Origin of the sequence: Mesorhizobium sp. B1-1-1 (assembly GCF_006442955.1) — a bacterium.
Classification (GTDB): Bacteria; Pseudomonadota; Alphaproteobacteria; order Rhizobiales; family Rhizobiaceae; genus Mesorhizobium.
The window spans coordinates 170,290-225,687 of the sequence record NZ_VFWW01000008.1; the positions used below are offsets into that span (position 1 = coordinate 170,290).

54 protein-coding genes and 1 other RNA gene (1 of these 55 only partly in view) are annotated in these 55,398 nt (G+C 63.7%); 25 read left to right on the plus strand and 30 right to left on the minus strand.

Annotated elements, in window-relative coordinates; all coding sequences use genetic code 11:
- Window positions 1-26: 26 nt before the first annotated feature.
- Window positions 27-545 (minus strand): dihydrofolate reductase, encoded by a 519-nt coding sequence (locus tag FJ986_RS18220; RefSeq protein WP_140675346.1) that lies wholly within the window; start codon window positions 543-545, stop codon window positions 27-29.
- Window positions 545-1,555 (minus strand): DUF4424 domain-containing protein, encoded by a 1,011-nt coding sequence (locus FJ986_RS18225; protein WP_140675349.1) that lies wholly within the window; start codon window positions 1,553-1,555, stop codon window positions 545-547. The genes FJ986_RS18220 and FJ986_RS18225 overlap by 1 nt, the downstream gene beginning before the upstream one ends.
- 124 nt (window positions 1,556-1,679) lie before the next feature.
- Between FJ986_RS18225 and cobF the strand changes: the two genes are divergently transcribed.
- On the plus strand, window positions 1,680-2,444 hold the full coding sequence (gene cobF, locus FJ986_RS18230) for a precorrin-6A synthase (deacetylating) (protein WP_140675351.1): 765 nt from the start codon (window positions 1,680-1,682) through the stop codon (window positions 2,442-2,444).
- A gap of 127 nt (window positions 2,445-2,571) precedes the next feature.
- On the opposite strand, the gene FJ986_RS18235 is transcribed toward cobF, so the two are convergent.
- The 6 genes from FJ986_RS18235 to FJ986_RS18260 all read right to left on the minus strand — a co-directional run bounded on the left by FJ986_RS18235 (window position 2,572) and on the right by FJ986_RS18260 (window position 7,769).
- On the minus strand, window positions 2,572-2,913 hold the full coding sequence (locus tag FJ986_RS18235; RefSeq protein WP_140495328.1) for a winged helix-turn-helix domain-containing protein: 342 nt from the start codon (window positions 2,911-2,913) through the stop codon (window positions 2,572-2,574).
- A gap of 92 nt (window positions 2,914-3,005) precedes the next feature.
- Complete coding sequence (gene modC / locus FJ986_RS18240; RefSeq protein WP_140675354.1) at window positions 3,006-4,118, minus strand: molybdenum ABC transporter ATP-binding protein; 1,113 nt, start codon at window positions 4,116-4,118, stop codon at window positions 3,006-3,008.
- Window positions 4,115-4,819, minus strand: coding sequence for a molybdate ABC transporter permease subunit (modB, locus tag FJ986_RS18245; protein ID WP_140648735.1), 705 nt, complete (start codon window positions 4,817-4,819; stop codon window positions 4,115-4,117). The genes modC and modB overlap by 4 nt, the downstream gene beginning before the upstream one ends.
- Window positions 4,820-4,834: 15 nt before the next feature.
- Window positions 4,835-5,629 (minus strand): molybdate ABC transporter substrate-binding protein, encoded by a 795-nt coding sequence (gene modA, locus FJ986_RS18250; RefSeq protein WP_140564223.1) that lies wholly within the window; start codon window positions 5,627-5,629, stop codon window positions 4,835-4,837.
- Window positions 5,630-6,359: 730 nt separating this feature from the next.
- On the minus strand, window positions 6,360-7,154 hold the full coding sequence (locus tag FJ986_RS18255) for a thymidylate synthase (protein WP_140648961.1): 795 nt from the start codon (window positions 7,152-7,154) through the stop codon (window positions 6,360-6,362).
- A gap of 303 nt (window positions 7,155-7,457) precedes the next feature.
- Window positions 7,458-7,769, minus strand: coding sequence for a DUF2853 family protein (locus FJ986_RS18260; protein WP_140675357.1), 312 nt, complete (start codon window positions 7,767-7,769; stop codon window positions 7,458-7,460).
- Between the two features lie 167 nt (window positions 7,770-7,936).
- Between FJ986_RS18260 and ssrA the strand changes: the two genes are divergently transcribed.
- Window positions 7,937-8,297: a transfer-messenger RNA gene (gene ssrA, locus FJ986_RS18265) on the plus strand.
- A 117-nt stretch (window positions 8,298-8,414) separates the two neighbouring features.
- Entirely contained in the window at window positions 8,415-8,966 is a 552-nt protein-coding gene (locus FJ986_RS18270) for an AAA family ATPase (protein WP_140521178.1), read from the plus strand.
- A gap of 64 nt (window positions 8,967-9,030) precedes the next feature.
- Here the strand turns inward: FJ986_RS18270 and FJ986_RS18275 are convergent, their stop codons facing one another.
- Window positions 9,031-10,236, minus strand: coding sequence for a multidrug effflux MFS transporter (locus FJ986_RS18275; RefSeq protein ID WP_140516527.1), 1,206 nt, complete (start codon window positions 10,234-10,236; stop codon window positions 9,031-9,033).
- Window positions 10,237-10,422: 186 nt separating this feature from the next.
- Between FJ986_RS18275 and FJ986_RS18280 the strand changes: the two genes are divergently transcribed.
- From FJ986_RS18280 to FJ986_RS18295, 4 genes are all read left to right on the plus strand, one after another.
- A complete protein-coding gene (locus FJ986_RS18280; RefSeq protein ID WP_140495314.1) occupies window positions 10,423-11,112 on the plus strand; it encodes a TetR/AcrR family transcriptional regulator in 690 nt (229 codons plus the stop codon).
- 145 nt (window positions 11,113-11,257) lie between these two features.
- Window positions 11,258-11,791, plus strand: coding sequence for an SspB family protein (locus FJ986_RS18285; protein WP_140495312.1), 534 nt, complete (start codon window positions 11,258-11,260; stop codon window positions 11,789-11,791).
- 18 nt (window positions 11,792-11,809) lie between these two features.
- The gene (locus FJ986_RS18290; protein ID WP_140675360.1) at window positions 11,810-12,007 is read left to right on the plus strand and encodes a DUF4169 family protein; all 198 of its coding nucleotides are present in this window, start codon (window positions 11,810-11,812) and stop codon (window positions 12,005-12,007) included.
- Window positions 12,008-12,014: 7 nt separating this feature from the next.
- Window positions 12,015-12,236 (plus strand): ribbon-helix-helix domain-containing protein, encoded by a 222-nt coding sequence (locus FJ986_RS18295; RefSeq protein WP_140516531.1) that lies wholly within the window; start codon window positions 12,015-12,017, stop codon window positions 12,234-12,236.
- A gap of 12 nt (window positions 12,237-12,248) precedes the next feature.
- On the opposite strand, the gene FJ986_RS18300 is transcribed toward FJ986_RS18295, so the two are convergent.
- Entirely contained in the window at window positions 12,249-14,042 is a 1,794-nt protein-coding gene (locus FJ986_RS18300) for a chloride channel protein (RefSeq protein WP_140675363.1), read from the minus strand.
- A gap of 148 nt (window positions 14,043-14,190) precedes the next feature.
- Here FJ986_RS18300 and FJ986_RS18305 point away from each other — a divergent pair, with 148 nt between their 5' ends.
- The 4 genes from FJ986_RS18305 (at window position 14,191) to FJ986_RS18320 (ending at window position 16,516) form a co-directional block, all read left to right on the plus strand.
- A complete protein-coding gene (locus FJ986_RS18305) occupies window positions 14,191-14,637 on the plus strand; it encodes a MarR family winged helix-turn-helix transcriptional regulator (RefSeq protein ID WP_140623160.1) in 447 nt (148 codons plus the stop codon).
- A gap of 38 nt (window positions 14,638-14,675) precedes the next feature.
- The gene (locus tag FJ986_RS18310; protein ID WP_140675365.1) at window positions 14,676-14,921 is read left to right on the plus strand and encodes a DUF982 domain-containing protein; all 246 of its coding nucleotides are present in this window, start codon (window positions 14,676-14,678) and stop codon (window positions 14,919-14,921) included.
- A gap of 267 nt (window positions 14,922-15,188) precedes the next feature.
- Entirely contained in the window at window positions 15,189-15,494 is a 306-nt protein-coding gene (locus tag FJ986_RS18315) for a hypothetical protein (protein ID WP_140495300.1), read from the plus strand.
- A gap of 134 nt (window positions 15,495-15,628) precedes the next feature.
- Entirely contained in the window at window positions 15,629-16,516 is an 888-nt protein-coding gene (locus FJ986_RS18320) for a sigma-70 family RNA polymerase sigma factor (RefSeq protein ID WP_140623158.1), read from the plus strand.
- Window positions 16,517-16,571: 55 nt separating this feature from the next.
- Here FJ986_RS18320 and FJ986_RS18325 read toward each other — a convergent pair whose 3' ends face one another.
- Window positions 16,572-20,441: an AsmA family protein gene (locus FJ986_RS18325; RefSeq protein ID WP_140648725.1), complete on the minus strand. Its 3,870-nt coding sequence runs from the start codon at window positions 20,439-20,441 to the stop codon at window positions 16,572-16,574.
- A gap of 224 nt (window positions 20,442-20,665) precedes the next feature.
- On the opposite strand from FJ986_RS18325, the gene FJ986_RS18330 reads away from it, so the two are divergent.
- Window positions 20,666-21,649, plus strand: coding sequence for a Dyp-type peroxidase (locus tag FJ986_RS18330; protein ID WP_140495294.1), 984 nt, complete (start codon window positions 20,666-20,668; stop codon window positions 21,647-21,649).
- A gap of 112 nt (window positions 21,650-21,761) precedes the next feature.
- Here the strand turns inward: FJ986_RS18330 and FJ986_RS18335 are convergent, their stop codons facing one another.
- Together FJ986_RS18335 and FJ986_RS18340 are read right to left on the minus strand one after the other, a co-directional pair.
- On the minus strand, window positions 21,762-22,283 hold the full coding sequence (locus FJ986_RS18335) for a hypothetical protein (protein WP_140495292.1): 522 nt from the start codon (window positions 22,281-22,283) through the stop codon (window positions 21,762-21,764).
- 99 nt (window positions 22,284-22,382) lie between these two features.
- Window positions 22,383-23,798, minus strand: a complete 1,416-nt coding sequence (locus tag FJ986_RS18340; RefSeq protein ID WP_140521185.1) for an FAD-linked oxidase C-terminal domain-containing protein — start codon at window positions 23,796-23,798, stop codon at window positions 22,383-22,385.
- Between the two features lie 215 nt (window positions 23,799-24,013).
- Between FJ986_RS18340 and FJ986_RS18345 the strand changes: the two genes are divergently transcribed.
- Entirely contained in the window at window positions 24,014-24,499 is a 486-nt protein-coding gene (locus FJ986_RS18345) for a thioesterase family protein (protein WP_140495288.1), read from the plus strand.
- Between the two features lie 147 nt (window positions 24,500-24,646).
- Entirely contained in the window at window positions 24,647-24,844 is a 198-nt protein-coding gene (locus FJ986_RS18350; RefSeq protein WP_140495286.1) for a hypothetical protein, read from the plus strand.
- A gap of 51 nt (window positions 24,845-24,895) precedes the next feature.
- Here FJ986_RS18350 and FJ986_RS18355 read toward each other — a convergent pair whose 3' ends face one another.
- Window positions 24,896-25,375, minus strand: a complete 480-nt coding sequence (locus tag FJ986_RS18355; protein ID WP_140495284.1) for an Lrp/AsnC family transcriptional regulator — start codon at window positions 25,373-25,375, stop codon at window positions 24,896-24,898.
- A gap of 90 nt (window positions 25,376-25,465) precedes the next feature.
- Here FJ986_RS18355 and FJ986_RS18360 point away from each other — a divergent pair, with 90 nt between their 5' ends.
- Window positions 25,466-26,365, plus strand: a complete 900-nt coding sequence (locus FJ986_RS18360; protein WP_140675368.1) for an EamA family transporter — start codon at window positions 25,466-25,468, stop codon at window positions 26,363-26,365.
- An 8-nt stretch (window positions 26,366-26,373) separates the two neighbouring features.
- On the opposite strand, the gene FJ986_RS18365 is transcribed toward FJ986_RS18360, so the two are convergent.
- Window positions 26,374-27,270, minus strand: a complete 897-nt coding sequence (locus tag FJ986_RS18365; protein WP_140559539.1) for a dienelactone hydrolase family protein — start codon at window positions 27,268-27,270, stop codon at window positions 26,374-26,376.
- Between the two features lie 243 nt (window positions 27,271-27,513).
- On the opposite strand from FJ986_RS18365, the gene FJ986_RS30500 reads away from it, so the two are divergent.
- The gene (locus FJ986_RS30500; protein ID WP_181168351.1) at window positions 27,514-27,669 is read left to right on the plus strand and encodes a hypothetical protein; all 156 of its coding nucleotides are present in this window, start codon (window positions 27,514-27,516) and stop codon (window positions 27,667-27,669) included.
- Between the two features lie 4 nt (window positions 27,670-27,673).
- On the plus strand, window positions 27,674-28,108 hold the full coding sequence (locus FJ986_RS18370; RefSeq protein WP_140664700.1) for a hypothetical protein: 435 nt from the start codon (window positions 27,674-27,676) through the stop codon (window positions 28,106-28,108).
- 30 nt (window positions 28,109-28,138) lie between these two features.
- Here FJ986_RS18370 and FJ986_RS18375 read toward each other — a convergent pair whose 3' ends face one another.
- Entirely contained in the window at window positions 28,139-30,454 is a 2,316-nt protein-coding gene (locus FJ986_RS18375; RefSeq protein WP_140664703.1) for a glucose/quinate/shikimate family membrane-bound PQQ-dependent dehydrogenase, read from the minus strand.
- A gap of 182 nt (window positions 30,455-30,636) precedes the next feature.
- Between FJ986_RS18375 and FJ986_RS18380 the strand changes: the two genes are divergently transcribed.
- On the plus strand, window positions 30,637-33,333 hold the full coding sequence (locus FJ986_RS18380) for a UvrD-helicase domain-containing protein (protein WP_140675371.1): 2,697 nt from the start codon (window positions 30,637-30,639) through the stop codon (window positions 33,331-33,333).
- Between the two features lie 186 nt (window positions 33,334-33,519).
- On the opposite strand, the gene FJ986_RS18385 is transcribed toward FJ986_RS18380, so the two are convergent.
- From FJ986_RS18385 to FJ986_RS18395, 3 genes are all read right to left on the minus strand, one after another.
- Window positions 33,520-33,834, minus strand: a complete 315-nt coding sequence (locus tag FJ986_RS18385) for a hypothetical protein (RefSeq protein WP_140567336.1) — start codon at window positions 33,832-33,834, stop codon at window positions 33,520-33,522.
- A 123-nt stretch (window positions 33,835-33,957) separates the two neighbouring features.
- Window positions 33,958-35,511, minus strand: a complete 1,554-nt coding sequence (locus FJ986_RS18390; protein WP_140664709.1) for a trimethylamine methyltransferase family protein — start codon at window positions 35,509-35,511, stop codon at window positions 33,958-33,960.
- A gap of 12 nt (window positions 35,512-35,523) precedes the next feature.
- On the minus strand, window positions 35,524-37,935 hold the full coding sequence (locus FJ986_RS18395; RefSeq protein ID WP_140664712.1) for an FAD-dependent oxidoreductase: 2,412 nt from the start codon (window positions 37,933-37,935) through the stop codon (window positions 35,524-35,526).
- A 309-nt stretch (window positions 37,936-38,244) separates the two neighbouring features.
- Between FJ986_RS18395 and FJ986_RS18400 the strand changes: the two genes are divergently transcribed.
- The gene (locus FJ986_RS18400) at window positions 38,245-39,735 is read left to right on the plus strand and encodes an esterase-like activity of phytase family protein (RefSeq protein ID WP_140516565.1); all 1,491 of its coding nucleotides are present in this window, start codon (window positions 38,245-38,247) and stop codon (window positions 39,733-39,735) included.
- A gap of 168 nt (window positions 39,736-39,903) precedes the next feature.
- Window positions 39,904-41,376: an MATE family efflux transporter gene (locus tag FJ986_RS18405; protein ID WP_140495264.1), complete on the plus strand. Its 1,473-nt coding sequence runs from the start codon at window positions 39,904-39,906 to the stop codon at window positions 41,374-41,376.
- Between the two features lie 12 nt (window positions 41,377-41,388).
- Here the strand turns inward: FJ986_RS18405 and FJ986_RS18410 are convergent, their stop codons facing one another.
- A complete protein-coding gene (locus tag FJ986_RS18410; protein ID WP_140675374.1) occupies window positions 41,389-42,597 on the minus strand; it encodes an MFS transporter in 1,209 nt (402 codons plus the stop codon).
- A 197-nt stretch (window positions 42,598-42,794) separates the two neighbouring features.
- On the minus strand, window positions 42,795-43,199 hold the full coding sequence (locus FJ986_RS18415; RefSeq protein ID WP_140495260.1) for an SH3 domain-containing protein: 405 nt from the start codon (window positions 43,197-43,199) through the stop codon (window positions 42,795-42,797).
- Between the two features lie 237 nt (window positions 43,200-43,436).
- Between FJ986_RS18415 and FJ986_RS18420 the strand changes: the two genes are divergently transcribed.
- Entirely contained in the window at window positions 43,437-44,012 is a 576-nt protein-coding gene (locus FJ986_RS18420; protein WP_140675377.1) for a TMEM175 family protein, read from the plus strand.
- A 4-nt stretch (window positions 44,013-44,016) separates the two neighbouring features.
- Here FJ986_RS18420 and FJ986_RS18425 read toward each other — a convergent pair whose 3' ends face one another.
- A complete protein-coding gene (locus tag FJ986_RS18425) occupies window positions 44,017-44,298 on the minus strand; it encodes a hypothetical protein (protein ID WP_140521198.1) in 282 nt (93 codons plus the stop codon).
- Window positions 44,299-44,456: 158 nt separating this feature from the next.
- Between FJ986_RS18425 and FJ986_RS18430 the strand changes: the two genes are divergently transcribed.
- The gene (locus FJ986_RS18430; protein WP_140516569.1) at window positions 44,457-45,323 is read left to right on the plus strand and encodes an SDR family NAD(P)-dependent oxidoreductase; all 867 of its coding nucleotides are present in this window, start codon (window positions 44,457-44,459) and stop codon (window positions 45,321-45,323) included.
- Window positions 45,324-45,402: 79 nt separating this feature from the next.
- On the opposite strand, the gene FJ986_RS18435 is transcribed toward FJ986_RS18430, so the two are convergent.
- The 3 genes from FJ986_RS18435 to FJ986_RS18445 all read right to left on the minus strand — a co-directional run bounded on the left by FJ986_RS18435 (window position 45,403) and on the right by FJ986_RS18445 (window position 47,407).
- A complete protein-coding gene (locus FJ986_RS18435; protein WP_181165307.1) occupies window positions 45,403-45,843 on the minus strand; it encodes a low affinity iron permease family protein in 441 nt (146 codons plus the stop codon).
- 333 nt (window positions 45,844-46,176) lie between these two features.
- Window positions 46,177-46,818: a DapH/DapD/GlmU-related protein gene (locus FJ986_RS18440; RefSeq protein ID WP_140670172.1), complete on the minus strand. Its 642-nt coding sequence runs from the start codon at window positions 46,816-46,818 to the stop codon at window positions 46,177-46,179.
- An 85-nt stretch (window positions 46,819-46,903) separates the two neighbouring features.
- Window positions 46,904-47,407, minus strand: a complete 504-nt coding sequence (locus FJ986_RS18445; protein WP_140630936.1) for a CreA family protein — start codon at window positions 47,405-47,407, stop codon at window positions 46,904-46,906.
- Window positions 47,408-47,627: 220 nt separating this feature from the next.
- On the opposite strand from FJ986_RS18445, the gene FJ986_RS18450 reads away from it, so the two are divergent.
- From FJ986_RS18450 to FJ986_RS18460, 3 genes are all read left to right on the plus strand, one after another.
- Entirely contained in the window at window positions 47,628-48,206 is a 579-nt protein-coding gene (locus FJ986_RS18450) for an SCO family protein (protein ID WP_140495247.1), read from the plus strand.
- A 9-nt stretch (window positions 48,207-48,215) separates the two neighbouring features.
- On the plus strand, window positions 48,216-49,088 hold the full coding sequence (locus tag FJ986_RS18455; RefSeq protein WP_140675380.1) for a 50S ribosomal protein L11 methyltransferase: 873 nt from the start codon (window positions 48,216-48,218) through the stop codon (window positions 49,086-49,088).
- An 86-nt stretch (window positions 49,089-49,174) separates the two neighbouring features.
- Window positions 49,175-51,019, plus strand: a complete 1,845-nt coding sequence (locus FJ986_RS18460; protein ID WP_140675382.1) for an aminopeptidase P family protein — start codon at window positions 49,175-49,177, stop codon at window positions 51,017-51,019.
- A 46-nt stretch (window positions 51,020-51,065) separates the two neighbouring features.
- On the opposite strand, the gene FJ986_RS18465 is transcribed toward FJ986_RS18460, so the two are convergent.
- The 5 genes from FJ986_RS18465 to recN form a co-directional block, all read right to left on the minus strand.
- A complete protein-coding gene (locus tag FJ986_RS18465) occupies window positions 51,066-51,362 on the minus strand; it encodes an AzlD family protein (RefSeq protein WP_140516579.1) in 297 nt (98 codons plus the stop codon).
- Window positions 51,359-52,087 carry an AzlC family ABC transporter permease gene (locus FJ986_RS18470; protein ID WP_140675385.1) on the minus strand — a complete coding sequence of 243 codons (729 nt, stop codon included), beginning with the start codon at window positions 52,085-52,087 and terminating at the stop codon, window positions 51,359-51,361. Before FJ986_RS18470 ends, FJ986_RS18465 begins: the two co-directional genes overlap by 4 nt.
- Before the next feature lie 104 nt (window positions 52,088-52,191).
- Window positions 52,192-52,884 (minus strand): TIGR02453 family protein, encoded by a 693-nt coding sequence (locus FJ986_RS18475; protein WP_140675454.1) that lies wholly within the window; start codon window positions 52,882-52,884, stop codon window positions 52,192-52,194.
- Window positions 52,884-55,088 carry an NAD-dependent DNA ligase LigA gene (gene ligA, locus FJ986_RS18480; protein WP_140567357.1) on the minus strand — a complete coding sequence of 735 codons (2,205 nt, stop codon included), beginning with the start codon at window positions 55,086-55,088 and terminating at the stop codon, window positions 52,884-52,886. Before ligA ends, FJ986_RS18475 begins: the two co-directional genes overlap by 1 nt.
- A 211-nt stretch (window positions 55,089-55,299) precedes the next feature.
- Window positions 55,300-55,398, minus strand: the 3' end of a protein-coding gene (recN, locus tag FJ986_RS18485; protein ID WP_140675388.1) for a DNA repair protein RecN. It continues 1,575 nt past the right edge of the window; only the last 99 of its 1,674 coding nucleotides appear in the window; its start codon lies off the right edge, out of view — the gene reads right to left on this strand; the stop codon is at window positions 55,300-55,302.

Here is a 55,398-nt window from a genome sequence, read left to right on the forward strand (position 1 = left end):
TGTCGTCTTTAAACGCCTTTTTTCTTTCAATGGCTCTCGCGGCGTCGCTCGTAAACCGTATAGCGCGTCGCGTGGCTGTCCTTTTCGCCGGCTGGAATCTCCTGCGAACTGACTTCGCGCCAGCGTTTCGGATCAATCGGCGGGAAATGCGCGTCGCCGTCGACAGCGGCCAGCACATGGGTGACGTGCAGCCGGTCGGCCAGCGGCAGCGCCTGCGCATAGATTTCGCCGCCGCCGATGACGCAGACCTCGTTCACCCCGCTCATGCAGCGCCCACGCACATCAGCCAGCTGGATCGCGTTCTTGAGCGTATGCGCCACCTCCACGCCGTCGGCGCGCCAAGTCTTGTCACGGGTGACAACGATGTTCAGCCTGCCCGGCAGCGGCCGGCCGATGCCTTCATAGGTCTTGCGTCCCATGATGATAGGTTTGCCCATCGTGTCTGCCTTGAAGCGCTTGAGATCGGTGGAAAGCCGCCAGGGCAGCCCCCCGTCCCGCCCGATGACGCCGTTCTCGGCGATGGCGACATAGATTGCCACGTGCATCAGTTGCCGTTCCCATTGTCGGATGGATCGAGGATAAGGATGTCGATGTCGCGCTCTGGATAGAAGTCCTCAGCCGTCATCTCGAAACTCGTCGGCCCGACCTTCCTGACATTGTCGCCGCAGAACGAGACCAGGGCTTTGGGATTGTCCTTGTCGACGGTCAGCTTGAACTTGCCGATGCTACCGGCCGCCCAGTTGCCGCCGGTGGTCAGGATGTAGGCGATGCGGCTCTCGTAATATTTTGGATAGCCGTCGGGATCGTTCTTGGCAGCCTTGCGCACTGCGTTCTCGAAGGTGTCGTCCATGCAGTAGCGGGACTTGTAGGCGGCGTACTGTCCCTGGAACTTGCCGTCGTAGAAGAAGCTGACCGACGAGGTGCCGCCGACGCTCGGTTTGTAGCGGTGGGAAACGTGGACGTCCTTGTTGGCCGGAAAGGTCGAGCGCCACCAATAGGTCGAGCGCAATTGCCAGAACGGTGCATAATTGGGTTTCGCGCCAGGGCTGTCATCGACAGTGTCCTCGATGATGATGCCGCGGGTGACCCAGTCGTCCGCCACCGTTTGCGGCAGCTTCCCGAGCGCCGCCTTTGCCGCTTCGCCGAATGGGTTGAAAGGCACGTTCTGCGCCTTCAGGTCGGCACCGATGTCGATGCCGAGCGCGAACGCCTTCTGCTCGAGCTCAGGCTTTGCCGCCACGCCGTCGATCGTCACCTCGAAGCCAAGGAAATTGTCGCTCTGGTTTTCGGGGATCGCCGGCATCTCCTCGGGATCGCCGGAGATGTCGGGCATTGGGAAGGCGACGATCGCGTCGACGTCCTTATCGGTGTTGTTGTGGAAGACGTAATCCACGGTCACCTTTTCCGGCGAGATGAAGAGGTCCTCGCTCTGCATCGCCAGGGCATCGCTGCGCGACAGCACCAGGCCGCCGGTGCCGAGTTCGGCAACGGAATCATTGGCGAACGCGGGTGCGGCCGACAAGGCCAGCACCGCCGTCAGAACATATCGCAACATGAAAGCCCCTCGGCGAGAATGTCGCGACGACCCTAGCGGTTTCAACGTGGCGTTTCAAAGCCCTTCCGCATCCGCGCCACGCCAGTCTGGACTAAAGGGTTGCGATCGGGCAGGAGTTCGCTTCATGCGCAAGCTTCTCGTCATCGGCATCGGCGCCGGCAATCCCGACCATATGACCGTGCAGGCCATAGACGGCCTCAATCGGGCCGACGTGCTGTTCATCCCCGACAAGGGTGCGAAGAAGAACGATCTTGCCGAACTGCGCCGTCACATCTGCGACCGCTTCGTCACCAACCCGAATTCACGCCGCGTGGAATTCGACGTGCCCGTGCGGGCCGAACCGGCGCCTTCCTATCGCTCGACGGTCGATGACTGGCACGAGGCAATCGCCGCCATCTATGAAGACCTGATCCGCGAAGAGATCGCCGCGGATGGTTGCGGCGCCTTCCTGATCTGGGGCGACCCCTCGCTCTACGACAGCGCGCTGCGCATCCTGGAGCGCGTACGCCTCAGGGGCAACGTCGCCTTCGAACTGGAGGTTATTCCCGGCATCACCGCCATTCAGGCGCTCGCCGCCAGCCACGCGACAGCGCTGAATCGCATCGGCGATTCCATCCTGATCACCACCGGCCGCCGGCTGACGGAAGAAGGCATGCCGCAAAATGCCGGCAGCGCCGTCGTCATGCTTGACGGCAAATGCGCCTTCAACACGCTCGCCGACCAGGATCTTTTCATCCAATGGGGCGCTTATCTCGGCACGCCGGACGAAATCATCGTCTCCGGCCGCCTTCGCGACGTCGGCGCCGAAATCGAGAAAATCCGCGAGCAGGCCCGCAGAGAAAAGGGCTGGATCATGGATACGTACGTGCTGAGGAAGGTAGGGGAGTAGGGCAGTAAGGCAGTAAGTGAACGAGACATCAGGAGCCGGAACACAAGAAAGCACACGAAAAATTCGACGCGCCCGAGTTGGTCTGCCCTACTGCCCTACTGCCCTACTGCCCTACTGCCCTACTGCCCTACCCCTCCTCAATCTCCGCCTGCAACGCCTCCATATGCGTCGCGGCGGCCGAAGCCGCCGCGCGTTCGATGGCGCGGAAACGGCTGACTACGGCCAGGCCCACCGCCGTCAGTTGCGCGCCGCCGCCCTTGCGGCCGCCGGTCTGCGCGGCCACCAGCGGCTTGCCGAACACCCGGTTCATGTCCTCGACCAGGTCCCACGCATGCTTGTAGGACATCTCCATGCCGCGCGCGGCGGCCGAGATCGAACCGAAGGCGGCGATCTGCTCCAGCAATTCGATCTTGCCCGGCCCGATGCGCCCGTCGGGGTCGAGGTTTATCCGCAAGCTCAGCGACGGCATTTTCTTCCTCCGCGATCACGCCTGCCATGTTAGAGCGTCTTTGGCGGCATCGCTATTCCAAATAGATATAGCGCAAAGACCCACTCGCCGTCTCAGCCATCCGCCTCCGCGGGGAGCCCGCCCCCGGTGTTTGCCTGGTCGAAACTCACCGTCTTGATCACGGCGAAGACCTGTCCGCCGAGCCGCAGCTTCAGAACCTGCCGCGACTGTTCGGTGACCCGTGCCAGCACGGTCGCGCCGTTGCAGTCGATACCGATCTCGACCGTCGGCCCCTCGCCCGGCCTGATCGCGACGATCGTGCCGGCCAGGATGTTGAGCGCGCTGAGACCCGACGGCTGTTCGGTGGCGATCAGGACGTCGCGAGCGCGGATGCGTATGCGCACCGGCGCGCCCACCGTCGCCGCCAGCTTGGGCACGCGTATCTCGCCGGCGTTCGAGCCAAGCACCGTCATGCCGAAAACCTCGTCATGATGAAGTACGCTGGTGTCCAGCACCGCGCCGCCCTCGCCGCGCTCCTCCGCCGGCAGAAGGTCCAGCCTTTGCATGACAGCCGTGGTCGGGCCGCTGGCGGCAAGCTTGCCTTGCGCCAGCATCACCACGTCGCTCGCCAACCGCGCCACCTCGGCGACCGAATGGCTGACATAGACGATCGGGATTTTCGTCTCATCGCGCAGCCGCTCGACGTAGGGCAGGATTTCGGACTTGCGCGCCTCATCGAGCGAGGCCAGCGGCTCGTCCATCAGCAACAGCCGGGGGCTGGCGAGCAGCGCCCGGCCGATCGCGACGCGCTGCCTCTCGCCGCCCGAGAGCTTTGCCGGCCGCCGCGCCAGCAGCGGCTCGATGCCGAGCAATTCGACGACGGCGTCGATCTCGGCATAACGCTCCGCCGCCGGCGTGAACCAGCGGCCATAGCGCAAATTGCTCGCCACGCTCATATGCGGAAACAGACGCGCGTCCTGGAACACCATGCCGATCCGGCGCCTGTGCTTCGGCACGAAAATGCCCTTGGCCGTGTCGACCAGCACACGGCCATCGACCTCGATGCGTCCCTGGTCGGGCCGGATCAGCCCGGCAATCATATTGATCAGCGTCGTCTTGCCCGAGCCGGAGGGCCCGAACAGCGCCGTCAGCCGCCCGGCGCTCTCGAAGCGGATGTCGAGGGGGAAATCGCCGAGCCGATGGCGGATGTCGACAAGGACCGTCATTCAATGTCCATCCGCCGGCCGACGCGCCGCGCCAACACTTCCGAGGCCACCAGGGCGGCCATCGAGATGACGATCGAGATCAGCGTCAGCCGAAGCGCGCCGGCATCGCCGCCCGGCACCTGGGTGAATGTGTAGATTGCCGATGGCAGCGTCTGCGTCTCGTTCGGGATGTTGGAGACGAAGGTGATCGTCGCTCCGAACTCGCCCATCGCCTTGGCGAAGGAGAGGATGGCACCGGCGATCAGCCCGGGCAGGATCAGCGGCAAGGTGATGGTGCCGAACACCCATGGCGGGCTGGCGCCGAGCGTTCCGGCCGCCGCCTCCATCTTGCGGTCGACGGCCTCGATCGACAATCGGATCGCCCGCACCATCAGCGGAAAACCCATGATGCCGCAGGCAAGAGCCGCACCCGTCCAGCGAAAGGAAAAGACGATGCCGAAATGCTCGGCCAGGAATGCGCCGGCCGGCCCGCGCTTGCCGAAGGTCAGAAGCAGGAGATAGCCGGTCACCACGGGCGGCAGGATCAGCGGCAGATGCACCAGCCCGTTGAGCAGCGTCTTGCCCCAGAATCGGCCGCGCGCCAGGAGCAGCGCTATCGCTATGCCCGGCGGCAGGCTGGCGATCATCGCCACTGTCGCCACCTTGATGGACAGCCGGACCGCATTCCATTCGTCGGGAGTGAGGTCCAGCAGCCAGTTCATGCGCAGGTGGCTATCCTAGTTGACAGGCGCAAGGACCGTGAAACCCTGCTCCTTGAATAGATCCGAGGCCTTTGCCGTCCGCAGGCACTTCAGGAAGGCAGGCGTGTCCTTGTCCTTCGAATCAGCCGTTTGGGCAACCGGATAGATGATCGGCGGATGTGAATCCTCGGGGAAAACACCAACCACCTTGACGCCCTTTTCGGCATGCGCGTCCGTGGCATAGACGATGCCGAGAGCCGCTTCGCCCGTCGAGACCAGCTTGAGTGCCGCACGCACATTCTCGGCCTGCGCCACCTTGCCCTCGACCGAGGACCAGACGCCGAGCGATTCAAGCGCGGCCTTGCCGTATTTGCCAGCCGGCACAGCCTTGAGGTCGCCCATGGCGAGCTTGCCGTCGCCGACCAGCTTGGCCAGATCAAAACCCTTTTCGATCTTGGCTTCAACGCCCGAATCCTTCGGCGCCACCAGCACGATCTGGTTGCCGAGCAGCTTCACTTCGGTATCGGGCTTGGTCAGCTTCCTGTCGGAAAGATACTTCATCCAGTCGAGATCGGCCGAGATGAAGACGTCCGCCGGCGCGCCGCTTTCGATCTGCTTGGCGAGCGCCGAACTCGCCGCGTAGGAGATGGTCGCCGCTTCGCCGACATCAGCCGCGCAGGCCTTGTTGACCGCGTCGAGCGCGTCCTTGAGGCTGGCGGCCGCAAACACCACGACCTCGTCTTGCGCGCGCGCCGCCGGCACTGCTGCCGTCCACGCCGCCGCGAAGCCACCAATGGCGACCGCCGCCACTGCAAAACCGTTGCGCGTCATGAAGCTCTCCCTGAGTTGGCATCCGGCCTGCTCGAAGCCTGCCATCCGATATATCCGGATGAATATAACAAGGAAAGGTTTTTCGCCCAGCGTCGCCATTGAATGCGCGGCGTCATCGCGACCTGCGATAGACCAGCACGGATACAGCGAAAGGCAGACGAAGACGTCACAAGAAAATCGGCGCCCGTTGCCCTCGACGGAACCAAGGCTGAAATCTTCTAAAGCGCGTCGTTCCCCCAAAACCGCGGTCACTTTTGGGCGACATAGCTGTCGCCGCCGTGATCTATTGGGAGAGGCGAGACAATGTCTAAATGCAGATAAGTGTGTGTCGAAACGAGCCTTCCGGCGTCTTCACCATCCGCACTTTGCAGACATACCGCGTCTCGCTTGATATGGCGCTTGCGGGAAGGTCATTCCCCTCTGCGTCAGCGGGCTTGCAAGTCGCGCGGGGACAGTTTGGCAGCTTCGCAGCTGGATCGTCGCAGAACGGCTTCATGCTGTTGTTGATGCATTCACACCCGCACTCGGCAAATGCGCGGCCATTGAAAGCGAAGACAAAGACGAGCGCAAATACCGCTGCTGGCAGTCGCATGGACGCCTCCCCGGAAATCTCCTGGCCTGAGGGTAAGGTCGACCGATCTTGTCGAAAAGATATCAAAACGACGTACCGGCGAGGCACCACCATCGCCACGGCCTCGAGACATCAGGTCGGCAAGGTTGCGCCGGCGGTTCAGACCGCGATCGGCGCCTTGATCGTCGCGTCGGCGACATAATTTTCCAGCCGGAAATCCTCGAAGCGGAAGGCGAAGAGATCCTTCACTTCAGGGTTGATCCACATGGTCGGCAGCGTTCTTGGCGTGCGCCGCAGCTGCTCGCGCGCCTGCTCGAAATGGTTCGAATAAAGATGTGCGTCGCCGAGCGTATGGACGAAATCACCGGGCTTCAGGCCGGTCACCTGCGCCACCATCAGCGTCAGCAGGGCGTAGGAGGCGATGTTGAACGGAACGCCGAGGAAGATGTCGCCGGAACGCTGGTAAAGCTGGCAGGAAAGCCGGCCTTCCGAGACGTAGAACTGGAACAGGCAATGGCATGGCGGTAACGCCATCGCCTCCACCTCGGCCGGATTCCAGGCCGAAACGATCAGCCGCCGCGATTGAGGATTGCGGCGTATCTCTTTCACAAGATTGGTTATCTGATCGATCGACCCGCCATGGCCGTCCGGCCAGGAACGCCACTGCTTGCCATAGACGGGGCCAAGGTCGCCATTCTCGTCAGCCCATTCGTCCCAGATGGAAACGCCATGGTCGGTCAGATATTTGATATTGGTTTCGCCGGCCAGGAACCACAAAAGCTCATGAATGATCGATTTCAGGTGCAGCTTCTTGGTGGTGGTGGCGGGAAAGCCGCGCGCCAGATCGAAGCGCATCTGGTAGCCGAACACGGAGCGCGTGCCCGTGCCCGTGCGGTCGCCGCGGTCGGCGCCATGATCCAGCACGTGCTGCAGAAGGTCGAGATACTGGCGCATCGGTTCGGCTCGATTCGATTGTGCGAGCATTATAGCTGCTAGACAGGCGGCCGAACACATCAAAACGGCGCAGGCGACGCTTGCCTCATCACTGTTTCGGCGTCTGCGCCGACATCCAAGCAAACTGGCCGCAGCCTCGGTGTCCGTCTTGCAACGCCGGCAATTGGCGAAACCATCGGTGACAGCATTCCTCTCCCCGTCTCTATACGGGGAGAGGATGGCGGCAGCCAGATGAGGGGCAGCACAAGCCGTGCCCGTTACAAACCAGCGGCGCGCTTCAGCAGCCGCGCGAGCACGGAATTCTCAGAGCGAACCGAGCTTTCCCAGGTCCTTGGCAACGAGGTAGTAAAAAGTTACCCGATTCTTGGTGCTGTCTGCGGCCATCGCCTTGCAGGTCTTCTCGATCGCAGCATCTGCCTTAGCCGCATCGGCGACGCCGAGCTTCTTGCCGACCCAGTTTTCCCGGACGCGCTCGAGTTCTTTGGGATCGGTGCAGGACACCAGCGAGGAGTCGCGGTTCCTGAGCGCGATCCCCAGATGCTTGACGATCTTCTCGACAATTTCCGCACTCGCCGCGGCGTCGTATTTCTTCACGTCTGCAAGATAGTCGGCCATCAAAATTCCCCTCGTCGGCGCCACGGATCCGGTCGATGAGGGCTGTGGCGCGCTCCGCAACTCGTGCGCTCGGTCGGTAACTCCTCACCGCGGCAAAGCTTCGGTTGAGACCGTTCCCAAGTCAACCCTGCCGCGTCGCATTTTGACACAGGGACAAAGCACATTGCGGTCTTTCATTTCTGGCGATGGGCCCCTATATTCGCTTCGTCGGCTTGACCGACTATGGCGATAAACTGGCGATGAAATAAGCCGTTCGGACCCGGGGGCGGTACCCGGCGCCTCCACCAAAAACCGCTCTGGAAGACGGAGCGGCTTTTGCTGGGGGCGAAATAGGATCGACGAAGGTGTAAAGATCGTACTTTTGCCCGGCATTGTACCACCGTCATCGGGCTAAACTTATAGTTGCCAACGACAACTATGCGGAAGCACGTCTCGCTGCTTAATGCAGTGCGATAGCTTCAAATCAAGCCCTAGGGGTTCGCACTTCTAGGCGGGGTTCGGAGGTACCTGGCAACAGAAACCTCCACTTCTCCCCCTTTTTCATCTGCATCACGCGCAACGGCACGCTCGCGCCGGCCAGACTTCGTTCGGCCCATGGGAGACGACGCAGTGGAGCCGCGTGCCTCCTTCGTCATGGGTAAAAAAATGCAAAACAATTCCGACCGATTCTTCGTGCTGACCGGCGGTCCGGGCTCCGGCAAGACCGCACTGATCGAAGCCTTGCGCCGTGCAGGGTTCGCCACCTCGGTCGAGGCCGGACGCGGCATCATTCGCGACCAGTCCGCCATTGGCGGCTCCGCTTTGCCTTGGAGCGATCGCGCATTGTTTGCCGAATTGATGCTGTCCTGGGAGATGCGCTCGTACCAAGCCGCGATCGAACAGGAAGGACCGGTCTTCCTCGATCGTGGCGTGCCCGACACGCTGGGCTATCTCCGCCTCAGCGGTCTGCCGGTGCCCGATCACGTCGGCATCGCAGCGAAGCGTTGCCGCTACAACCCTCGTGTCTTCGTTGCCCCGCCTTGGCCCGAAATCTTCACGCAGGATGAAGAACGCAAGCAAACGCTCGACGAAGCCGAGCGTACCTGTCACGCGCTGGTCGGCGTCTATGCCGAACTCGGTTATGAACTGGTACGGCTGCCCCTGGCGCCTGTCGAGACACGGCTGCGCTTCATGCTGGACGAAACGGGATTGGCATGAAAAAGGCCGGGATCGCCCCGGCCTCTTTCAATTTCCCGGCCTCTTTCAATTTATTGGCGATTGCCTACTCCGCCGGCGCTTCGACGGCCTCGCGCGAACGGCCGAGCGTGATCTTGGCCAGGGTGAAGGAGATCACCGCGCAGAGCGTGATGCCGGCGACCATCGGCAACGGCGTGCCGTCGAAAAAGATGCCCGCGACACCCATGGCGAGCGCACCGATGGCGAAGTGCAGCGTGCCCATCAGCGCCGAAGCCGTGCCCGCGATCTCGCCATGCTCCTCCATGGCCAATACCGAGGTGGTCGGAATGACCAGGCCGAGAAAGCCATAGCCGACGAACAGCAGCGCCGCCATCACATCCAGCCGGTCCACACCGGAAGCCATGACAGCGAACAGTGCCACCATCGTCGTGGCGTAGCCGGTCACCGCCACCCACACCACCCGCTTGAGCCCGAAACGCTCGGAAAGCAGGCCGGTGAGCTGCGACATGCCGATGAAGGCGACGGCATTGATCGAGAAGAACACGCTATAGACCGAAGGCGACAGGCCGTAATGGTCGATCAGGATGAAGGACGAGCTCGACAGATAGACGAAGAAGCTCGCAATGCCGAAGCCCGCGATCGCCACCAGGCCGAGGAAATTGCGGTCCCCCATCAGGAAACGGTAGCCTGAAAGGGCGGTGCCAAAGGAAGAACCGGCGCGTTCTTCAGCCGGCCGCGTCTCCTTGAGCGAGGTCGCGAGCAGGATGGTTGCTAGCACCGCTGCGGCCGTGACGGTCCAGAACACGGCGCGCCAGCCGAAACTCTCGATGATCTGGCTGCCGGTCAGCGGCGCCAGGATCGGCGATACCGAGAACACCAGCATCAGCAACGACATCAGCTTGGCGGCTTCGTTGCCAGTGTGCAGGTCGCGCACGATCGCGCGCGGAATGGCCATGCCGGCGCTGGCGCCAAGGCCCTGCAGGAAACGGAAGGCGATCAGCCATTCGATGGTCGGCGCCAATGCCGAACCGACGCCGCCGACCATGAACAGCGCAAGACCGCCATAGAGCGGCAGCTTGCGTCCGACCATATCGGAGATCGGCCCGACGACGATCTGGCCGAAGCCCATCGACAGGAAGAAGATCAAAAGGCTCATCTGCACGGCTGCGGTGCCGGCGTTGAGATCCGCGCCGATCGAGGGCAATGCGGGCAGATACATATCGATGGCGAAGGGCCCGATGGCGGACAACAGGCCGAGCACGACCGCGATGCGGAGGAATTTGGGACTCATGATGTTGGCTTCTTTCGAATCTGGTTGCCGCCGCAAGGCGACGTCTGACCCCAGGACGTTCGATCCCGTGGGATTCCGACTCTCCGAGAGCGAATTGTTCGCCTGTCCAGAGGTGAACCTCTTATAGCGTGTCCACAAATTTAGACAGTCTTGTCTAAATCGTCAATCACCTCTATATAGATTTTCATGAGACCGGGTGTTTCTCCTGACAGTTTCCCGCCACGCAGCCACGAGGCCAAGCGCATCTCGGTGGTCGACGCAGCCGCTTCCGTGTTCTGCCGCGAGGGCTTTGCCGGCGCCAATATCGACCTGATCGCCGCCGAGGCGGGTGTCTCGCGCCAGACCGTCTACAACCACCATGGCGACAAGGAAAAGCTCTTCATCGCCGTAGTCCGCGATCTCACCGAGCGCTGCAATGCCGGCATCTTCGCCACCATCGCCACGTTCCCGGACCAGCCGAGGGATCTGGAAGCGGATCTGATCGGCTTTGCCGTGCGCCTGAACCAGAACTGCATCTGCAACCGCGACGGAAAATTCCTGCGCAAGCTGATCCAGACCGAAGGCGAGCGCTACCCCGAACTGTTCGCCGAATGGCGCGAACAGGGTCCTGGCAGGACATGGCCGGCAATCGCCGCCCGCTTCGCCCGCCTTGCCTATGGCGGTTACCTCGCGATCGACGACCCCGACGTCGCGGCGCGGCAGTTCCTCGGCCTCGTCAATGCTGAATTGCAGACGACCTTCATGCTCGGCGGCACCCCGGCTGAGGACGAGGTCGTGCAATCGGCGACAAATGGCGTGCGCACCTTCCTGCGCGCTTTCGGCAAGCGCCCCTCCCCGACCAGCGTCAAGAAACACGCCGCGCTTGCCAACGCGTGACATTTGCGGGTGACGCAAGCCGGCTTCCGCGATCAAATCTCGGCAATCGTCCTCGCTTCCTCGCGGCGGCGGTCTATATGCGGTTTACGCCGCGCTCAAGCTTGATTACAGCTATGCGGACGATTCAACGGAACCCGACCGCCACATGGCCGACGACCACATCCGCTATGACATTCTGGCCCAGGAGGCGTTGCGCGGCGTCATGCGCAAGGTCCTGGCCGAGGTCGCGCGCACCGGCCTCCCCGGCAACCATCATTTCTTCATCACCTTCCTGACCGGCGCGCCGGGCGTGCGCGTGTCTTCGCGGCTGCGCGAGCGCTATCCGGAGCAGATGACCATCGTCATCCAGTTCCAGTATTGGGACCTGAAGGTCACCGAGACCGGTTTCGAGGTCGGGCTCTCCTTCTCGGACGTGCCGGAAAAACTCGAAATCCCGTTCTCGGCGGTGCGCGGCTTCTACGATCCGTCGGTTAACTTCGAACTCGAATTCGACGTCAAGACCGAAGGCCAGTCAGATGACGAGCCAGCTTCCCAGCCGGCGTCCGAACCGCTCGCCATCGTCTCCGAGAAAAAACCGAAGGCTGAGAAGAAGGCCGCCGAACCCGAGAAGAAGGCGGCCGATGCCGATGCCGCCAAGGGCGCCGAAGTCGTCTCGCTCGACGCCTTCCGCAAGAAATAAGCCTTCGGGTCGCGCGTCATGGCCGACATCGTCAATCTGCGCCAGGCTCGCAAGCAGAAGGCAAGGCTGGAGAAGGAACGCACGGCCAGCCAGAACCGCGCCCTGTACGGCCGCTCCGGGGCAGAGAAGGAACGCGACCGCCTGGTTGCCGAGAAGGCCGAGGCTTTCGTCGCAGGCCATCGGCGTCAACCGCCGCACGATCCGGACCCCAAATGAGCTTCAGGTGAGCCCGGTCGAAAAACGCTCGGTGACGATCCGTGGCCACCGCACCAGCTATTCGCTCGAAAAGCCGTTTTTTGACGACCTTGTCGCCATCGCCGTCGCGCGCAATCTGCCCCTTGCCGCGCTGGTCGCGGAAGTCGACGAAAACCGGCCGCGCGACACCAATCTGTCCTCGGCGCTCCGGATCCATGTACTGGCCTGGGCGAAGCGCGGCCGCGCCTGATGCCGGACGCCGTCAGGCAGCGCCCTCCTGTTTCCCGCGGCGGGTGCCGAACCCCAGCAGGGCCGTGCGATCGCGCTCTTCCGCCTGTTTCCTGGATCTGACGCGCATCAGGTCCTTCCAGCCGACGTAACCGACCAGCGTTCCATCGTCGCGTGCCACGACCGGCAGATGCGACACGTTGGCCATCAGGAGCTTGTCCGACAGGCCTTCCAGATATTCATCGGGATAGGCAAGCGTCACCTTGCTGCCGGCCAGTAATTCGCCGAGCGTCGTCGTCCGGTGCTTGCCGGCACGCCGCCAGCGCAGGATCGCCGGTGGATCGATGAGTCCGAGCACCTGCCTGTTGCCGTCAATGACCGGGAAGCTCGGATGACGCGTCTCCGGCGCGGTCAGGAATGCCGCTGCGCCATGCAGCGTCATCGTCGCCGGCACGCTCTGGACCTGCGTGGTCATCACTTCGTGCACCCTGGTCAGCGCGAACGGATCGACCCGGTATTCGCGCACCAGATGATGCCCTCGCCTGGCGATCTTCTCGGTCAGGATGGAACGTTTCATCAAAAGCACCGTCACCGCATGGGCGGCGGCGCAGGCCGCGATCAGCGGCACCAGCACATGCGTGTTGCCGGTCAATTCGACCGCGAAGAAGGTCGCCGTCAGCGGCGCGCGCATCGTGCCGCCCATGGTCGCCGCCATCGCCAGCAGCGCCCAGAAGCCGGGATCGGCCGCCGGCAGGAAGCCGGCGAGCACCGCGCCCATCGCGCCGCCCATGATCAGCAGTGGCGCCAGCACGCCGCCCGACGTTCCCGAGCCCAGCGCCACCGACCAGATGACCGCTTTCACCACCAACAACAGGAGTGCTGCCGTCGCAATCGTGCGGCCGTCCAGCATGTTGGATATGTTGTCGTAGCCGACGCCGAGCGCCTGCGGCTCGATCAGGCCGCCAATGCCGACGACGAGGCCGCCGAGCATCGGCCACCACATCCAGTGGATCGGCAGTTTCTGGAAACCGTCCTCGCAGGCATAGACCATCTGCGTCAGCAAGGCAGACAGGAGGCCGGCCGCAATACCGATCAGGACCCAACCGCCAAGACCGGCAAAGGAAATCGCCATGCCGCCCTGAAACGGAAAGATCGGTCCCGGCATGTGCAGCATGGTGCGCTCGACCTCCGCCACGATGGCAGCCACCGCCACCGGAATGAAGCTGCGCGGCGTCCACTCGAACAGAAGCAGTTCCACCGCCAGCATGATGGCGGCGATCGGCGTTCCGAACACGGTGGTCATGCCCGCGGCAGCGCCCGCCACCAGCAGCGTCTTGCGCTCATTGTCGCTGACCGGCAGCATCTGCGCGATCAGCGAGCCGATGGCGCCGCCGGTCATGATGATTGGGCCCTCGGCGCCGAACGGGCCACCGGAGCCGATCGAGATCGCCGACGACAGCGGCTTCAGCACCGCGACCTTGGCGTCCAGCCGCGAGCGCCCGAGCAGGATCGCTTCGATCGCTTCTGGAATGCCGTGGCCACGGATCTTCTCGCTGCCGTAGCGCGCCATCAGGCCGATGATGAGTGCGCCGATCACCGGCACGGCGACGGCGGCATAGCCAAGCGGCGTGTCCTCCAGTTTCAGATCGGCGAGCGTGAATTGACCGAAATAGGCGACGTTGGTGGCGAGCCGGATCAATTTCAGCAGGATGATGCCGGCAAACAGCGCGGCCGTCGCCACCACCACCGCGATGCCAGCGATCAGCAACACCCTGGCGTCGGTGGTGAAATCGCGCAGATGTCCGGGACTGCCCTGTTCGGTCTTCATTGCCTGCCTGCTTTCCGTGGCGTGTCGCTGTTGGAGGATCGGCAAACCGTCAAAACGGCTTTGCCGGCGGCTATGTATCGTAATACGATATAAATATTCAAGCGGGCTTGGCCCGAAATCGTTTGAGCTTTGGCCGGAATGACAACACATGTCTGGTATGTCGCATCCGCAAAAACCCCGCCCCGCCATCAGCCAGGCCGATTACCAGCGGCTGTCGGAGTTCCGCTATCTGATCCGCCGCTTCCTGGAATTCAGCCAGCTACAGGCCGAAGACGCCGGTCTGACGCCGCGCCAACATCAGGCACTGCTCGCCATAAAGGGTTTTCCCGGCGGAGGCCCGGTAGCTATCGGCGACCTCGCCGAACGCTTGCGCATCCGCCATCATAGCGCCGTCGAACTGGTCAACCGCCTGTGCGAGGCCGGGCTGATCGTCAGAGATCAGGACAAGGAGGACCAGCGCAAGGTGCTGCTGCAACTGACCGAGCGGGCCGATGCCTGCCTCGCCGACTTGTCGGCCGTGCATCTCGACGAGCTTTCGCGCATCGAACCCATGCTGAGGAGCGTGCTCGCCCGAAAGGACCGCGACACGCTCTAGAGACAAGTTTCGCAACCTAGCTGAATGGAGGCTATGCCATGTACAACATCTGGTTTTCCAAGGCAGTCCCGGTTTCCACAGGCGTTACTGGCGACGTTCGAAATCTGTCCAATGCCGAACAAGCTCTCGACCTTCTTACCAATCACTGGCGCGATGCGGGAAGCATCAAGCATAAGGCTGCGCTGCGGGCGTGCCGACAGGCCATGAACGGCGGCGTATCGGCCGATACCGCCAGGGATGCTTTTGTCGAAGCCGCGAGGGAAGCGCGCGTTCTGGTCGAATAACTGCCGCGCATGGCCCGGGCGTTGTTGGCCCAACCACAGGCCCGACATACCGTCCTCGATCGACGGTGAGCGCACGATGAGATCGCGACAGCCGTCAGCAACGCGCCGTCGTCCATTCAACTCTTGCGAAGCCCGGCTACCATCGGGAAGATGGGACATAAGGGGCCGCATAAAAAAATTCCGGAAACCCCGAATCCTTTGGCTCCGCCGCTTCGTCTCGGACATGAGCGACCTGCAAGGTGCAGGGCCGGCAAAGGAACAGACAAGATGAAACACCATTTGATACGTTACAGGACCAAACCGGAGCTGGTCGACGAGAACGAGCGGCTGGTCAAGGCCGTGTTCCAGGAATTGCGGGATAAATCGCCCGAAGGGTTTCGCTACATGACATGGCGGTCCGGCGACGGTACCTTCTTCCATCTGGTCGAGGCGGCAACCGAGGAGCAGGCCGGCACCCTTCCGGGGCTAGCGGCATTCGCGACTTTTCAGAACGGCATCAGGGATCGCTGCATCGAGCCTCCGCATCGCGAGGCGATGACGGTGGTGGGCAGTTACCGGATGCTGGACCACTAGAGCAGTTCACCGTTTCATGGAAACAGCGAACCGCCCTAACTCTTTGTTTTGACGCAATTCTGGACAGAAAACCGCACACACTTTTCTTGGAATTGCTCTAGGCGCGGTCAAGCGATGTGGAGAACGGCGGGCGTATGAACATCCTCATTCCTGGCGGGCACCGCGCGCTCATCGAACGCCTGCTTGGGGAGTTGCGCCCAAAGCTGCACCGCTATTGCGCGCGCATGACGGGTTCCGTCTTCGACGGCGAGGACGTGTTGCAGGAAGCGCTGGCCAAGGCGTTCGAGGCTTTGCCGAACGCCGGCCAGATCGCAAATCCGGAGGGCTGGCTGTTCCGCATCGCGCACAACACGGCACTCGATTTTCTGCGCCGGCGAGCCCGCGAAAAGGCCTTTTCCGATGAGGATCCGGACACGATCGTCGACCCGGCCAACGCCACCTTCGACCGTCAGGCCGCTGCCGCCGGCCTGCACACCTTCATGCGCCTGCCCGTCGCGCAGCGCAGCAGCGTCATCATGATGGACGTTCTGGGTTATTCGCTGCAAGAGATCAGCGCCGCGCTGGACACCAGCGTCCCGGCCGTCAAGGCGGCGCTGCATCGTGGCCGCGGCCGCTTGCGCCAGCTCGCCGCCGAGCCCGAGGATCGGCCGGTTCCCAGGCTGGGCGTCTCTGAACGCCTGTTGCTCGAAGCCTATATCGATCGCTTCAACGCCCGTGATTTCGACGCCGTGCGCGACATGCTCGCCGATGAAGTTCGCCTGGAGCTGGTGGCCAGGACGCGGTTTACCGGACCCAAGGAAGTGGCTACCTATTTCCACAACTATTCCCGCCTCCGCGATTGGCGTTTCGTGCCGGGATTCGTCGAGGACAGGCCGGTGGTCCTCGTTCACGACGGCAACGACCCGGCTGCGCGACCAGCCTATTTCATCCTGCTGGTCTGGCAGGAGGGCAAGCTTGCCGCCATCCGCGATTTTCGTCACGCCCGCTACGTCGCCGACAGCGCCGAACTGCTCGTTCTTTGAACGATCGAGGGAAATCCCCTGCCCTACTGCCCTACTGCCCTACTGCCCTACTGCCCTACTGCAAAGACTTCAGCAAATTGTCGATCGTAGACGGATTGAACTGCGGTTTGGCCGGAGGCGGATTGTCGTTGGCCACCGGCGGCGGCGCCCGTTCCGGGTTCGGCGCCTGCTCGGCGCCCTTGCGCTCTGCTTCCAGCCTTGCCTTCTCCTGCGAGGCGGTCCGCATCGCCTCCTCGGCCTTTGCCTTGGCATCCGCCTCGGCTTTGGCCTTTGCCTCGGCATCCGCTTTGGCCCTGGCCTCTGCTTCGGCTCGCGCCTGAGCTTCCGCCTCGGCTTTCGCCTTGGCGTCGGCCTCGGCCTTCAGCCGCGCCGCCTCCTCCTGCTGTCGCAGCTCCTCGGCCGCCTTGTCGCGCTGGTCCTGCAACGCAGCGTAATAGCGCACCTCGCGCCGCAGCCGCTGCTTCTCCAGCAACGCGGCCTGCATCGCCTCGACCCGCTGCTGCTCCTTCTCGAGCGCGCGCTGGGTCAGGAACTGCGCCAGCGGTTCGCTGTCGAACTGCCGTTTGACGGCGCCGAACGGCCCCTCGACGCTGAAATTCATCGCCGGTTCGGAACCGACGAGCGCTTCGTCGCCGGGCCGGTAGGTGACCGCGCCCTTGGCGGAGACCGTATCGGCATTGAGGTCCGCCGTGATGTCGGCGGACAAGGTCGCCGAAGGATTTTCGAGGCTGATCGGCGGCGCTCGCAGCGTGCCACCTGCAATGGTGAAGGCGATGTCGGTATCCTTTGCCGCGAAACTGCCATCTGCCGCGATAGCGGGCGCGAAGCCGGCGGTCTTGGCTGCATCGATATCGCGGCCGATCGCGTCCGCCTTGGCGAGGAAGGTGCTGAACGCATTGGGATTGACGCCGGCGACCGTGACGCCCTTCAGCGCCGCCGTGCCCGAACCCGACAGAGCGGCAACCATCGCGTCGACCGATTTGCCACTTGTCGAAAACGCCGCGGAGACATCCCCCTTGCCGCCGATGCCGGCATCCGGCAGCAAGGCTGGCAGATCGGCGTCCGCGAGCTTCATCTGGCCGGTGAAAAGCCCAGTGCCGTCATTGTTTTTCAATTCGAACAGGCCGGTCAGCGCACCGCCAAGGAATTTCGCCTTGAGATCGGACACGCGGATGCCTTCCTGGTCGAGCTTCAGCGACAAGGCCGCGTCATAGGCGGTCGCGAATGGCCCTGCGGCAAGGGAAGCCGTGGTCAAGTCGAGATCGGCCGTGAATGGAAGGCTGGATTTCTGGCTGAACGGGGCCGACGGCCACACACCGCCGTTGTTGTCTCCGCTCTTGTCCGTGAACGCGGAATCGCCGAACAGCGCCACCGCCATCGGGTCGAGATCAAGTTCGTCGAGCGCCAGCGAGCCGGCCAGATGCGGCACGCCATCTTTGCCGTCAATCCCCTCCTTGACGTCGATGTTCACGTCACCCGACACCGCAGATTCGTTGATGGCGGCGTTGAGGCCGGAGAGCACCAGTAGGCCGTTGCCGTAATCGGCCTGCGCGGTGAGCGACGTCGACGTGCCTGTCCCCATGCCCGGCAGGCCTATGCCCGATGTCATCAGCCAGGGCTCGATGTCGGCCGTATCGAGGCTGACCTTGCCCTTCGCGACCGGACCTTGCGGCGTGTCGGCTACGGTGCCGTCGAAACCGGCGTTGAAGTCGTTGCCGGCAAGGCTGAAGCTCGTCGCCAGGCCGCCGCCCAGCGTGCCCTTGGCCTGGATGTCGGTGCTTGCCTCGCCGAGCATGCCGAGCGGCAGTGCCGGCAAGCCGTAAAGTGCCAGCAGCGCTGTGGCGTCGGGGTTCCTGGCATTGAAGGTCAGCGCCACAGGCGCTTCAAGAAGCTTGTCGACCGCTCCCTTCCCCGACAGCGAGGCGGAAAAGGACGATCCGCCGGCCTTGCCTTGCCCGCTCACAGCAAGCCCTGTTGTGCCGTCGCCATTGTCGGCAGCACTCACCACAAGATCGACGCGCGAGTCCTGGAACAGGTCGGGATAAGCAGCGGCGCGGCTTGCCAGTCCCTTGAGCACGGCATTGTCGGCATAGTGCTGCGCCGCCACGTCTATCAGCGGCTTCAGGTCGACGGCGACCACGGAGGCGTCAAGCTTGCCGGTCGGGCTCGCTGGGAAATCCTTGATCCGGCCTGTGGCGCTGATCGACGCGCCAGCCAGCCCGCCCACCGACAGCCGGTCGATCTCAAGCAGCCCGTCGCGCAGCCTGAGCGCGGTGTCGACCGTGTCGGCGGTCAAGCCTCCGGCACTGACCGGTCCCGCCTTGATCTGGAAATCGAGGTCGCGGTCGGCAAATCGGTTGGCGCCCTTGTCACTGATGAAGATCGAAGCGAAGGCCGCTAGCCCGTCGACATCGAGATCGCCGCCTTCCAGCCGCATCAGCACCGAGGGCCTGGCGTCGTCGGGCTGGCTGGAATCGATGCGGCCGGAAAACATCGCTTTGCCCAGGACCAGTTCGAGATCGCTGAAGGCCTGGCGCTTTTCGGAGAGATCGACTTTAGCCCGGAAGCCGGCGGCGGGCAGACGCCGGATCGCCTCGTCGACGTCCTTGGACAACCAGGCAGCGAAGCCGGAAGGCTGCGCCACCGCCAGCAGCAGCGAACCGGTGAAGCCGAAATGGTTCTCGACGCTGAGCAGGCCGTCGGCCTCCAGCGTGGCGCGGCCGGGCAGTGTCGCGGCGAGCGATTTCACCGACCAGCCGCCATCGACCGGCTCGGCGGAAAGATGAACGTCGCGAACCGTGGTGTCACCGGCCACCACGGCCGGCAACCTGACCTCGACCGTTCCGGGAATGGTCGGCTTGGGCAGGTCGAGCAAAGCCTGTTCCAGTCCGGCAATGCGCTGATCCAGTGTCAGGCCGGCGCCTGCCGCACCCACGGCCTCGTCGAACTGCACCTGCGCGCCATTGGCCTCGATGGCGAAGCTCGGCTTCTGGCCGAGATCGATCGAGGCCTTGCCGTCGGCGGTATAGGGATTGTCGAGGGGTCCGGTCTCGAAGCGGAATTCATCGATGCCGAGCTTCTGGTGATCGAGCGCGAACTTGCCGTTAACCCGAAAGCCGGGATTGGACTTGCCGGTGCCGACCTTCACCGTCTCGCCATCGGTGCCCCGCAACTGGGCTGAGTTCTTATCGGCGCCGGAAATCTTGAACTGTCCGGAGTAGATGGCGGCGCCGTTGACGATGCCGGCATTGCCGTCGGTTTCGATGACCAGCGGATACGCGTCGGGATCGGCCTTGAGCCGAAACCGCATCTGGCCGTTGGCTTCGGCCTTGCCGGTAGTGGCGGCAACCGTCGTGCGCAGGCCGTCGAACCTCAACGTGCCATCCATGCGCCACGGGCCCGCCAGCGATTTGGCCGAAATGGTCGAATTGATCTCGGACATGGTGTGGCTGCGTCCGCCGGCGGCATGACGCAGCTCGATCTGCCCTTCCGTCACCGTCAGCTTCTCGATCGAGATCTGGTTGAGGTTGAAGGGCGAGGACGGCCGCATCGCCCAGTCGACGGTGCCATTGGCGGCGATGTCGATCGTCGCTTTCGGCCGCACCAGCCGCATGTCGAAAATCAGCACCTCGCCACGCAGGAACGGCGCCAGTTCCGCATCCATCGAAAACGTCTCGACGGTCATCGCCGGCTGGCCGGCGGGGCCGCCGGCAACGGCGACATTGGAGAAGGTTACCGACGGAAACGGCAACAAGCGCGCCGTGGCGTCGCCCTGCACGGTCACCTTGCGGCCGAGAATGGCGCTCGCTTCGCGCTCGAACTGCGCCCGATAGCCGGACCAGTCGACAAAATACGGCCCCACCAGCGCCGCGCACAGCACCAGCACGAACAGGCCACCAAAGATCACGAACAGGCGTGCGAGCATCAGTTCCGAACGGTTTGGTTGAAATCAGCCGCACTCTACCTGCATCCGCGTGTCGATAAAGAGGCAATTCGATCGTCGTCGGCGACAACCATGGACGGCGTTCGATGTTGCGCGGTCGCTCTTGATCGCGATACCTTGCTTTGGGCGTCCTCGCCCTGTTCCGGTCGCGGCGTTTTCCGATCCGGGATCGTCTGAAACAATCCTGGAAAAGCGGAGAATTGGGGATGTCGGGGAAGAACTGGGACCGTGTGCCGATCGATGCGCAGAGCGTCGACGCGCCGCTTTCGCAATCAGCGATTTTCCTTGTCGTCACCATAGCCGATGAACAGGCGGTTCTCGGAAAGGTTTGTTCCGTACTCGGCGACCTTGACGACCTGGTCAAGACTGTCGGGTTCCGCGACCTCGGCGGCCGCCTGTCCTGCATCGCCGGCATCGGCCACGATCTATGGAACCGGCTCAACCCCGGCCGGCGGCCGGCGGAGTTGAAGCGGTTCACGCCGATCAAGGGTGCGGTTCACGCCGCGCCCACGACGCCGGGCGACCTTCTCTTCCATATCCGCTCCGAGCGGCCAGACATGTGCTTCGAGTTCGAGCGTATCCTGCTGGACAGGCTTGGTGCCGGCGTGACCGTCGTCGACGAAGTCTCGGGGTTTCGTTATTTCGATGCCCGCGACCTGCTCGGTTTCGTCGACGGCACAGCCAACCCCACCGGCCTCGATCTGCCCGCCTCGGCGCTCGTTGGCGACGAAGATCCCGATTTTGCCGGCGGCAGCTATGTCGTCGTTCAAAAATACCTGCACGATCTCCAAGCGTGGGCGCGAATCCCCACGCCCGTGCAGGAGGCGATCATCGGCCGAACCAAGATCGACAACATCGAAATCGATGATGACGAAGCGCCGCGCAAATCGCACAAGTCGCTCGCCACCATCGAGGATGCCGACGGCACCGAACATGACATATTGCGCGACAACATGCCGTTCGGCCGGCCGGGGCAACGGGAATTCGGCACCTACTTCATCGGCTATTCGAGATATCTCTGGGTGATCGAGAAGATGCTGCAGCGCATGTATGTCGGCGACCCGCCCGGCGCCTACGACCGGCTGCTTGATTTCTCCACCCCTCACACCGGCACGACATTCTTCGCACCGACACGGCCGATGCTGCAGGTGCTTGCCGAGGCAGCGCCAGAGAAGTTGGCCACTCGGTAAACGACGCACACAGCAAAGCGGCCTACCGACCACGTGCCGGCGGAGAAGCGTTTGTCGTGCTTCGGCGTGCTGCGGAGATCAGCACGCGATCATCGGCGTCATCAGTGCGAATTCAACGCGCGTCGCGCTTTGCCTGCGCCACCTTGGCCGCTTTGCGTTGTCGGCCGAGCTCAGCCGGCCGAACCAGATTCGGCGTCCTCTGGTTTGCCACCGCTCGCATGCCCTTGTGCGCAGTGCGCGCGTTGAACGCTGGACCATCCGTCGGCGCTTTCTGCTTCAGGGCCAGCGCCTTGCGCGCGCTGTCGACCAATGAGACGCGCGCCGTCAACTGGCGGCGCCGTTCGGCCTCGCCATTCAACCGCCGCATGGCCGTCGCCAGCATCGCAAGCTTCAACTGAGAGCCGCCATCGGCCTTTGAAGCGACAGCCCCTTTCGGTGTGCCCTTGCCCCGGATTTCGCGCCGGCGTCGATGCGCCTCGGTCTGCGCCTTGTCGCGCCGCTCCCGAAGGCGTTTGACGAGGCCGGACAGATCGGCGTCAGAAAGGTCCTGGACCGCCGGATGGTGCGATTTTTCCACCAGCTCGTGTTCGTCGGCACTCAGCGCGCGCGCTTCTTCCTTGCGTGAAATCGCCATGACACCACTCCTCCGCTTGGGTTGCCCGTCTTCTGGGCCTTCAGCACACGGAGTCTCGGCCCGATTGGAGGTGGGGTCAAGACGAGCCGATGACGGCGTCTACTCGGCAGCCGGCAGGATCTTGCCCGGGTTCATGATATCGAGCGGATCGAGCGCCTGCTTGATCGTGCGCATGATGTCGACGCCGTGGCCGAGCTCATGGCGCAGGAAGCCAATCTTGCCTTGGCCGATGCCGTGCTCGCCGGTGCAGGTGCCCTCCATGGCGATGGCCCGCATGTTGAGCCGCGCCACGAACTTTTCCGACAGCGCGATTTCCTTCGGGTCGTTCACGTCCATCAGCACCAGGACGTGGAAATTGCCGTCGCCGGCATGGCCGACGATCGGCGCGACAAGCCCCATTTCGGCGATATCGGCCTCGGTTTCGGTGACGCATTCGGCAAAACGCGAGATCGGAACGCAGACGTCGGTCGACAGGCCCTTGGCGCCTGGCCGCAGCGTCAGCGACGACCAATAGGCGTCATGTCTGGCCTTCCAAAGTTTGGTGCGCTCCTCGGCGACACTGGTCCACAGGAACGGTCCGCCGCCATTCTCCTCGGCGATCATGCCGAAGGTCTCGGCCTGCTCGGCAACGCCGGCATCACTGCCATGGAATTCGACGAACAGGCACGGGCTTTCGGGATAGTCGAGCTTGGAATATGTCTTCATCGCCCGCATCTGCAGCGCGTTGACCAGTTCGATGCGCGCCACCGGAATGCCCATCTGGATCGTCGCGATGACGGCGTTGCAAGCCGCTTCGACGCTCGGAAACGGGCAGACACCACCGGAAATCGCCTGCGGAATCCCTTGCAGCCTCAAGGTCAGCGAGGTGATGATGCCGAGCGTGCCTTCCGAGCCGACCAGCAGCCGTGTCAGGTCGTAGCCGGCCGAGCTTTTTTTTGCCCGCTTGCCAGTGGTCACCGCCTCGCCATCGGCCATGACGGCCGTCAGCGACAGCACGTTCTCGCGCATCGTGCCGTAGCGCACCGCGTTGGTGCCTGAGGCCCGTGTCGCAGCCATGCCGCCCAGCGAGGCATTGGCGCCGGGATCGATTGGAAAAAACAGGCCGGTGTCGCGCAGATGCCGGTTGAGATCCTCGCGAGTCACCCCGGGCTCGACCGTGCAGTCGAGATCCTGCGGATTGACCGATAGGATCCGGTTCATCCGCGAAGTGTCGACCGAGATGCCGCCGCCCGGCGCGTTGGTGTGGCCTTCGAGCGACGAGCCGACGCCGAAGGCGATCACCGGCACGCGGTGCGCGGCGCAGGCGCGCACGATCTCCTGTACCTCGGCGGTCGTTTCCGGGAAGACGACGCCGTCCGGTGCCTGCGTCGGGATGTAGGTTGTCGTATGCGCATGCTGGGAGCGAACCGCCTGGCCGGTCTGAAAGCGCTCGCCAAACCGCTGCTTGAGGATGCCGAGCACGGCGGCGATGCCTTCTTCGTTGCGCTCGACCGGATTGAGGTCGCTCAGGGCCATGAATTCCTCCGCGAATGGACCAGTGTCCATGCTTGTCATGCATTTATGGATGATGCCTAACGCAATTCCAGGAAAAGTGTGAAGCGGTTTTCCCGGGAAAAGCGCCTAGCGCTTTCCCTGGGGAATTGTATCAAAGAGGCGGTCCGACGTTTCCGTGGAACGATGAACCGCTCTTACAACCACGCTCTGTCCAGCACCAGAACAAGGAAGTTGCCATGCCGATCCCCGCCCCTTTTGTTTCTCAGCCAATGGCTATCGAGAAGGACTGGATCGATTATAACGGCCATCTCAACATGGCCTACTACAACGTCCTGTTCGACCGCTGTTCGGATGAAGCCTTCGAGGCGATGGGCATGGGGCTGGACTATGTCAAGAACCGTCGCCTCACCATCTACACCGCCGAAGTCCATGTCTGCTACGTGCAGGAACTGCATCTCGACCACAAGGTCACGGTCTCCTTCCAGCTCATCGACCATGACGAGAAGCGGCTGCGGTTCTACCAGGAAATCCGCCATGCCGACGGCTGGCTCGCCGCGACGTCCGAGCAGCTTGCACTGCATGTCGACATGTCCGGGCCCAAGGTAGCCCCCTTTCCCGCCGACGTGCTGGCCAAGATCGAAGCGATGCGCGCCGCTCACGCAGCCTTGCCGATGCCCGAACGCGCAGGCCGCTCGATCGGCATCAAACGCAAGACGGCTTGAACCCGCCCGGGGCCCGCGTTAACCTTACCGAGGTTTTAACGGGAACAAGCCGATTGGACCGTTGCGCGACTCAGCGGGCCGTTCGAAAACGATCCGCATCGAAGTAGCGACACGGGCGGCGGGGCATAGCCGATTCGGGGGACGTGCATGAAAACCGATATCAAAGTCGAGGTGGACAGGCTCGCCGCCGATCCGCGCATTACCGACTATGATTTCTGGCGCTCGCTGAAGAACGTCAACAACGAGATCTTCCACATCGCCAACAACAATGAGCCGATCCCCTTCGACATGATCCGCTGGCGCGTCATCCTTAAGCAGGCCCGCATGAAGCGCGGCCACGCCTGACGCTGCGGGTAGAGCGGCCACTTCCGTTGACGACATTCCAGGGGTTTGACCTCAACCCTGTCGCCTGATCGCCGCCAGCGGCGAGCGCGCCACCACCGGCGATGACTGGATGATGGCCGTGTTGGTCATCGCGTAGGGAATGATGCGGTCGATCACCCGTTCGAGTTCGGCCATTGAGCCGACATGCGCCAGCGCGATGAAACAGTCCTCGCCGGTTACCCGGTCGCATTGCGCGATCTCGGGCAGGTCGCGGATGATCTCGGCCACGACGGCGAGCTGCCCCGGCACCGGCCGGATGCGCAGCCATGCCGACAGGTTCAGGCCAAGCGCCGCCGGATTGATCCGCACGCAATAGGCTTCGATGACGCCGCTCTCCTGAAGCTGCTTGATGCGCTCGGACACGCTCGGCGCCGACAGGCCGACGGCGCGCGCCAGCTCGGCCGTGCTGGCGCGCGCATCTTTTTCCAGCAGGCGCAGTATCTTCAGATCGACCGCGTCGAGGTCGAGATTTTCGTTTCGAAGGCGCTTCATCAAAAACTCCTTGCATCCGGAAAGCGACCGAGGTCCCTGAACGACCACTGCCCATATCAGACGGAAAAAATACCTGCGGATACTGATCCGATGAACGATCGGACGCAAGTCCAAACCTCGCCCACAGGTGCGGCCTTTACCAGCCTGCCGACATCGCTGCCGCCGCATGTCTGGTTCTGCGTCAGCGCCGTGTTCCACTATCTCGGCCCTGCCTTCGCCGTGCTTTTGTTTGCGCAGATCAGCGTGCTTGGCATGGCCTGGCTGCGCATCGCCACCGCCGCGTTGATCTTCGCGCCGCTGACGCGTCCGTGGCGAACCTTCGCCCAGGCCGATCGGTCGACACGGCTGCTGCTGCTCGCCTTCGGCGTCTGTCTGGCAGTGATGAACTGCTCCTTCTATCTGGCGCTCGACCGCCTGCCGATTTCGCTGGTGGCCGCGATCGAATTCGTCGGCACCATCGGCGTCGCGCTGGTCGGTCTCCGAAGCGCGCGCAATCTCGCTGCCCTTGCCGTCGCCGTGGCCGGCACCTTGCTGCTGATCGACGTCAAATGGTCCAGCGATCCTATCGGCCTGTTCTGGGCCTTCCTCAACGGCGCGCTGTTTGTGGGCTATATCGTGCTTGGCCACCGCGTCGCCGCTTCAGGCGCCGGCGGCGGCATTGCCGGGCTCGGCGCCGCGATGGCCGTGGCCTTCCTGGTCGTGCTGCCGATCGGCCTCACCGACGCGTTGCCCGCCTTTTTCTCCGCGCCGCTGCTGCTGGCGGCCATCGGCGTCGGCATCTGCTCCTCGGTCATCCCCTATATCTGCGACCAGCTCGCCATGGCGCGGCTGCCGCGGTCGAGCTTCGCGCTGATGCTGTCGCTGCTGCCAGTCACCGCGACGCTGATCGGCATTCTCGTGCTGCGCCAGATCCCCGGCATCAGCGAGTGCATCGGTATTGCGCTGGTGGTGGCCGGCGTCGCCTTGCATAGGCCTGCGAGCACGCAGTAGATCCTCCGCTAAGCCAGTTTCTCCTTCAGGAAGGCGACGGTCCGGCCCCAGGCGAGATCAGCCGCCTTCTTGTCATAGCGCGCTGCCGAAGTGTCATTGTTGAAGGCGTGATTGGCGCCTTCATAGACATAGACCGTGTATTCGACATGCGCGGCATCGAGTTCCTTCTTGAAGGCGTCGATGCCGGCATTGGTCCGTTCGTCCAATCCGGCATAGTGCAGCAGCAGCGCCGCCTTTATCTTGGAAACGTCCGCGGCCTTCGGCTGCATGCCGTAATAGGCGACACTTGCCGCCAGATCAGGCGCGTTCACGGCGAGCATGTTGGCCGTGCCGCCGCCCCAGCAGAAACCGACGACACCGACCTTGCCGTTGCCGTCCTTGTCGGCCTTGAGGAAAGCCACCGTCGCGACGCCATTGGCGACGGTCTGCGCCGGATCCAGCTTGGTGAACATGTCGCGCGCCTTGTCCTCGTCGGCGGGCGTGCCGCCGAGTGGCGATAGGAAATCCGGAGCGAGCGCCACGAACCCCTCCAGCGCCACGCGCCGGGCGACGTCGCGTATATGCGGGTTGAGCCCCCTGTTTTCGTGGATGACGATGACGGTGCCGAGCTTGCCCGCCTGGTCCGCCGGCTTGACAAGATAGCCCTTCATCTCGCCGCCGGCGCCAGGATAGGCGATTTCCTGGCCTTTCACGCGGGGATCGTTCTCGGCGACGATGGCCGCCTGGGCGGAGTTGGCAGCCAGCATCGGCGCGATCGCCGCGGCCGCCGCCCCGGATCCCGCAAGCCGGGTCAGTTGCTCCATGAAGCGGCGGCGATCGAGTGTCAGATGCGTGTATTCGTCATAGGCGTCGATCATCGCCTGGGTGATCCCAAGCTTTGCTGGTCTGGCGGCTGCTTTGGTCATGGCGCATTCCTCGGCTTCAGGCTTCAACACCGGAGCTAGATAGGGGCGCGGCTGGGCCGGTCCAGCCTGGATGAGCGCAGCGGCAAGCATCGGCCGCAGCCAGTGAAGCCGGCAACGCCGGCGCCCGCCCCATCACTTTTTGGTCATCGCCGATAAATCCTGCCGGCACTGCCACAATGGTAAGGGAAGCTGCGTGCTACCGATGCCCGTCCCATCCCGTCCCGACCAGAAGGAGCGCCGCCGATGACCATGCCGATCCTCACCAGCGCGTTCGTCCTTGCCCTGGCCGCCGCTCAGGCATTACGCTTCAGGCTTGCGGACGCAGGCAGGCGGTCGATGATCGAGCTTCGCATCGGCCGGGACCACCGCCCGGACCCGAAATTCCCAAATTTGAGGTGAGACCATGAACGTCCAGGATATCGTCAACACCGTCTCGCAAAAGGCGGGCCTCGACCAGGCAACGACCGAGAAAGTCGTCGGCACCATCTTCTCGGTGCTGGAGCACGAGGCGGAAGGCACCAACGTCTCGGGTTTCTTCGCCAAGATTCCCGGCGCCGACGATCTCGCCCGCCAATACGACGTCATGGCCGCCGGCGCGGCCGGCGGTGGTGGCCTGCTGTCCTCGTTGCAAGGCGCGCTGGGCGGTGTTCTCGGCGAAAAGGCCGGCGCACTGATCAACGGCGTCGCCGCGCTCAAGGCCTCCGGCCTCGATATGGCGCAGATCAGGCAGGCCGGCGCCGCGCTGATCCAACAGGCCGAAGCCGCCGCCGGGCCTGACCTCACCAATGAAGTGCTCGGCTCGGTGCCAAGCCTGAAGAGCCATCTCGGAATCAGCTAGGGCGCGATCCTGCGGGACCGAACCCGTTCCTTACTTCGGCAGTGCGTATGCCATTACATAATCGCCGGGCTTGGTGCCGACCGAGCCATGGCCGCCGGCGACGATGACCACGAACTGGCGCCCGTCAGCCACCGTGTAGGTCATCGGCGTCGATTGCCCGCCGGCTGGCAGGCGCGCCTGCCAGAGCTGCCTGCCTGAGGTCAGGTCGTAGGCGCGCAGGTAGTCGTCGACCGCGGCGCCGAGGAAAGCCACCCCGCCGGCGGTGATCATCGGCCCGCCAATGCCGGGCACGCCGACCTTCAGCGGCAAAGGCAGCGGCGTCATGTCGTAGACCGTGCCGTTCCTGTGCTTGTAAACGATCTGTCCGGTCCTGAGGTCGGCTCCGGCGACATAGCCCCATGGCGGCGCCTGGCACGGAATGCCGAGCGGCGACAGGAACGGTCCCATCACCACCGCATAAGGAGCGCCGTCATTTCGGTTCAGCCCCTGCTCGCTGCCCTTGGCGTCGCCTGGCGGCGGCACGTCCGCGCGGGGCACAAGCCTGGAGGTGAAGGCGAGATAGGTCGGCATGCCGAACAGCACCTGCCGGACCGGATCGACCGCCACGCCGCCCCAGTTGAAGACGCCGAAATTGCCGGGATAGACCAGCGTGCCCTGCAGCGATGGCGGCGTGTAGCGGCCCTCATAGCGCAGCCTGTGCAACGCAATCCGGCACGCCAGCTGGTCGAACATGGTGATGCCCCACATGTCGGCATCGGTCAGCGGCGGCGGATTGAAGGAAAGGTCCGACACCGGCTGCGTGGGCGATGTGTGGTCGCCTTCGATGGCGCCGCCGGGCGCCGGCACTTCCTTGACCGGGATGACCGGCTCGCCGGTGCGCCGGTCGAGCACGTAGAGGTCGCCCTGCTTGGTCGGCCCGACCAGCGCCGGCACGACCGTGCCGTCGGCCTTGGTGATGTCGACAAGGCTCGGCTGCGCCGGCACGTCCATGTCCCACAGGTCATGATGCACGGTCTGGCGCACCCATTTCAATTGCCCCGTATTGAGGTCGAGCGCGGTGATCGAGGAGGAGAATTTCTCGACATTGGCGCTGCGGCCGGCGCCGAGCTGGTCCGGCGTCTGGTTGCCGAGCGGTATGTAGAGGAGGCCGAGCTTCTCGTCGGCACTCGGCGTCGACCACATGTTGGGCGAATTGGCGGTATAGGTCTGGCCCGCCGCCAGCGGCGTGGTCTGGTCGGGATTGCCGGAATCCCAGTTCCAGATCAGCGCGCCGGTGGAGGCGTCGAAGGCGCGGATGACGCCGGACGGCTCCTGCGTCGAATAATTGTCGTTGACCGCGCCGCCGACGATGATCTTGTCGCCTGATATCAGCGGCGCCGATGTCGAATAGTAATAGCCGGACTTGGGATAAGGCATGCCGGTCAGAAGGTTCAGCGTACCGCCTTCGGCAAACGCCTGACAGACCTGGCCGTTGGCGGCGTCGAGTGCGATCAGCCGCGCATCCGAAGTCGGCAGGTAGACACGCGCGGCGCAAGGCTGCCCGGCACCGATCTTGGCATCGGCGTAATACGAGACGCCGCGGCAGGTCTGGTGCTGGCGGTCCTTGTCGAGCTTGACCTGGGGATCGTAGCGCCACTTCTCCTTGCCCGTGGCGGCGTCGATGGCGATGGCGAAATTGTGCGGCGTGCAGATGTAGAGCGTATCGGCGATCTTCAGCGGCGTCACCTGATAGGTGGTCTCGCCGACATCGTCGGGACCTTTCACGTCGCCGGTGCGATAAGTCCAGGCCGGCTGCAGGTTGGCGACGTTCTCCGGCGTGATCTGGTCGAGCGGCGAATAGCGCTGGCCATAGGGCGTACGGCCGTAGAAGTGCCATTCGCCGGCAGGTATGTCCCCGCCTAGATCGGCCGCCGGGGTCACCTTGTCGGTGTCGAGATTGCCGGCAATATCCTTGGGATCGGTCGTCATTGAATAGCCGGCGACCGCCAGCGATGCCAAAATGGCGAGAATGAGCGGCGCGCGGCCATCGGGACCAACAAGGCCCCGCCTCGCCCACGGCGTCAGCAGCCACAACGCGACGAGCACGATGATGCCGCCGCGCGGCCCGAGTTCCCACCAGTCGAAGCCGATTTCCCAGACCGCCCAGGCAAGCGTGCCCAGCACGATCGCGGCGTAGAGCCAGAGCGCGGTGGATCTGCGCCGGTAGAGCAGCCATGCTGCGATGAGGAAGGCGATGCCTGATATGATGTAGTACCAGCTACCTCCCAGTGAAGCCAACCAGATGCCGCCGGCGCCAAGCGCGAGGCCGATGAGGAGGAGAATGAGGGAGGTGATGGTGACAGCCAAGATGATACTCCTTCGACTGTTGCGCGCCTCGAGGCGGCCGTGGGCAACAGGATCCCCTCCCTGCCCTTTGCGCAGCTTTCCCTCACCCGCCCTGCCTGTCAAGCAGGCCGGAAACAATCAGGGATGGAACAAAACGTAGACAGTTCTGGTCTTTCTCTGCCGAATCACTACATTCGGGGGCGATGTCCGGCTTTTCCGAAGACATGCCCTTTTTCGATGAACCCGATGCGCGGCCCACCGCCCCGTCGGGCATCGCCGCGCGCGCCATGGCTGCCCGCAGCGGCCACAACAACGCGCCCGACTATCTCAAGGGGTTGAACCCCGAGCAGCGGCTGGCGGTGGAAACCACCGAAGGTCCCGTTCTGGTGCTGGCCGGCGCCGGCACCGGCAAGACGCGCGTCTTGACCACCCGCATCGCCCACATCCTGGCGACCGGAAAAGCCTTTCCCTCGCAGATCCTGGCCGTGACCTTCACCAACAAGGCCGCGCGCGAGATGAAGCAGCGCATAGGCATCCTGATCGGCGAAGGCAATGTCGAGGGCATGCCCTGGCTCGGTACCTTCCACTCGATCGGCGTCAAGCTCCTGCGCAGGCACGCCGAGCTTGCCGGGCTGAAATCCGACTTCACCATCCTCGACACCGACGACGTCGTGCGGCTGATCAAGCAATTGATCCAGGCCGAGGGCCTCGACGACAAGCGCTGGCCGGCCAAGCAGTTCGCGCAGATGATCGACGGCTGGAAGAACAAGGGGCAAGGCCCGGCTGATATCGCCGAGGGCGATGCGCGCAGTTTCGCCAACGGCAAGGGCCGCGAGCTCTACAAGGCCTATCAGGAGCGCCTGCAGACGCTGAACGCCTGCGATTTCGGCGATCTGCTCTGCCACCCTATCCGCATCTTCCGCGCCAATCCGGACGTGCTGAAGGAGTATCATAAGCGGTTCAGATACATTCTCGTCGACGAGTACCAGGACACCAACACCGCGCAATACATGTGGCTGCGGCTCCTGGCGCAGCGGCCAAATAGCGGGCGTAGCGCGACGTCTACGGATTTGCATTCGGCCGAAGGCCGCAAGCTCGACCGGGCGTCCGAGCCTTTGCGAAGCCCCTCCCGCGACGCCGAAGGCGCGCAGAAAAGAGGGGTCGGGCCCGCGCCGGCAGGCGCGGAACAGCCCGTGAGCGAAAACAAAGTAAACATCTGCTGCGTCGGCGACGACGACCAGTCGATCTATGGCTGGCGCGGCGCGGAGGTCGACAACATCCTGCGCTTCGACAAGGATTTTCCCGGCGCCACCATCATCCGGCTGGAGCGCAATTATCGTTCCACCGCGCATATCCTCGGCGCCGCTTCGCACCTCATCGCCCACAATGAAGGCCGCTTCGGCAAGACGCTGTTCACCGATCGCGACGATCCCGAGGACGGCAAGGTCAACGTCCACGCCGCCTGGGATTCCGAGGAGGAAGCGCGCGCTGTCGGCGAGACCATCGAGGCTTATCAGCGCCAGAAGCACAATCTCAACGACATGGCGATCCTGGTGCGGGCGTCCTTCCAGATGCGCGAGTTCGAGGACCGCTTCGTCACGCTCGGTCTCAACTACCGCGTCATTGGCGGCCCGCGCTTCTATGAGCGCATGGAGATCCGCGACGCGCTTGCCTTCTTCCGCGTCGTCGCGCAAGGCGCCGACGATCTCGCCTTCGAGCGCATCGTCAATGTGCCCAAGCGCGGCCTCGGCGAAACCACCATCCGCCAGATCCACGACACGGCCCGCGCGCTGCGCGTACCGATGTTGGAAGCCGCCGCCAAGCTCGCCGAGAGCGATGAATTGAAGCCCAAACCGCGCGCTGCATTGCGCGAGGTCGCGGCCAATTTCGAACGCTGGCAGAAGGCGCTGGAAACCACGCCGCATACCGAACTGGCCGAGACCATCCTGGAAGAGAGCGGCTACACCGACATGTGGAAGAACGACCGTTCGGTCGAGGCGCCCGGCCGGCTGGAAAACCTCAAGGAGCTGATCCGCTCCATGGAGGAGTATGAATCGCTGCGCTCCTTCCTCGAACATGTCGCTCTGGTCATGGATGCCGAGCAGAACGCCGAACTCGACGCCGTCAACATCATGACGCTGCATTCGGCCAAAGGCCTCGAATTCGAGACCGTTTTTCTCCCGGGCTGGGAGGAAGGCCTGTTCCCGCACCAGCGCGCGCTGGACGAAGGCGGCCGTTCCGGCCTGGAGGAGGAGCGCCGGCTGGCCTATGTCGGCGTCACCCGTGCCAAGAAGAACCTGCACATCTGGTTCGTCTCCAACCGCCGCATCCACGGCCTGTGGCAATCGACGATTCCCTCCCGCTTCCTCGATGAACTGCCTGAAACCCATGTCGAAGTCGCCGAAAGCGGCAACTCCTATGGCGGCTACGGCAATTCCTATGGCGGCGGCTCGTTCGCTTCCGGCCGAGGCGGCCAGGGGGCAGGAAGACAGAACCCCTATGGCGCCTCGCGCTTCGACAATGTCGGCGCCGAAAAATCCGGCGCCTTCTCCAACAGCTACGCCACGCCGGGCTGGCAGCGGGCGCAGCAGAACCGCACCGAGGCGACCGATCGCAACTGGGGCTCGCGCTCCGGCCACCAGGTCGAGCGCATCGGCTATGGCGAGACCGACAGCGGCTACGGCGCCGGCCGCACCTCGATCAAGGGCCGCACCATCGACGGCGAGTTGGTCGCCAAATCCGTCGCCGACACACCGTCTCCGTTCAACGTCGGCGACCGCGTCTTCCACCAGAAATTCGGCAACGGCAACATCGCGGCCATCGAGGGCAACAAGCTGACCATCGACTTCGACAAAGCCGGCCAGAAACGCGTGCTGGACGGATTTGTCGCGGCGGTGTGAGAAAAATGGACACTGGCTCGGGTAAGGAGCTGGCCGAAAAATCCTGAGGTTTTCTTGTGAAAATCGAAGTAGATTTTGATGCTAATTATATTTGCGATTTCACAGCTAAAATTGATTGGAATCAATTCCAATAGCGTGGACGTCCGGAGTGAAAGGAACTTTCGGTAACCACCCGGGCCGGACCGCTCAATCCACCTTCTTCTCGCCCGCCTCGCCGGCCTTGACGATATCGCCGGTGGTGAACAGGATTTCCTTCAGTTCCGCGCGCCAGTCCTGCTTCCGACGCAGCAGGAATTCGAGGTCCATGCCGAAATGCTTGAACTCCTCGCCTTGCGCGTTCTTCATGATGGCGCGGGCCTGCGGGTCCTTCTCCACCGACATGCGCTGTTCATACCAGGAGATCGCTTCCGCTTCCTCGATCAGCGAGGTGATCATGCGGGCGAAGGTTCGCACCTCCTGCGACAATTCTTCGGGCGGTTCGTGGTACTGGTCGAAACCCATGTGGTCGTCCTCCCTCAATGGCTCGCAATGCGAGCAGGCACCGGCCGTGCCATGAATGCATGAGAGGTGCAGCGGGTTCCGGATCGCACCCACAATTCAGGACGATGAGAGGAACAGGCTATCTCACGACACCGGCGCCGCCCCGCCCTGTTCGGTGCGACGCGCGATGAAATCATCGAGCACAGCCGACGTGGCAATGGCCGTCGCCGGCGGCTCGAAATCGGCGAGGATGCGCTTCCAGATACCGGTGGCGCGTTCGGTTGCGGTCTTGGAACCGGCCTGCGTCCAGTTGCCGAAATTCGACCAGTCGGCCACCAGCGGCTCGTAGAAAGCGGTGCGGTAGCGCGCCATGGTGTGACCTGCCGAGAAGAAATGGCCGCCGGGCTGCACTTCGGCGATCGCCTCGAAGCCGATGGCATCGTCGTCGCCGGGCGTGGCGGCGCACAGTTCAGCCACCGTCTGCAACGCCTCGATGTCGGTGACCAGCTTTTCGAAGGAAACGCTCAGCCCCCCCTCCAGCCAGCCGGCGGCATGGATGCACACGGTGGCGCCTGCCAGCACCGAGCCCCACAGCGCAAACTGCGTCTCATGCGCCGCCTGCGCATCGGAGATGTTGGCCGCGCTGCCGCCGCCCGAACGCCACGGCAGGCCGGTGAAGCGCGCCAGTTGGCCGGCTCCGAGCGTCGCCTTGATATGCTCCGGCGTGCCGAAGGCCGGCGCGCCCGATTTCATGTCGACATTGGAGGAGAAGGAGCCGTAGACGACAGGAGCGCCCGGCCGCACGATCTGCGCCAGCGTCAACCCGGCCAGCGCCTCGGCATGCTGCAGCGTCAGCGCGCCGGCCACCGTGATCGGGGCCATCGCACCCGCCAGGCAGAAGGGCGTGATGATCAGGACCTGGCCCGCCCTGGCGAAGTCGATGATGCCTTGCGCCATCGGGATGTCGAGCTGGCGCGGCGAATTGGTGTTGATGACGGTGTAGCAATGGGCGCCCGAGCGGAACTCGTCCTCGGACAGCCCGCGCGCCAACCTGATCATGTCGAAACTATCGTCGACCTGCGGGGTGCCGCGCGCGAAGATGAAGGGAAGCTTGTCCGACAGGGTCAGTTGCGCCCGGTTGACGGCGTAGTGGCGAAAATGGTTGTCGATGTCCTGCGGCTCGACGCAAGGTCCCAGCATGTGCAGCACGTCGAAATGCTGCACCAGCTTGATGAACTCCTCGAAGGCCGCCAGTGTGCCTGGTCGGCGGCCGCGTTCGAGGTCAGTGACGTTCGGCGCGCCGCACCCTGCCAGGAAGGTCATCGACCCGAGTTCCAGCGTCAGATCGCGGGAGCGGTCACCGGCATGGGTCTGGATCGATTTTGGCGCCGAGGCCAGTGCGGCCGCCACCATGTCGCGGCCGATCCGCACCATGTCGGTTTCGGGGTCGATCAGGGCGCCGGCGCGAGCGAGCAGGTCGCGCGCCTGCGGCAGCAGAACCTTGATGCCCAGCTCTTCCAGCACGCGCAGCGCCGTGTCGTGGATCGAGGCGACGTGGTCGTCCGAAAAGATTGGCTGCGGCAGGAATGGGTTCTTCAGAGAGCGGTAATTGGGCCGGCGGCTGCTCTCGCTGCCGGCCTCGCCGATGCGTCCTCGCCGGCGCTCGCGCCTGCCTTCGCGTGCCGCGTCATCGATCATCCGGAAACCTCCTCATTGCCGCATCGCCTTGCCCAAGGGATCGTAGGGCGAAGCCGGAATGACACGCGCCGGCCGCTCGGTGCCGACAATGTGCACGCAAAGCGCCGTTCCTTCCTCGGCAAAATCGTCATCCACCAACGCCAGCGCGACGCTCTTGCCGATCGTGTAGCCAAAGCCGCCGGAGGTGACGAAGCCGACGCGCCGAGCGCCGTGCCAGACCGGCTCGAAGCCGCTGGCGTCCGCGTCGATGGCATCGACTTCCAGCGTCACGATCCGTCGTGCAACACCGGCCTTGCGTTCCTTCAGCGCCGCCTCGCGGCCGATGAAATCGCCCTTGTCGAAAGCAATGAAGCGGTCGAGCCCTGTCTGGCCGGGCGTGTAGCCTTGCGTGAATTCACGCGACCAGATGCCGAAGCTCTTTTCCAGCCGAAGCGCGTTGAGTGCGTAATAGCCAATCTCGGCGAGGCCGAGATCCTCGCCGGCGGCAAGCAGCGTTTCGCGCAATGTGGCATGCATGGCGGCCGGGCAGTTGATCTCGAAGCCGAGTTCGCCGGCGATGGAGAGGCGAGCCATCCTTGCCCGCACCATGCCGATGTCGAATTCGCCGCATGCGATGAATGGCAAGGCTTTGGCGGAGATGTCCTGGTGCGTCGTGCGCTCGACGATCTTTCTGGCATTGGGGCCGGTGACCAGAAAGCCCGACATCGCATCTGAAATATCGGTGACGCAAACGCCTTCAGCCATATGCGCTTCGAACCAGCGCATGTGGAATTCGCGCAGATAGTAGGAGCCCATCAGCCAGTAGTCGCCATTGCCCCAGTTGAAGACGGTGAGATCGCCCTTCAGCCGCCCGTCCGGCCCGAGCATCGGCGCCAGCCTCGCCTGTCCCGCCTTCGGCAGCCTGCAGGCCAGCAGCCTGTCGAGCCAGGCCTCCGCGCCCGGTCCCGAGGTCGCGTAGCGCGCATAGGCCGAGATATCGATGAGGCCGGCGGCGCGCCGGACTTGCAGCGCCTCGTCACCGACGATGTCGAAGGCGTTGGAACGCCTGAGCGTCGTCTCCTCGCGGAATCCCATCGGCGCGAAATAGGCGGGGATTTCCAGCCCCCAGGAGGCCGTCCATTCGCAGCCCGCCGCACTCATGCCGTCATAGGCGCCGGGGCGTTTCAGCGGCCGGCCCGCAGGCAGCCGTTCGTTGGGAAAGGTCATGACGAAACGACGAGAATAAAACTGTCGCGTCGTCTGCCTGAGATATTCCCGGTTTGCGGCGAAGGCGCCGTAGCGGGCGATGTCCATGCCGAAAATGTCGGCCTGCGGCTCGCCGTAAATCATCCACTCGGCCAGCGACTTGCCGACGCCGCCGCCCTGGCTGAAGCCGGCCATGACGCCGCAGGCGACCCAGTAATTCTTCAGGCCGCGGACCGGCCCGACGATCGGATTGCCGTCCGGGGTGAAGGTGAAGGCGCCGTTGACCCATTTGCGGATGCCTGCCGTCGCCAGGCAAGGGAAGCGCTCATGCGCCTTGGCAAGTTCCGGGCCGATGCGGTCGATGTCTTCGGGGATGAGCTCGATGCCGTAATCCCACGGCGCGCCGTCCATGTTCCAGTGCTTCGGGTTCTGCTCGTAGACGCCGAGCAGCACGCCCTTGCGCTCCTGCCGCAGATAGGAAAAGCCGTCGAGATCGACGGCCAGGCCGATCTCCTTGTCGAGGGCAGCGACTTCCGGAATGTCCTCGGTGACGAAATAATGGTGCTCCATCGGCGTCACCGGCAGTTCAACCCCGGCCATGCGGCCGAGTTGCTTGGCCCACAACCCGCCGGCATTCACGACATGCTCGGCGGTGATGGTGCGTTGCTCTGTGACCACGTCCCAATGGCCGTCGGCGCGCGCCTTCAGCTCGACCACGCGGTTGCGCAGGATCACGTCGGCGCCGCGCTTCTTGGCGGCACCGACATACGCATGCGTCGTGCCGTAAGGGTCGAGATGGCCCTCGTTGGAATCGTAGAGGCCGCCAAGCACGCCGGTGACGTCGACGATCGGGCAGATCGCCTTGATCTCGTCAGGCGTCACCAGCCGGGCGGTCTCGATGCCGACCGACTGGAATACCGCCCAGGCCGATTTCAGCCACTCCCAGCGCGCCGGATCGCTGGCGATGTTGACGCCGCCGGTCATGTGCAGGCCGACGTCCTGGCCGGATTCGGCCTCGATCTCGCGGTAAAGGTTGATGGTGTAATCCTGCAGCGCGGCGACATTGGGGTCGGCATTGAGCGCGTGGAACCCCGCCGCCGCATGCCAAGTCGACCCCGCCGTCAGTTCGGCGCGCTCGATCAGCGCCACATCCGACCAGCCGAACCGCGCCAGGTGATAGAGCACCGAAGCGCCCACCACTCCTCCCCCGATGACGACTGCGCGGTAGTGAGACTTCAAGGCTTCCCTCCCCGGACTGTCCGAAACCGGCACCATATACGTACTGTACATAAGTGTCTAGTACTGCGAACAGCTCCTGGACGCTGTCGAACCTGTGTTGGAACGATCGATTTTCCGGCGCGGCCGCACTTCCCCAGCAGCGTCGCGGCGGGCCGACGCGAATGCGTCACCAACTGTCATGCAAGCATCATGTTCGCGCCTTAGACCGCTTGCCGAGGGCACAAGCGGCCCTCCAGGGCGGCAGCCTCGCCGCCGCCAGGCAACCTCAGAATTCCGCCGTCCCGGCGCTTTGTCATCAAGGGGATATCCATGACGCATCTACGCTCATTCTCGTTGCGGCTGCTGGTCGCCGCGCTGGCGGCCTCGGCCGTTTCGCTGCCCGCCTTCGCCGACAGCTCGGCCAGCGTCGGCGGCGCCAGTTTCGTCAACAAGGGGCTGGTGGGGGTTGGCCGCATCCCGGCCGGCCAGCGCGACAGGTTCGGCGAGACCTTCGGCTCCGGCTCCGGCATGTCGATCGACACCGCGGGCTGGACGCATGATGCCGGCACCTACAGAGGCTCGCTGTGGCTGCTGCCCGACCGCGGTTATAACGTCGTCGGTACCACCGACTACCGGCCGCGCCTCAACACGATCAACATCGAGTTCGCCCCGGTGGCGCCAGGTGCCGCGCCCGCGGCCGGCCAGGAGCAGACCGGCGTCAAGGCGACGCTCGCCGACACCATGCTCCTGACCGACGACAAGGGCGCCGACGCCAGCGGTCTCGACCCGCTGAACGGCGTGCGTCCCGCCGCCGGCGACATGCCTGTCCTGCCGCAGGCCGACAATGGCAAGCTCGCGCTCGACAACGAGGCGATCGTGCGGCTGCCCGACGGCACCATGCTCGTCTCCGACGAATACGGTCCCGACATCTACCGCTTCTCCGCCGACGGCCGTCTGATGTCGGCGACCCAGCCTCCGGCCGCGCTCGTGCCGATGCGCCACGGCACGGCCAATTTTGCTTCCGACAATCCGGGCCCAGGTGCTGCCGAACCCGACCCAAAGGATCCCGAAACCGGCCGCCAGAACAATCAGGGCCTCGAAGGCATGGCAATGACGCCGGACGGCAAGTTCGTAATCGCGGTCTTGCAGTCGGCGACCCGGCAGGACGGCGGCGATTCGGCCTCGACGCGCCAGAACACCAGGGCGCTGATCTATGACGCCTCCGATCTTGCCCATCTCAAGCTGGCACATGAATATGTCGTGCCGCTGCCGGTGTTCAAGGACGCCAAGGGCAAGACCAAGGTGGCTGCGCAAAGCGAGATCGTGGCGCTGTCGGATACCGCTTTCCTGATGCTGGCGCGCGACAGCGGCAACGGCCAGGGCCTGAAGGGCGAGGAGTCGCTGTATCGCAAGATCGACATTGTCGACCTTTCCGGCGCGACCGACATCGCCGGCGGTCCCTTCGATGCCGCCGACAAGCCGGTGGCGCCCAAGGGCGTGCTCGATCCGTCGGTGACGCCGGCAAGGCTGACGCCGTTCATCGACATCAACGACAAGGCCGAGCTTGCCCGCTTCGGCCTGCACAATGGCGCGCCCAACGACAAGGACAACCTCTCGGAGAAGTGGGAAGCGATGTCGCTGGCAAGCGTGCTCGATCCGAAGCTGCCCGACGACTATTTCCTGTTCGTCGCCAACGACAACGATTTCCTCGCCCAGGACGGTTTCCAGGTCGGCGCGCCCTACAAGGCCGAGGACGGCGCCGATGTCGACACCATGTTCCTTGTCTTTCAGGTCACGCTTCCCGGCCTCGCCAGGAAGTAAGCATCTTGCAGGAGGCGCCGCCTGGCGCCTCCTGCCCGACAAGCTTGATCGGATGCACGACGGCGTGCCTTGCCCGCCGTCGCTCCTTTCGCAAGGGTGCATCCCGGTCGGGCCTGCGGTATCCTGCGTGCCGGACTCAAAAGAACCAGCTTTGCCGGATTGCCCGCCATGGATGAAAAGATGCCCGCGCGCCGGCGCACCGGTGACCTGACCAGCGGCCCCATTCCGCGCACGCTCCTGCTGTTCGCCCTGCCGGTGCTCGGCTCCAACGTGCTGCAATCGCTCAACGGCTCTGTAAACGCCGTCTGGGTCGGCCGCTTCCTCGGCGAATCCGCGCTCACCGCCACCTCCAATGCCAATCTGGTGCTGTTCCTCATCCTCGGCACCGTGTTCGGCATTGGCATGGCGGCCACCATACTGGTGGCGCAATCGGTCGGCGCCCGCGACCTGCCCGAGGCGCGCCGCATCGTCGGCACCAGCGCCACCTTCTTCTTCTTCGTCTCGGTGCTGTTCGCCGTCTGCGGCTGGATTTGGGTGGACGCCATTCTGGGCGCGCTCGGCACACCGCCCGACGCCTTGCCGCTGGCGCGCTCCTATTTGCGCATCATCTTCGTCGCCGTGCCGATGATGAACCTTCTGTCCTTTGTCATGACGGTGCTGCGCGGCGCCGGCGATTCGCGCACGCCGTTCTTTTTTATGGCGCTCGCCGTCGTGCTCGACATCATCTTGAACCCACTGCTCATCCGCGGCATCGGGCCGTTTCCAGAGCTCGGCATCGCCGGCTCGGCGACCTCGACGCTTGTGGGCCAGACGGTGAGCGTCATTGCCATCCTGATCGTGCTCTATGTCCGTAAGCATCCGCTGCGTCTGGCCGGCGCCAATCTGGCGCTGCTGCGGCCGGACCCCGCCTTGCTGCGCGTCGTCGTCTTCAAGGGCGTTCCGATGGGTTTGCAGATGATCGTGATTTCGGCCGCGGCCCTGACGGTGATGGGCATCGTCAATTCCTACGGTTCGCAGGTGGCCGCCGCCTACGGCATCGCCGCGCAGTTATGGACCTACATCCAGATGCCCGCGCTCGCCATCGGCGCGGCCGTGTCCTCGATGGCGGCGCAGAACGTCGGCGCCGGCCGCTGGGACCGCATCAGCCGCATCGCAGCGTCAGGCGTCGGCTTCAACCTGGTGCTGACCGGTGCTCTCGTGGCACTTCTATGGGTCTTCGATCGCTCGATCCTCAGCCTGTTCCTGAGCCGCGACAGCGCGGCGATAGACATCGCCGCTCACATCAACAACGTCGCGTCCTGGTCGTTCATCCTGTTCGGCGTCACCATCGTGCTGTTCGCCACCGTGCGCGCCACGGGCGCCGTGATGCCGCCGCTGGTCATCCTGGTGATCTCGGTGCTGGTCGTGCGCACCGGCTTTGCCTATTTCATGCGGGATGTGATCGGCGAGGAAGCGCTGTGGTGGAGTTTCCCGGCCGGCTCGATCACCTCCCTGCTGCTGGCCGCGGCCTACTACCGTCTCGGCGGCTGGCGCACCCTGCACATGATCGAGAACCGGCCGGCCGCCGGCGAGCCGCCCGACACCGGGCTCGGCGTGCCGCGCCAGCGCGCGCATTTTTCCCCAGAGACGCCGAACGGCTGAAGCTGGCCGCTCTCAAGGCCTGTTTTTCAACCCAAAGCCCAGCGCGACCAGCGCAAACACGATGATCATGCCGGCGAACGCCAGGCTGGCCGCGATGGGGCTGGCATAGGTCGAGATGATGCCAATACCGATGACGGGCAAGGCATTGCCGATAAAGCAGCAAATGAAGAAGCTGGATACCACTTCGGCGCGGCGATCCTCCGGTGCGATCTCGTTCACCACCTGCAGGCTACCACGATAGCCGAGTGCGGCCGTCACGCCGCAGCAGGCGGTGGCGGCGATCATCAGCGCCATCGACGCCAGCATCTGCGCCGCCACCACCATGAGGATGCTGGGAATCATCAACGCCAGCGCGGTCAGCATGGCCTTGCCGCTCCGCATTTGCTTCAGCGCTACGATGCTGAGCGCGGTGACGATCGCCAATTCGAAGAACAGCGCACCGGCGACAGCATGGTTCGTCTCATGCAGTTGCTGCGCCAGGATGCTTGGCGCCACCGCGGCATAGAAGCCGACCAGCGCCATGGCGCCGAAACCGGTCACCGCCGGCGCGACGAAGCGCGCGCGGATTTCATCCGGCACGGCAAAGTGCGGCCGCATGGAAATCTGCCCGAGGCCGCCAGGCTCCGCCACCGTTTCGCGTGTACGCCAGACCAGGATGGAGACGATCACAAGCGCCGCCAGATAAACGATGAAGACCAGGCGCAAGGGCCACGGTTCATACTGCGCCAACAGTCCCGAGACGAGTGCGCCGAAACCGAGGCCCAGGAAATTGGTGCTGGTGGCAATGACGCTGGCGCGCGCCTTGTCAGCGCCGGGGAGAAGCTCGGCGATCCATGCCGTTCCGGTCCCCGCGCCGACACCGATGCCAAGCCCGCTCAGGACGCGCGCCACATCGAGCAGAACGACATTGTTGGCGAACAGAAAGACAAGCGCGCTGGCGACGGCGACGATCATGGCCGCGAGAGCGGCAGGCCGGCGCCCAACGACATCCGACGCGCCGCCCAACATCAGCAGGGCGCCGAGATTGCCGACGACATAGACCGCGTAGACCAGCGTCAGCGTGATCTGTGAAAAGCCGAATTGCTGCTTGTAGATGATGTACAGCGGCGTCAGCACCGTGCTGCCGGCAAACAGAACGGCGATCATTGTGGCGACCACCGGGATTGCGAGAGCCTCGCCGCCTGCTTCGTTGCGCGTATGCGCCAAGTCACGAATGGCCATGGCCAAACCTCTTCATCAGTTTCAGGGATCGCGACCTTAACGCGCCCTTACTCCCGACGTTCCGGCCGGCCGGCGGGCTCCTGACAGCATGACGGACGTTGTCTGGACCGGGAAACCCGTTGGCTGAACAGGCTCGTGTCGGAGCCGATGGTTCCGATCCGTCACGACATCCTGTCGTGTGACCCCGCTGCAATCCGTTATTTGCAGGAGAAACCTGGTGCGATCTTGCACTTCCCGGGACGCGGTTTGTGCGGTGGGCGATGGTGCGGAGGACGGTGCGGCCGATGCTGCCAGTGCGGCGGACCATGCGGCGGGCGCACGATGATCACCGGCGGGCGAACGACATGGGCCCGCGAGAGATAGCCGGAACTGGCCCAGCCGCTGAAGCCGCCGCCATGGATTCTGCACCAACCCGGTTGGCAGCCGGTGACGTTCACCCTGTAGCCGGCTGGCAGCGTCCCCACCTTGGCATATCCCGACCCGGGCCCGGAGCGCACGTTGAGGTTGGTGGTGGTGTGGGCGCTGTAGGCGAACGCGGCGGCCGACGTGCCGAGGATGGCGGCCAGAATGGTCGCGAGGCAGAGCAGAAATCGAAATCTCATCCGTCACTCCATTCGATCGCTCGGCCGTATGTGGTTCAGCCGAGCCTGTCTTCGATGGAGGACTGTGGCAAGAAAAGTCAACAATTTGCCACAGCAAACCATTGCCGCGAGCCGGCCTGGCGGGAGAGTTTCCCCTGATATAGTTGAGAAATTCCCCGGATGGCGTTTATCGGCCTGACAACATCAGCTAACGATTTACCATCTTCAACGATCGACACCGGACATAGGGCGCAAATCATGGGCAAAGGCAGGGTCGAGGCATTCACCGACGGCGTCGTGGCCATCATCATCACCATCATGGTGCTTGAACTGAAGGTGCCGCATGGCGAGGATCTCTCGGCCTTGCTGCCGCTATGGCCGATCTTCTTCAGCTACGTGCTGTCCTTCATCAACGTCGGCCTTTACTGGAACAATTTGCACAATATGTTCCACACCGTGCAGCGGGTCGACGGCCGCGTGTTGTGGGCGAACCTCAATCTCCTGTTCTGGCTGTCGCTGATGCCGGTGACGACGGCCTTCATGGGCGAAAACCATTTCGCGCCGGTGCCGGTCGCCGTCTACGGCGCCGATCTTGCGCTGTGCGCCATCGCCTACTTCATTCTCGTCGTGACGCTTCACCGATTGCACGGCAACGATACGGCCTTTGCCAAAGCGATCGGCAACGACCGCAAGGGCAAGATCTCGCTTGTCGCCTATCTCTGCGCCATCCCGCTGACCTTCATTAGCCAGTGGATCGGCGTCGCGATCTATGTACTGGTTGCCCTGGTCTGGCTTGTGCCGGACCGGCGTTTCGCACGCGTGATCGAAAAATAGGGATCTATTCGCGCATCGCTTTCAGCTTCTCGGCCACCGACGCGGCAAGATCGGCGTAGCGCTCTTCCAGCCGTTCCGCCGCCTTGATGACCGCAAAGTCATGGCCGAACTTTTCCAGCGCCATGCGCAGCTTCTCGACGAAATCCGCCTGTTTTTCCAAGGCGGAAAACAGCGTCTTCACCTGTGCTTCGTTGATCTCGGGGTTTGCCAGCATCTGCGGCACTTCGCGGCTCATCTGATCGCCAATGGTGGTCTGCTGCTTCAGGATTTCGATCCAGTCCATCAATCGGGAAATCTCCTTTTTGCGAGGCACCATGCGCAGTCTCGGCTGGACCGGTCAACCCGCCCCAGCAGGCTGCTGAAGCGCAGCCAGGCGCGTGGAGGCTTGCGCCAGCCCGCTCCGGCGCTAAGTTCGGCGCCATCGCAAGAAGGAATCCGCCGCCCATGCTGACCGACGCAGAACTCCAGACCGCTTTGCCCGCGCTTGGTTCGGGCAATGCCGCCGTCATTACCGGTGCTGCCAGCGGCATTGGTCTTGCGGCCGCGAAGCGGCTGGCTCTCATGGGCATGAAGATCGTGCTCGCCGATATCGCCGGCCCGCGTCTTGAGGATGCGGCCCGTGTTGTTTCCGCGATCGCCGGCGACGATGCCGTGCTGGCCGTCGCCGCCGACGTTTCGAAGGCACAAGACGTGGATCGTCTCGCCGAAAGAGCCTTTGGCGCCTTCGGCAATGTGTCGCTGCTGATGAACAATGCTGGTGTCGGCAACAACCCGGGCAAGCCGTGGGAGAACCGCGACGCTTGGAAGCAGCTGCTGGACATCAATTTCTGGGGTGTCGTGCATGGCGTCGAAGCCTTCGTGCCCCGCATGCTGGGAGCCCGCCAGCCGGGTCTGATCGTCAACACCGGCTCCAAGCAAGGCATCACCACGCCGCCTGGAAACCTTGCCTACAACGTCTCCAAGGCCGGCGTGAAGACCTTTACCGAGGGACTGGCGCATGCCCTGCGCAACGAACCGGGTGCCCATCTGTCGGCGCATCTGCTGATCCCGGGCTTCACCTATACCGGCCTGACCGAGGGTGCGACCGAGAAGCCGGCCGGCGCCTGGACCGGCGAACAGGTCATTGATTTCATGCTGGAATCCCTGACAAAGCGCGACTTCTACATCCTGTGCCCTGACAACGAGGTGACGCGTCCGCTGGATGAGAAACGCATGGCCTGGGCGATCGGCGACATCATCGAAAACCGCCCTGCTCTGTCGCGCTGGCACCCCGACCACAAGGATGCCTTCGCGGCATTCATGAAGCAATGAGCATGTCCGAAAAATGAGAGCCGGTGTTCGGATCGGGTCGCATTCGAGCAACGACGGAACCCTTGGGGGTTAACCGGTTTCAGCCGGTGCTTCGAGCCACCTGCTTTTTCGGTTTGCTCTTTGACGCCACGGCTTTCTTGGCAGCTACGGCCGCGATTTTCTCGTCATGCCGCTTCGCTGCCCGCTCGCATTTGGCACGGATCTCCTGGACCTCGGCTTCGGTCAGATGCTCGATACCGATGAAGGTGTTCTTGGCTTCGCTGACCCGGATCAACTCGTCCAGTTTGGCCTGGATTGCCGCGCCGTCTCGATTCTGGGTGTTTTGGATGAGAAACACCATCAGGAAGGTGATGATCGTCGTCCCGGTGTTGATCACCAGTTGCCAAGTGTCCGAGAAGGCGAAGAGTGGGCCGCTTACTGCCCAGATGATGACGATCAGGCAGCAGAGTGCGAATGTCGGCGACAGCCCCGCAAGGTGGGCTACCCGGTTGGCGATTTTGGTGAAGAGCTTCTCGATCATGGGGTCCCTCAAACAGCGCCGCGCCGTGCGGTACGCCGGAAGGAACAACCGGCGGCCATATCGGGTTCCCATCGGAAAGAAATACAACCGCCGCAATCGAATGCACGCATCAAGGGAATCGGAAGGACAACACACTTTATCGGTTTGGTGTCACAGTAACGGTGCAGGCAAAACAGGCCTGTTCCTTCCGCTTCACAGCGGTTTACCTCCAGCCCCTTCCGTTGCGCCACCCCCGCATGACGGAAGGGGTTCAGTCCGGAGCGCTCGCACAGTGGTTCCCTGAAGCGCGCCTTTGGCGCAAATGCGCGTGCTCTTCAGCCGCGCCGGCGTCACTCACGCGGCGTGATTTTCCCAGCGGTCCAGGAAGGTCTCGATGGTCATGGCCTGCATGTCGGGAACGGCGCTGGCGAGCTTTTCGACCGGCCAGTCCCACCAGGCGAGAGCCTCGATCCGCGCCGCGACATCGGCTGCGAAACGCGGCCGAAGCGGCTTGGCCGGCACCCCGGCGACGATCGTATAGGGCGGCACGTCATGCGTGACGACGGCATTGGCACCGATGACGGCGCCATTGCCGATGGTGAGGCCGGGCATGATGACGGCGCCGTGGCCGATCCACACGTCATGGCCGATGCTCACGGCCTTCGCCTGGCGCCGTTCGCGGAATGCGGCATCGACGCCCAGCCAGCGGAAATATTCGTTGGGCCGGTAGCTGACCTTGTGCTGGGTCAGCCGCTCGATCGGATGATCCAGCGCATTGATGCGGCTGTTCGCGGCAATCGAGCAGAATTTGCCGATGTTCGTGTAGATCGCCTCGGCGTGCCGGTCGAAATAGGAGAAATCGCCGACGCTCACTTCGCGCAGCACCACCCGCTCGCCGATCGAGGCGTAGCGGCCGAGCTTGCATGCTTTCAGCTCCGCCGTCGGATGGATACGCGGCTCAGGATCTTTCAGCACGAGATTTTCGGAACGGTCCATACGGGCGGCTTTACGTCAGGGCAATAGCTCCCGCAAGTCGGGAGCAATTGTCGGTCGGGTCAATTGCACGGAAAAACGGATCCATCTATTTCGGTTTGCCCTTGGTCCACACCACGTTCTGGCCGTAGAGTGGCACGGTGGTGACCGACATTTTGGCCGAGCCGTTCTGCACCTGGCGCGAATGCGAGAGGTAGATCAGCGTCTCGTTGGCCTTGTCGTAGATGCGGTTCACCACCTGCTTCTTCCAGATCAGGCTGATGCCTTGCTTGAACACCTCCTCGCCGCCTTCGCTCATGTCGATGTCGCCGATGGTGATCGGACCGGTCTGGCGGCACGAAATCGAGGAATCGGAAGGATCCTCGAACCAGTTGCCCTTGTGCAGGCGGTCGATGATGCCGCGGTCGAAATAGGACACGTGGCAGGTGACGCCGTCCACCTTCGGGTCCTTGATCGCTTCGACGATGATGTCGTTGCCGAGCCAGTCGACGCCGACCTTGCCGACTTCATCGGCGACTGCGGCACCGGCGCCAAGGACAAGGCACGCGGCCAGAGCGCCGCCGATCAGATTTCGCCCAATCAGTCGTTGCAAGATAGCCTCCGAGGTTCGAGTTTGCCGGTCTCAGGTGGGGCGAAGGACATTGCATTGCAAGCCGCCGGTCCCGATCAAAACGCCGGGATAGGTCACGGCCGGTTGCGTCAACGCGGCACCTTTGCGTGTACCCGGTCGAACCGCTAAGACTGTTCGCCGAACCAAGGGCTGCCTGGCCATGGCCGGCATGCCGATGAAATTACAAGACGGAATCCTACTGATGATGCGCTCAATACTGGTCGGCATTCTCGTCCTGATGGCGGCCGGCATAGGCTGGCTGACCTTCGACTGGTATCGCGGCCACTATGGCGGCGAGCCTTTCGGTGCCGCCTTTACGCTGGTCGACCAGAAAGGCGCGCCGATCACCGAAGCCGCCTTCCGGGGCCACCCCAGCGTCGTCTTCTTCGGCTTCACCCATTGCCCAGAGGTCTGCCCGACCACGCTGTTCGAACTGTCCGGCTGGCTGAAGACGCTTGGTGACGATGGCAAGAACCTGCATGCCTATTTCGTCTCGGTCGATCCGGAGCGCGACACCCCCGCGGTCATGAACGCCTATGTCAGCAATTTCTCTGACCGCATCACCGGCATATCGGGCGACCCGGACAAAGTCCACGCCATGGCGAAGTCCTTCGGCATCTACTGGAAGAAGGTCGACACCGGCGACGGCGACTACACGATGGACCATACCGCCTCGGTGCTGCTGCTCAACGGCAAGGGCGATTTCGCCGGCACGATCGCCTATGGCGAAAGCGCCGACACCGCGGTGGAAAAGCTCAAACGCCTCGCGGCCAAGGGCTGATGCGAATCCATGACCCAGACGCGGCTCCATTTCACCGCCGGCAAGATCGAATCCACCAGAATTTTCGCCGCCCTCGATGCCGCCTTTGAGGACGAAGGCTTGCCGATAGCCGTGCTGGAGGTCGATGAGGACGCGGACATTCATGAAGTCTCTCTCTATGCCGACGGCGATGTGGATGCGGTCGAGGCGCGGGTGAAGGACATTCTGGCAGGGCTAGCCCTGTCCAGGCCGGTCGAGCGCGAGACCTTGCCCGATATCGACTGGGTGGCGCGCTCGCTGGAAGGGCTGAAACCGGTGCGTGCCGGCCGTTTCTTCGTGCATGGCGCGCATGATCGCCGCAAACGCCACAGTGGCGAGCTTGCCATCGAGATCGAAGCGGGGCTGGCCTTCGGCACCGGCCACCACGGCACCACCGCCGGATGCCTGGAAATGCTGGAAAAGGTGACGCGGCGCGAGCGGCCGCGCAACGCGCTCGACCTCGGCACCGGCAGCGCGGTGCTGGCCATCGCTGTGGCCAAGCTCTTCCATATTCCCGTGCTGGCGACCGACATCGATCCGGTGGCGGTAGGCGTTGCCGCCGCCAATGCGCGGCTCAACCACGTCAAGGCGCTGGTGGAGACGGTGACCGCGCCCGGATTCCACCATCCGATCTTTGCCAGGCGTGCGCCCTTCGACCTGATCGTCGCCAACATATTGGCGCGGCCGCTGATGCGGCTTGCGCCGGAAATGGCGCGACACATCAGCCTCGGCGGCTCGCTGGTGCTGTCAGGCATCCTCGACCGGCAGCGCGATGCGGTGGTCTCCGCCTATGTCGGCCAGAGCTTTCGCCATGTCAGAACGCTGCACCGCGAAGGCTGGGTGACGATCCATCTCAAGCGGTGACGCAGCCCCGTCTGGCCCTGCTGAAATCGATTCCGGTTTCCAGCTCCATGCGCTACGGTCGGGGACTATTCGAGGGAGACGCCACCATGTTCCAGACCTTTGATTCCGCTGGCAATCCGGCCGTCGGCAGACCGCGCGTGGCGCTGCTGCGCCAATGGCTGGCGGAAAACGGCCTGGATGGATTTGTCGTTCCCCGCGCCGACGAGCATCAGGGCGAATATGTCGCCGACCGCTCGGCGCGGCTGAAATGGCTGACCGGCTTCAGCGGCTCCGCCGGCGTTGCCATCATCCTGCGCGACCGCGCCTTCATCTTCGTCGACGGACGCTACACGCTGCAGGTGCGCGGCGAGGTTGATCTCGGTATCTTCTCGATCGAGAGCCTGGTCGACAATCCGCCTGCAAATTGGCTCAAGGACAACCTTGGCAAGGGCGCGCGGGTCGGCTTCGATCCATGGCTGCACACGATCGGCGAGGTCAAGGCGCTGCAGGCCTCGGCCGAAAAGACCGGCGCCGTGCTGGTGCCGCTCGAGGCGAACCCGATCGACATAATCTGGAAGGATCAGCCGGATGCACCGGTCGCTCCTGTCGAACTCCATCCCATCGGTTTTGCCGGCGAGCTCGCCAAGGACAAGCTGGCGCGGCTGGCGGCGGCGATCGGCAAGGAGGGCGCCACCCATGCGGTGCTGACGGATCCCTCCTCGATTGCCTGGGCCTTCAACATCCGTGGCGGCGACGTACCGCACACGCCGCTGGCGCTCGGCTTCGCTGTCCTCGCTGCCGACGGACGGCACCGGCTATTCATGGACAGCCGAAAATTCTCGCGCCAGGTTGCGGCGTATCTCACCCAGCTTGCCGAGCCCCATGAGCCCGGTGAATTCGAGGCCGCGGTCGTGGCGCTGGCCAAGAGCGGTGCGAAAACCGCGCTAGACCCCGTTTTGGCCGCCTACAGGCTGCGCATGCTGGTCGAGGACAATGGCGGCGAGGTGATTGCCGCTCCCGACCCGGCCCGCATCCCGCGCGCCACCAAGAACCAGGCCGAGATCAACGGCTCGCGCGCCGCGCATCGGCGCGATGGCGCGGCGGTGGCGAAGCTTTTGTGCTGGCTCGACCGCCAGAAGCCCGGCTCGCTCGACGAGATCGCGGTCGTCACCCGGCTGGAAGAGACGCGCCGGCAGACCGGCGAGGAAACGCAAATGCCGCTGCGCGACGTCTCCTTCGACACCATTTCGGGCGCCGGCCCGAATGGCGCCATCATGCACTACCGCGTCTCACGCGCCACCAGCCGCAAGCTCCAGGCCGGCGAGCTGTTCCTGCTCGATTCCGGCGCTCAATATCAGGACGGCACCACCGACATCACCCGCACCGTGCCGATCGGCCAGCCGACCGAGGAAATGCGCGAACGCTTCACGCTCGTGCTGAAAGGCATGATCGGCATTTCCACGCTGCGTTTCCCCGCCGGCACGCGCGGCTCGGAAATCGACGCCGTCGCCCGCATGGCGCTGTGGAAGCACGGCTGCGACTTCGCCCACGGCACCGGCCATGGCGTCGGCTCTTATCTGGCCGTGCACGAAGGCCCGCAACGCATCGCCCGCACGGGCACCGAAAAGCTGCTCGAAGGCATGATGCTGTCCAACGAGCCGGGCTATTACAAGGAAGGTTCTTACGGCATCCGCATCGAGAACCTCATCCTGGTGACGCCGGCCGAGCAGATCGACGGCGGCGACATCGCCATGCACGGTTTCGAGACGCTGACCCTGGCGCCGATCGATGTCAGGCTGGTGCGCTCGGATTTGTTGACCCGCGACGAGCTGCATTGGCTCGACACCTACCACGCCCGCGTGCTGGCCGAGATCGGCCCGATGCTCGACGGCGAGACGCTGGCCTGGCTGGAAAAGGCAACGGCGCCCTTACCGCATGACGCTAAGATTTGAGTGCGTCTAAGGTGGCGCCAGCGTTCGAACGATCGCGCCCGGAACTCTATCCCACGAACTGCCGCGCGAGGATCAGCATCGCCGCACCAGCCAAAAACATAGCCATCAGCCCGCCGCGCAGCGAAACCACAGCGGTGACAACCAATGCCGCCCATTCCGCCGGTCCGGCATTCAACAGTTCCGGCGCCACCAATGTCGTCAGCACCGCCGCCGGCACCGCGTTCAGGCCGGCCTCGACGCGCGGATGGATGTTGTCGAAGCGCGAGATGACCAGATGCCCGCCGATCCGCGTAAGATATGTGGCGATTGAGCCGGCGATGATGATCCAGAACGTCGTGCTCATGGCCGTGCCTTCACGCCTGAGTGGTGGGGCGGCAGGATGACGGCCAGCAGCACGCCAGCGATGGCGCCGATCGAGACGTGCCAGGGTGAACCTACCGTCTTGTAGGCGACGATCGAGGCGCAAGCACTGGCGACGACCACCGGCAGCCACAACGGCCGCTTGCGGAAGCCCATCACCAGGCCAAGGAAATAGATCGGCAGCAGGAAATCGATGCCCAGCGCATGCGTGTCGGGGATAAGCTTGCCGAACACCGCGCCGAGCGCGCTTTCGATCACCCAGAATACATAGACTGGCAGGCCGAGCCCGAGATACCAGGCGAAGCCGACCGTCTCGCCGGACTGCGCCCTCGCCTCGGCGACGGCGAATTGCGGATCGGTGAGGATGAAGAAGCCGAGCGCTTGGCTGACCACGGGCCAGTGCGCTATGCGCCGGCCGATACCGGCGGAATAGAGCACATGGCGAAAATTGACGGCGAAGATCGACAGCACAATCAGCCACGGCGCGACATGCTGGCCGAACAGCTCGATGCCGACCATCTGGCTGGCGCCGCCGAAGATCATCGCACTCATCAGGAAGGCTTCGAACACCGAGAAGCCATTGTCGACGGCCAGCGCCCCGAACAGCACCCCGAACGGCGCCGACGCCACAACGACCGGCATGGAAAGCCGCACGCCTTGCCAGAAATCGCTCTTTGCGCCGTTCTCGGAAATTGCATCCGACACCATGGATAACTCCCAGGAGAATGGCCTGATCTAGGTAGCGTGGCCCGCCTTGTCACACGAATTCGGTTGAGCCCAACAATCAGCGGAAATGATTGCCAGGACCAATCCTAGCCCTGCGCCACCTTGCCCTCGATCGCCCTCCCCCAATCGAGCAGCGGCTTGGCGCGCATGGTGAAATCGACCAGCTCGTCGACCAGCGCCGCCGTGTGGATCCCCGTCGGATCGATGATATGCTGGACGTAGAAATGACGGTTGCGGATGGCCTCGGCCAGATCGGAATCGCCGACATGCTCGAAGCCTCGCGGCGTGCGCTTCATGCGGCCTTCCGTCTCGAATTCCAGACCGTTCTTCTTCAAGGCGCCCACCAGGGCGCGGAACCTGTCCGGCCTTGCCGCGATGGCCTTGCGCATGGCGAGCAACAGTTCCGGGGCGGGCTGCCACCAGGCAATGTCGGCGAAGCAGCGTTCCAGCCCGACATGGACATAGAACACGCCCTGCTCCATCTTGGTGCCGTCGGGCGACAGGATCGCCGACAGATGCCGGTTGTAAGGCCGCTTGTCCTTGGCGAAGCGCACGTCCCGGTTGATCCGGAACAGTGATTTCTTGCGGTCGCCCTTGAGGCCGAGCCCGGCCTCGCCGAAACGGCGTGTGAGCGTCTCCACCAGATCGCCCAGCGGATCGCGCAATTCCTGTTCGAACAGGTCGCGATTCTCTACGAACCACTCGCGGCTCTGGTGGAAATCAAGTGCCTTCAGGAACGGAATAGCCTTCTGGCCGAACCCCTTGAATTCGCCTGACATCATGCCTTGCCGATCCGCTGCAGCCACGCGTCCTCGTCTATGACCTCGATGCCGAGTTCACTGGCAAGCTTGAGTTTCGAGCCGGCGCCGGGCCCCGCCACCACCAGATCGGTCTTGGCCGAAACCGAGCCCGCCACCTTCGCGCCCAGCCGTTCGGCCATCGCCTTGGCTTCGGAGCGCGTCATCTTTTCCAGCGAGCCCGTGAACACGATGGTCTTGCCGGCGACCACGCTGTCGGCCGAGACGGTGACGACATACGGCTTCGGCCTGACCTGCTTAAGCAGCGCCTCAAGCACGTCGTCATTGCGCTCATTGCCGAAGAAATCGGCCAGCGCGTTGATCACCGTGTCGCCGATGCCGTTGATCGACGGGAAGACACTATGCGGATCGTCAGCCGCCGCGGTCTCCTTGCCGACGCGGATCAGTTCCTCGATTGTCGAAAACGTCCGGGCAAGCACGGCCGCCGTCGTTTCGCCGATATGGCGGATCCCAAGCGCAAAGATGAAGCGGTCGAGCTCGGGTTCGCGGCGCGAATCGATCGCCGCAAAGAGCTTGTCCAACCCTTCATAGTTGCGGTCCTCGACGCTGCGCACGTTCTTGCGCGTCTTGCCCGACGCCGCCTCGCGCTGCCTCGCCTGCTCCTCGCGCCGCTCGGCCAGCGCCTTGGTGACGGCGGGACGCCGATCCCTGAGCGTGAAGATGTCGGCGGCCGTCTTGACCAGGCCCGCATTGAAGAACAGGTCGATGTTTTCCGCGCCTAGTCCCTCGATATCCATGGCCCCGCGCGACACGAAGTGGCGCAGCCCTTCCACGGCTTGCGCGGGGCAGATCAGTTCGCCCGTGCAACGCCTGCGGGAATCCTCCTTGCCGGTCTTCTCGTTGATTTCGCGCGTCGCCGGCGAGCCGCAGATCGGGCAAGTATGTGGGAATTCGTAAGGCACGGCATCCGGCGGACGCTTGTCGACGACGACACTGACGATCTGCGGGATGACGTCCCCTGCCCGCTGGATCACCACGGTGTCGCCGATGCGCACGTCGATGCCGTCGCGGATCGGCTGGCCGTTGCTGTCGAAACCCTTGATATAGTCTTCGTTGTGCAGCGTGACGTTCTCGACCACGACGCCCCCGACTGTCACGGGCGCAAGCCTCGCCACCGGCGCCAGCGTGCCGGTGCGCCCGACCTGGATATCGATCTTCTGCACGGTCGTCATCGCCTGTTCGGCCGGAAATTTGTGCGCGATGGCCCAGCGCGGTTCGCCGGTGACGAAGCCCCACCGGCGCTGCAACTCCAGTTGGTCGACCTTGTAGACGACGCCGTCGATGTCGTAGCCCAAGGAAGAACGCTGTTCCTCGATGCGGTGATAATGCGCGATCAGCTCGCCGACCGACCTCGCCCGCACCATCAGCGGGCTGACTTTGAAGCCCCATTCCGCGAATTTCTGCACCGAATCGTATTGTGTCGGAGCGGGGTCGGCTGTCGTGTAGCCCCAGGCATAGGCAAAGAATTTGAGGTTCCGGCTGGCGGTGACCGATGGATCCTTCTGGCGCAGCGACCCAGCCGCCGTATTGCGCGGATTGACATAGTCCTGGCCGCCGGCGGCCGCTGAGCGCTGCTTCAGCGCCTCGAATTCGGCATAGGTCATGTAGACCTCGCCGCGTATCTCGATGATTTCGGGCCAGCCCGAGCCTTTCAGCCTGCCGGGAATATCGGCGATGGTCCTCAGATTGGCGGTGATGTCTTCGCCGACAGCGCCATCGCCGCGCGTTGCGCCCTGCACGAACACGCCGTTCTCGTAACGCAGCGAGGCCGACAGGCCGTCGATCTTCGGTTCGGCCGTGAAGGCGATGTCGAGATCCTTGTCGCGGTCGAAGAAGCGCCGGCCGCGTTCGATGAAATCGGCGACGTCCTCGTCGGTATAGGCCTTGGCGAGGCTGAGCATGGGCACGGCATGGCGCACCTTGGCAAAGCCTTCCGCCGGCGCGGCACCGACCCTGCGCGATGGCGAATCCTCGCGCACCAGGGCGGGAAAGCGCTGCTCGATGGCGAGGTTGCGCCGGGTCAGCGCATCATAGGCGGCGTCGGTGATAACAGGCGCGTCCTCGGTATGGTAGCGGCGGTCGTGCTCCGCGATCTCCTGCGCCAGGCGCTTCAGCTCCGCTTCGGCTTCGCTCTCACTGAGTGAATCGACTGGTCTTTCAGACATCGCACGGCTTCCCTGACCAATGCACGCCGCCCAAAATATGGTGCGATTTTGGGGCAACGACATGCGCAAAACAATAACCAAGGCGCGGCGCACTTTGGTTGGGCGCCACTATAAATCAGGATTTGGCAGGAGGGAGCCGGCCTGCGAAAAAATCATTCCTGAACAGCAGGATGCAGCCATATCCTGACTCGCCTTCACGGGAAACGAGCTTTCAGGCAGCCGCCGTATTCTCCCGCAGCAATCTCTCGGCGGCCGCGCGCGCTTCGTCGGTGATGGTGGCGCCGGCCAGCATGCGCGCGATCTCTTCCTG

What these genes read in the sequence shown, in the direction of transcription:
- cobF (WP_140675351.1), top strand. Translation starts at nt 1,680, where the DNA reads ATGCGCAAGCTTCTCGTCATCGGCATCGGCGCCGGCAATCCCGACCAT.
- FJ986_RS18315 (WP_140495300.1), top strand. Translation starts at nt 15,189, where the DNA reads ATGAAACACCATTTGATACGTTACAGGACCAAACCGGAGCTGGTCGAC.
- FJ986_RS18285 (WP_140495312.1), top strand. Translation starts at nt 11,258, where the DNA reads ATGGCCGACGACCACATCCGCTATGACATTCTGGCCCAGGAGGCGTTG.
- FJ986_RS18370 (WP_140664700.1), top strand. Translation starts at nt 27,674, where the DNA reads ATGAACGTCCAGGATATCGTCAACACCGTCTCGCAAAAGGCGGGCCTC.
- ligA (WP_140567357.1), bottom strand. Translation starts at nt 55,088, where the DNA reads ATGTCTGAAAGACCAGTCGATTCACTCAGTGAGAGCGAAGCCGAAGCG.
- FJ986_RS18310 (WP_140675365.1), top strand. Translation starts at nt 14,676, where the DNA reads ATGTACAACATCTGGTTTTCCAAGGCAGTCCCGGTTTCCACAGGCGTT.
- FJ986_RS18225 (WP_140675349.1), bottom strand. Translation starts at nt 1,555, where the DNA reads ATGTTGCGATATGTTCTGACGGCGGTGCTGGCCTTGTCGGCCGCACCC.
- FJ986_RS18290 (WP_140675360.1), top strand. Translation starts at nt 11,810, where the DNA reads ATGGCCGACATCGTCAATCTGCGCCAGGCTCGCAAGCAGAAGGCAAGG.
- FJ986_RS18455 (WP_140675380.1), top strand. Translation starts at nt 48,216, where the DNA reads ATGACCCAGACGCGGCTCCATTTCACCGCCGGCAAGATCGAATCCACC.
- FJ986_RS18400 (WP_140516565.1), top strand. Translation starts at nt 38,245, where the DNA reads ATGACGCATCTACGCTCATTCTCGTTGCGGCTGCTGGTCGCCGCGCTG.
- FJ986_RS18335 (WP_140495292.1), bottom strand. Translation starts at nt 22,283, where the DNA reads ATGGCGATTTCACGCAAGGAAGAAGCGCGCGCGCTGAGTGCCGACGAA.
- FJ986_RS18475 (WP_140675454.1), bottom strand. Translation starts at nt 52,884, where the DNA reads ATGTCAGGCGAATTCAAGGGGTTCGGCCAGAAGGCTATTCCGTTCCTG.
- FJ986_RS18470 (WP_140675385.1), bottom strand. Translation starts at nt 52,087, where the DNA reads ATGGTGTCGGATGCAATTTCCGAGAACGGCGCAAAGAGCGATTTCTGG.
- modA (WP_140564223.1), bottom strand. Translation starts at nt 5,629, where the DNA reads ATGACGCGCAACGGTTTTGCAGTGGCGGCGGTCGCCATTGGTGGCTTC.
- FJ986_RS18465 (WP_140516579.1), bottom strand. Translation starts at nt 51,362, where the DNA reads ATGAGCACGACGTTCTGGATCATCATCGCCGGCTCAATCGCCACATAT.
- FJ986_RS18325 (WP_140648725.1), bottom strand. Translation starts at nt 20,441, where the DNA reads ATGCTCGCACGCCTGTTCGTGATCTTTGGTGGCCTGTTCGTGCTGGTG.
- FJ986_RS18380 (WP_140675371.1), top strand. Translation starts at nt 30,637, where the DNA reads ATGTCCGGCTTTTCCGAAGACATGCCCTTTTTCGATGAACCCGATGCG.
- FJ986_RS18390 (WP_140664709.1), bottom strand. Translation starts at nt 35,511, where the DNA reads ATGATCGATGACGCGGCACGCGAAGGCAGGCGCGAGCGCCGGCGAGGA.
- FJ986_RS18220 (WP_140675346.1), bottom strand. Translation starts at nt 545, where the DNA reads ATGCACGTGGCAATCTATGTCGCCATCGCCGAGAACGGCGTCATCGGG.
- FJ986_RS18415 (WP_140495260.1), bottom strand. Translation starts at nt 43,199, where the DNA reads ATGAGATTTCGATTTCTGCTCTGCCTCGCGACCATTCTGGCCGCCATC.
- FJ986_RS18450 (WP_140495247.1), top strand. Translation starts at nt 47,628, where the DNA reads ATGATGCGCTCAATACTGGTCGGCATTCTCGTCCTGATGGCGGCCGGC.
- FJ986_RS18355 (WP_140495284.1), bottom strand. Translation starts at nt 25,375, where the DNA reads ATGAAGCGCCTTCGAAACGAAAATCTCGACCTCGACGCGGTCGATCTG.
- FJ986_RS18330 (WP_140495294.1), top strand. Translation starts at nt 20,666, where the DNA reads ATGTCGGGGAAGAACTGGGACCGTGTGCCGATCGATGCGCAGAGCGTC.
- FJ986_RS18260 (WP_140675357.1), bottom strand. Translation starts at nt 7,769, where the DNA reads ATGGCCGACTATCTTGCAGACGTGAAGAAATACGACGCCGCGGCGAGT.
- FJ986_RS18340 (WP_140521185.1), bottom strand. Translation starts at nt 23,798, where the DNA reads ATGGCCCTGAGCGACCTCAATCCGGTCGAGCGCAACGAAGAAGGCATC.
- FJ986_RS18405 (WP_140495264.1), top strand. Translation starts at nt 39,904, where the DNA reads ATGGATGAAAAGATGCCCGCGCGCCGGCGCACCGGTGACCTGACCAGC.
- FJ986_RS18365 (WP_140559539.1), bottom strand. Translation starts at nt 27,270, where the DNA reads ATGACCAAAGCAGCCGCCAGACCAGCAAAGCTTGGGATCACCCAGGCG.
- FJ986_RS18300 (WP_140675363.1), bottom strand. Translation starts at nt 14,042, where the DNA reads ATGAAGACCGAACAGGGCAGTCCCGGACATCTGCGCGATTTCACCACC.
- FJ986_RS18255 (WP_140648961.1), bottom strand. Translation starts at nt 7,154, where the DNA reads ATGCGCCAGTATCTCGACCTTCTGCAGCACGTGCTGGATCATGGCGCC.
- modC (WP_140675354.1), bottom strand. Translation starts at nt 4,118, where the DNA reads ATGACGGTCCTTGTCGACATCCGCCATCGGCTCGGCGATTTCCCCCTC.
- FJ986_RS18385 (WP_140567336.1), bottom strand. Translation starts at nt 33,834, where the DNA reads ATGGGTTTCGACCAGTACCACGAACCGCCCGAAGAATTGTCGCAGGAG.
- FJ986_RS18305 (WP_140623160.1), top strand. Translation starts at nt 14,191, where the DNA reads ATGTCTGGTATGTCGCATCCGCAAAAACCCCGCCCCGCCATCAGCCAG.
- FJ986_RS18360 (WP_140675368.1), top strand. Translation starts at nt 25,466, where the DNA reads ATGAACGATCGGACGCAAGTCCAAACCTCGCCCACAGGTGCGGCCTTT.
- FJ986_RS18350 (WP_140495286.1), top strand. Translation starts at nt 24,647, where the DNA reads ATGAAAACCGATATCAAAGTCGAGGTGGACAGGCTCGCCGCCGATCCG.
- FJ986_RS18420 (WP_140675377.1), top strand. Translation starts at nt 43,437, where the DNA reads ATGGGCAAAGGCAGGGTCGAGGCATTCACCGACGGCGTCGTGGCCATC.
- FJ986_RS18275 (WP_140516527.1), bottom strand. Translation starts at nt 10,236, where the DNA reads ATGAGTCCCAAATTCCTCCGCATCGCGGTCGTGCTCGGCCTGTTGTCC.
- modB (WP_140648735.1), bottom strand. Translation starts at nt 4,819, where the DNA reads ATGAACTGGCTGCTGGACCTCACTCCCGACGAATGGAATGCGGTCCGG.
- FJ986_RS18235 (WP_140495328.1), bottom strand. Translation starts at nt 2,913, where the DNA reads ATGCCGTCGCTGAGCTTGCGGATAAACCTCGACCCCGACGGGCGCATC.
- FJ986_RS18280 (WP_140495314.1), top strand. Translation starts at nt 10,423, where the DNA reads ATGAGACCGGGTGTTTCTCCTGACAGTTTCCCGCCACGCAGCCACGAG.
- FJ986_RS18345 (WP_140495288.1), top strand. Translation starts at nt 24,014, where the DNA reads ATGCCGATCCCCGCCCCTTTTGTTTCTCAGCCAATGGCTATCGAGAAG.
- FJ986_RS18460 (WP_140675382.1), top strand. Translation starts at nt 49,175, where the DNA reads ATGTTCCAGACCTTTGATTCCGCTGGCAATCCGGCCGTCGGCAGACCG.
- FJ986_RS18320 (WP_140623158.1), top strand. Translation starts at nt 15,629, where the DNA reads ATGAACATCCTCATTCCTGGCGGGCACCGCGCGCTCATCGAACGCCTG.
- FJ986_RS18270 (WP_140521178.1), top strand. Translation starts at nt 8,415, where the DNA reads ATGCAAAACAATTCCGACCGATTCTTCGTGCTGACCGGCGGTCCGGGC.
- FJ986_RS18435 (WP_181165307.1), bottom strand. Translation starts at nt 45,843, where the DNA reads ATGATCGAGAAGCTCTTCACCAAAATCGCCAACCGGGTAGCCCACCTT.
- FJ986_RS18410 (WP_140675374.1), bottom strand. Translation starts at nt 42,597, where the DNA reads ATGGCCATTCGTGACTTGGCGCATACGCGCAACGAAGCAGGCGGCGAG.
- FJ986_RS18440 (WP_140670172.1), bottom strand. Translation starts at nt 46,818, where the DNA reads ATGGACCGTTCCGAAAATCTCGTGCTGAAAGATCCTGAGCCGCGTATC.
- FJ986_RS30500 (WP_181168351.1), top strand. Translation starts at nt 27,514, where the DNA reads ATGACCATGCCGATCCTCACCAGCGCGTTCGTCCTTGCCCTGGCCGCC.
- FJ986_RS18430 (WP_140516569.1), top strand. Translation starts at nt 44,457, where the DNA reads ATGCTGACCGACGCAGAACTCCAGACCGCTTTGCCCGCGCTTGGTTCG.